We start from the raw sequence: 57,671 nt of genomic DNA, 5'->3' as shown, positions 1-57,671 counted from the left end.
TCCATTCTGGTGAAGGGGTTGAAGAGGTTTTCTAATTTGTCTTCCGGGATCCCGGGACCGTCGTCTTCTATATCAACGACCAGATTGCCGTCATTGATACGCGAACTAATGATAACAGTACAGGTTTCACCCGCATATTTAAGCGCATTTCTCAGTACATTATCTAAGGCTCGAATGAGAAAGTTGGCGTCAGTCTGGATATTTAAGTCGTGGGTAAACTCAGTCCAGGTGATGGTTTGCTCAGCTTTAGCTTCAAACTGGATATCTGCCAAGACTCTAGAACGAATATGGCTTAAGGCAACTGAAGCGTAGGTCAACTCTACGTAGGCATTATTGAGTCGACTGTAATCTAAAATACTATTGATAAGGGAGGCCATCTGATGATTTTCTTGCTCTAAGCGTTGTATAAATTTGTGCTGTTCAGGGCTCGCTTGCCTCGCTAAGAGGTGTAGTGCTAGCTCCTGCCTGGCTAAGGGAGTCCTGAGTTCATGGGATACATCCCTCAATAAGCGCTTCTGATTTTGCATCGATTGCTGTACTTGTTCCGCCATATGATCGAACTCTGTGGCGAGGTGATAAAATTCAGGTTCTTTAACTGAGAAATGCTGGGCGATCCTGGTGTCTAATCGACCACTGGCCAAGGCTTGTGTGCCTAATTTCAAATGTTTAAGCGGTGTAATTAAGTATCTGGTCAAAATGGAAGTGAATACCAGTAATACAGATATTCCCACCAGAACGCGAATAACCCAAAGGCTTTGGGTTAGCTTTTGAGCCGGGTGTAGCTCGGGCTTTAACTGCACCACTAGAGTCAAGGGGCCATTGAAATAGGTGGCATTAGGCAGAGGAATACCAATCAGAGGCTTTCTGACACTGTTTCCCATAGGCAGATGAAGTTGCCGCATATATTGTAATTTGAAGATGAAATGGGGATGCAATTCTGATTTTGTGATGGATTTGAGGTCTTTGTCTAACACATAAACACGGAATTCCTGATTTTGTTCCCATCTTGTTAATGCTGTTAGAGCATCATTGTTGACTAATTCGGTTGCCTGATTAGCCAAGTGAATAATTTGAGCCTGAGTAGATTGAGGCAGAGTCAATAAGCGGTTGATCACAACCCTTTCAATCCCTGTAGCGATAAGTAAAATAGCCAATAGAGATAAGGCAAAGTAACTGAATAGTTTCACTTGTAGGCCTGAGAATAGACCCGTTATTGGTATGGACATAATTCGCTATAACTGTATTTATTGGAATGAGAATTGTTATCGTTAGATTTTATCTCACAGTAGATGATTTTCCTAGTACAAGAGAGTAAATAGGTGAGCTGTCACTGCTTATACAGTTTTCGTATAATGACTTTCCTATTTTCATGCATGAATAATGATAAGAGTAAAAATAGATGAACTTGGTCTTGTTAACGCATCAAAGAGAAGTAGATCGCCCAACCAACACAGGTTTACTTGCATTAAACGCTTTTCCTCAATGGTGTAGGCGGATCATTTGGTCTAGGGTGTCTCCGGATCTAGCCTTGATAGAATTAATTCGCAGCCATAGAGCCGCGGTACTTTTTCCAAGAACTAAAGATCTATGTCTCTCAGAAGGAAGTTGTGATCCAGATGGAAAAGATGGGCCAGTGCCTATGGAAAATACTCAGGCTCAGCTCTATCTCGAGCACATGCCTGATACGCTCATTATATTAGATGCAACTTGGCAAGAGGCCCGTAAGATGATGAGGCAAAGTCCTTATCTTAAGGCTGCTGATAAGTTTGCTTTAACTGAGCAGGCGGATTCAGGCTTTACTCTGAGACGTAATCAAATAGAAGGGGGATTGTGCACCCTAGAGTGCATCATCGGCCTACTCGAGTTAAAGAATCATCATGAAGAGGCTGAGCTGTTAAAACAAGCCCTCATTGATTTTCAAGCAGGCTGACAGTCTGGATAAATCTAAATTCTACGGCTTATATCAGTGTTAAGTATACACAGAGAAAGTGACTTACCGCACCAGCGAGCACAAATAGATGCCATATTGCGTGGTTATAGGGAATGCGTTTACCAACATAGAATATCACCCCAAAACTGTAAAGTAATCCGCCCAAAATCAATAACTGAAAACCTAGAACTGTCATCGAATCGATCAGCTCACTCATCACGGTTGCGCACAGCCAGCCCATTAATAAGTAGAGGGCAACGCTCAGCTTCTTGAAACGATTAATAAACCGAGTTTTGAATAATACTCCACCGAATGCCAGGGACCAGATGGCGATGAGAATAATATTAGCCTTGGTACCATCCAGGGCGATAAGCATCAGAGGAGTATAGGTACCTGCGATTAAAAAATAAATGGCGCAATGATCTGCAATCTTAAGTCTGAGTTTCCAAACAGGAGAGGAAACCGAATGATATAAAGTTGAGCAGGAAAAAAGTAAGATAATGCTGGCACAGTAGATAACCAGCCCAAATAATTGAATGCTATCGAGTGTTTGCTGGCCTTTTATCAGAGAGAGTGCAAGCCCGATAATCCCCGCCACAATACCCAGACCATGGCTTATGCTGTTAGCCATCTCTTCTTTATGACTATAGCCGCTGCTATTAACTGAGACAGTTGATACTTGCTGGGCCAATGATTCTTCTAGTGGCATATATACCAATTCCATTAAATTTATGGTTAATTCAGAGCTCTCTCAGGGTTGTTAATTCAAGGCGCATTGTTGAGGAAATGGTTATTCCCTTTTAAGACAACACAACACAACACAACACAGAAGTAGCAGTCCTGAGAAGCTCACGTAGTGCGGCTTTAAAAACACTTTATGCTGCGCAAGTGGCTTTCGATATAGAATAACTATTAGCTTCAATCCCCTTACTTGCCTACAGCGTTTTTAACTCCCGCTGAATGACCACTTACTTAATGGAACTGATATTTAAGTTTCTCTTAAATCGTTTCGGTGGAGTCTAACAGTAAATTCAGCATAAAACCACACTTGAGCGTACACGTGTAAGCTAAGTTTTATTCGTCAAAATGAACTTTCTGTCTTATTTGTAATCTGATTTTTATTGATATTGAGTCCAGAATGAAATCCTGGTACTGACTGATTCGCTGCATTTGAAGTGAAATGAACAAACAATGATAAACCACAGGGATGATATTATTGAAAGCGTTTCGCGTAGAGGAAGTTCTACTTAATGAAAACAAGGAAGGACTGAAGGGGGTAAAGGCGGATAAGTGCGCCGTGAATCTCGATATTCAGTTTGATACCTCCTTCGAGCCTCAAGAGCTGAATCATGAGCTCAGGCCATTTATCTTATCTGCTAATGAGCATACTGATCTTGTAGTAAATAAGCGCAGGATTTCTTGGCTATGGGTGAGCGTTCTGGTCATTAGCGGTCATCTGGCCCTGGTGCTCACCTTAGATATCCTCTGGACCTCCGCTCCCTTGTTATACCCGCAAGATAAGATCTATGGCATTAAATCTGAAGCACCTCAATTAAAAGGTCCTCAATTGAAAGCCTATATGTATTATCAAGCCCCTGTGATAAAGAAAGGTCACTCTGAATTAATCGATAATAGAGTGCAGGAGCCTAATCGTGCAGCAGCTGTTTTGACAGAGAGTGACGTGTCTCAAGTTCAGCTTAAGCCGAAATCAAAGCAGGCCCCCTTTGTACAGGACCCCGTTGGAATAGAAGCTAAACAATCTCTGGCTAAGCAAGAAGATGTTTTCAAGCCAAAGAAAGCTTCTTCTATGAGTCAATCTTCCTATTTCTTCTCCCCGGAACAAGAGAACAATGACGAGAACGATAGGCTTAATATTTCAAGTTTTAGTGCCTCTACCCAAAAATACCTTTCTCGCCAGAGAGAGGCGGCTCTGGGTGAGTTTTTTGTCGAACAAGCTAATCAATATACCCGAACTAAAACGCTCAGTGAGATGGATGGTGAGATGATCATTCTCGAACTCCCTGAGATAGATACCTGGAGTGATGCTGAGACTCTAGATAGTGAGTTAGATCCAAATCGAATCGTTAAACAGGGAGATACCTGCTATCGAATCGTTAAAACCCCCAATCCAATTAATCCCCATGCCGAGAATCTTGGCTATCCATTTCGCTGTGATGGTGACTCAGTTGTGGCGGCGTTAACGCGAGCGATAGCAAAAAGAGTGCATAAAAGGCCTATTAAGTCATAATTTTAATGATGAAATAATTTAATGACTAATTAGTAACTTCAACTTAAATATTGCAAATTAAATTACATTGCCAATAAATACAAATATTTAACTTTTAAGTTGTCATGATTTTTTTAGATTTGGTATCTTTACAAAAACCTTGTTAACTTTGATGTTTTAAGATTATACTTCTCACATCTTGTCGGAGTGCCTAATTGGCTGAGACCGTTTATTCGGGATCCGTTGAACCTGATCAGGTTAAAACCTGCGAAGGAAACAAGCATGATAATGTCCATAAATCGTGTGAATTTTTGTATTCATTGAATCATGATATTTTGATTCAATAGCTGCTAATTTTAGTGCCATCGCCTCAATTTTTTGAGCCGACGATCTTGAGTCTTAGTATCTGGTTTTCAGAATAGATCCGTTTATTGTCATTATCTGTGACTTCGAGACTTCGTTCTCGTGTCTGCTATTCAACTCTCCAGGCAAGCAACTTCATTTCAATTAAAGTGAGATTGCTTATGTCAAACCGCCGCGAAACCCGAGCTCAAGCTCAAGAGTTCATCGATACCCTAAAGCCGCTACAGCACCCTAATTCTGAGAAAGTTTATCTAACCGGTAGTCGTGAAGATCTCCGTGTCGGTATGCGCCAAATTCTCCTGTCCGATACCATGGTGGGGGGGACTGAGTCGGATCCTATCTTGGAGCCCAATGCGCCGCTAAGAGTCTATGACTGCGCCGGGCCATATTCAGATCCCGATGCCGATATTAATGTCCGCAGGGGTCTGGATAAATTCAGAAATAACTGGATTGTAGAGCGTGACGACACTGAGCAACTTGTCGGTGCCAGTTCAGGATTTACTCAGCAAAGACTTGCCGACGATGGCTTAGATCACCTGAGATTCGATTCTTTGCTTCCTCCAAGAAAGGCGAAACCGGGTCAGTGTGTCACTCAGTTACATTATGCCAGACAAGGGATTATTACCCCTGAAATGGAATATATCGCCATTCGCGAAAACATGGCCCAGTCAGAGATAACCGACGAGGTATTGACCCGGAAGGCTCCGGGTGAAAGCTTCGGTGCCTCGATTTCAGAGCCTATCACCCCCGAATTTGTCAGAAGTGAGATTGCCCGAGGCCGTGCGATTATTCCGTTGAACATCAACCATCCAGAAGCTGAGCCCATGATCATAGGCCGGAATTTTCTGGTTAAGGTCAATGCTAATATCGGTAACTCGGCGGTGACTTCATCTATCGAAGAGGAAGTCGAAAAGCTGGTCTGGTCTACTCGTTGGGGCGCGGATACTGTGATGGACTTGTCCACCGGCCGTTATATACATGAAACCCGCGAGTGGATCATTCGTAACTCTCCGGTTCCTATCGGAACTGTGCCTATCTATCAGGCCTTAGAGAAGGTGAACGGTGTCGCCGAAGATCTGACCTGGGATGTGTTTAAGGACACCTTGATTGAGCAGGCTGAGCAGGGCGTCGATTACTTCACCATTCATGCCGGTGTATTACTGCGTTACGTGCCTATGACGGCAAATCGCCTGACAGGTATAGTCTCACGCGGTGGCTCCATTATGGCAAAGTGGTGTCTGTCCCATCATCAGGAAAATTTCCTCTATGAGCACTTCAGAGATATCTGTAAGCTTTGTGCCGCTTATGATGTGTCCTTATCTCTCGGGGATGGTATGCGTCCGGGCTCCATCGCCGATGCGAATGATGAGGCACAGTTTGCCGAGCTTGAAACCTTAGGCGAGTTGGTTAAGATTGCCTGGGAGTACGATGTGCAGACCATCATAGAAGGCCCTGGTCACATTCCCATGAATCTTATTAAAGAGAACATGGAAAAACAGTTAGCAGTGTGTGATGAGGCCCCTTTCTATACCTTAGGCCCACAAACGACTGATATCGCACCTGGGTACGATCACTTTACCTCTGGCATTGGGGCGGCGATGATCGCCTGGTTTGGTTGCTCCATGCTCTGTTATGTGACGCCTAAAGAGCACCTTGGATTACCAAACAAGGAAGATGTAAAGCAGGGATTAATCGCCTATAAGATTGCGGCTCATGCCGGTGATGTGGCTAAAGGACACCCGACGGCGCAAATTCGTGACAATGCCTTATCCAAGGCTCGTTTCGAGTTCCGCTGGGAAGATCAATATAACCTGGGACTGGATCCACAAACCGCCAAAGCCTATCACGATGAATCTCTGCCTCAGGAATCGGCCAAGGTGGCTCATTTCTGCTCCATGTGCGGGCCTAAGTTCTGTTCGATGAAGATCAGCCAAGAGGTGCGTGAATATGCCGCGGCCCAGAAGCTTGAAATGCAGACCAATGACGAGTTTAAGGCGAGAAGCACGGCCGATTTAAGCTCTGATATGGATAGAGAGAAGGGGATGGCCATGATGTCGGCTGAGTTTAAGGCTAAGGGTGCCGCCCTCTATCATGAAGCTGGCACGGCTAAACCTGTACTCGATGAAGTTGAGGGCTAATCTAATGGCAAATGTAGAGCCGACTTTGTCGGCTTTAAAGCCTGTTGTTTGGTCAATAGCAGGCTCTGACAGTGGCGGCGGTGCGGGCATTCAGGCGGATCTCGCCACCATGAATGATCTCGCTTGTCATGCTTGCACTGTGATCACGACATTAACGGCCCAGAGCTCAGTTGCAGTCAATTTGGTTGAGCCAGTCTCCGATGAGATGCTGTTGGCTCAACTCGATACCTTGCTACAAGACTTGCCCCCCAAAGCGATAAAGATAGGCCTGTTAGCAAATCAGCAGCAGATAGCTCTCTTGAGTCGATGGCTTGCCCTGGACCTTCATGATCACAAGAAGCGCAGTGGTACTGAAGTCGCGGTTATCTTAGATCCCGTTATGATAGCCAGTTGCGGTGACAGGTTAGATGGAGATGACAATCGACTCGATTTTTCGCCATTTAAAGGCTTACTTACGCTGATCACCCCCAATGCCGTTGAGCTTGGTGAGCTGGTGGGGCAAACCTTAGTTGGCATGTCCCAGTATCATCTTGCAGCCAAAGATTTATCGCAATTACTCGACACCAATGTGTTGGCTAAAGGTGGGGATAAAGGTCCAGCTTGGCACATCGACTCGGCCCAAGATATCTTCGTCTGTACTTGCGCCGCCGCTTGCTCTGAATTGCATCTGCAACGTAGTTTTTTGTTATCGAGTCCGCGTATCGCATCGAACAATAATCATGGTACCGGATGCACCTTAAGCTCAGCTATCGCCAGTGTGATGGCCACAGGGTTTGTGCTCCATGATGCTATTGTCGTGGCTAAAGCCTATGTGTCTGCCGGAATAAAACACAGTTATCGTGTGGGTGAGGGACCCGGGCCTTTAGCGCGCACCGCATGGCCTAGAGAACTGAGTGATTTTCCGGCGATCAGCAGCTTAGGCGACGGACCTTCTCTTCCGGTTGGGATTAAGTTTAAGAAGATAGATGAGCGGTTGGGCCTCTATCCTGTGGTGTCTGACTTGCCAGTGTTAGAAACCTTGCTCAGAGCCGGAGCTAAAACGATTCAACTTAGGATAAAGGATGAGGGTGATTCTCAGCTTGAGGATAAAATAGCGCACGCCATCGCCCTAGGCCGGGATTATCAGGCTAAGGTATTTATCAATGATTATTGGGAATTGGCGCTCAAGCATAATGCTTATGGTGTGCATCTAGGTCAGGAAGATCTCTATGATGCCGATCTTAAGCGTATTGCTGACGCACAACTTGCCCTAGGGATATCGAGTCACAGCTATTTCGAGCTCTTGCTCGCATCGCAAATCACGCCTTCCTATATCGCACTGGGTCATATCTTTCCAACGACCACTAAGGTGATGCCATCTGCGCCTCAAGGCCTGATGAAACTGCAACACTATGTGGACTTGTTTAAGGGACATTATCCCTTGGTGGCCATTGGCGGCATAGATGCCAGCCGTATAGAGACTGTTAAGAGAACCGGGGTTGATGATGTTGCAGTGGTGAGAGCGGTGACCGAATCACAGCAGCCTGGCGTCGCCTATCTAGCCTTATCCTCTGCCTGGGAGAAAGCTTATGTCCGTCAGTAATTCCGATTTTCTACGCTACTCTAGACAAATCTTATTGCCGGATGTCGGTGAAACGGGCCAGGTTAACTTGTCGCAGGCCCATGTCGCTATTGTCGGTGTTGGTGGTCTGGGGAATCTGGTGGCTCAGTATCTGGCGGCAGCCGGTGTGGGTAACTTGACACTGATAGATGATGACAAGGTTGAGTTATCAAACTTGCCCAGGCAACTGCTTTTTAGTGATAAGGATATAGGTGAGTATAAATCAGAGACTGCCGCGTATAAGCTCTCAAACGCTTATCTTGGCTGTAACGTGCAAGCCGAAACCGATAAATTAGCCGAGAATAATAGTCAGACATTACTGGTACACATGGATCTAGTCTTCGATTGCACCGATGATTTTGGCACTCGTCAGTTGATCAACTTGACCTGCCTTCGAGTTAAGGCGCCACTAATAACGGCCTCGGTGGCCAACTTTAACGGTCAGCTTTTTATGGTAGATATGGAGTCTGCTCCCGATTCGGGCTGTTATGCATGCCTGTTTCCTGAAGACACTCTCGTCAGTGAGACTTGCCAGAGTGTTGGAGTCTTAGGCCCTATGGTTGGAGTGATGGCATCCATGCAGGCGCTGCTTGGTATGAATCTACTCTTAGGGATCCCAGTGCCATCAGGAAAATTCCTCAGGTTCGATGGCCTTTCTATGCAATGGCGTGAAGCGAGATTGATTCGAGATCTTGCTTGTCATGTCTGTGGTGAACGAGTGGAACCATTCAAAAGTCAAACCAAGACTCAATCTCGGACATCTGATCCAAGCTTGAACTGTGATGGAGAGGCATAAATGAGCCCCAACATATCCGAAAATAATACCAGCGAAACATTAATCGAAGTCATGCTCAACGATGAGCAGGTTTTCTTATCGAGTGAGTCGAGCATATCAGTTTTACTTCTGCTGCAAAATATTGCCGCTAATTCTGTTGCACTGGTACGTAACGGGCAAGTATTGCCTAAGTCACGTTGGAAAGAGACCTTGTGCTGTCATGGCGATCAATTTGAAGTATTTGCCCTAGTGGCGGGAGGCTAAGATGTTAACCATTGCCGATCATCAATTTTCATCCCGACTATTTACCGGTACGGGAAAATTTTCAACATCAGCCCTCATGTTAGAGGCGATCGCGTGTTCAGGCTCTGAACTTGTCACTATGGCGATGAAGCGACTCGATCTGAAAACGGGTAGCGATGATATCTTGCAGCCCTTGTTAAGCAGTGGGGTTAAGCTCTTGCCCAATACATCAGGGGCCAGAAATGCCAAGGAAGCGGTCTTCGCGGCCGAACTTGCCAGAGAAATCTTGGATACTCCCTGGATAAAACTTGAGATCCACCCCGATCCTAAGTATCTGATGCCGGATCCTATAGAAACCTTAGAAGCGGCTAAGATCCTTTGTGATAAAGGCTTCGTTGTCTTGCCCTATGTCCATGCCGATCCGGTACTGTGCCGTCGACTCGAAGAAGTTGGCTGCGCCGCCGTGATGCCATTAGGCAGCCCTATTGGGTCTAATCAAGGTTTAGCAACAGAGACGTTTCTGAAAATGATCATCGAGCAAGCCAAGGTGCCTGTGATCGTGGATGCTGGCATTGGTGCGCCTTCTCAGGCAACACGTGTCATGGAGCTTGGCGCCGATGCTGTACTGGTCAATACTGCCATCGCCAGTAGCCGAGACCCGGCAGCCATGGGCCGCTGTTTCGCCGCTGCGGTACAGACAGGAAGGGATGCTTATCTTGCTGGCTTAGGTCATGTAAGGTCTGTTGCAAGTGAAACCAGTCCATTGACGGGATTTCTTAATGAGTAAATGTGAATTTATCGGGATATGCCCATGAGTTTCCTATCCTATCTGCAGGGGATCTCCCGCGAGAAGCTGAAATTAGCCCTCTATTCGGCCACCAGTGATGATGTAGAACGTGCCCTTAATTCGGCCGAGGGGGATCTCAATAGTCTACTCGCGCTGTTATCGCCTGCGGCAGAACCCTATATCGAACAGATGGCTCAACAGTCTGTTCGGCTGACAAGGCAGAGGTTTGGGGCAAATATAGGTATGTTTTTACCCCTATATCTGTCGAATTTATGTGCCAATGAGTGTGATTATTGTGGTTTTAGTATGAGTAATAAGCTGAAACGCAAGACATTAAATGGCCCGGAACTTGAAGCCGAGATGGCGGTGATTAAAAAACTAGGTTACGACTCCATCTTGTTAGTCTCCGGAGAGCACGAAACGAAAGTCGGCATCGATTACTTTAAACAGGTTTTACCTCAGGTTAAGAATGAGTTTAGCTACTTGGCAATGGAAGTGCAGCCATTGGCCGAGCATGAGTACGCCGAGCTGGTGGGGTTAGGTCTCGATGCCGTGATGATCTATCAAGAAACCTATAATCCCCAGACCTATGCCGAGCACCACACTCGGGGCAAGAAAAAGGATTTCGCCTATCGCTTAGATACGCCAGAGCGCGTTGCTAAAGCCGGCGTTGATAAGGTTGGACTCGGGGTCCTGTTAGGCTTAGATGATTGGCGTTTGGATGCGCTCTTGTTAGGTCATCACCTTGCTTATCTTGAGTCTAAGTACTGGCGTACCCGATACAGTGTTTCATTGCCTAGATTGAGGCCTTGTACTGGCGGGATAACCCCTAAGGTTGAGATGACCGATAAGGGCTTAGTGCAACTTATCTGTGCATTTAGGCTGTTTAATCAGCAGTTGGATATCAGTTTGTCGACTCGGGAATCACCAGAACTCAGAGATAACCTGTTTTCACTCGGGATAACCAATTTAAGTGCCGGCAGCTCGACTCAACCCGGCGGTTATGTCAATCCGGATACTCAGTTAGATCAGTTTGAGATCAGTGATGATAGAACGCCGGTTCAGGTGAGTCATGCGATGAAGCAAAGGGGATTAAATCCGGTGTGGAAAGATTGGGAGTCAGCTTGGATCGGGGGCTAGGTATATTCACGGATAAATTTAGGTTAACGATTTTTAGCGGTAAGCAAGGTGAAGAGACAAGTCTGGTCTCATCTCATCAGGGCTAGGCCTGCTTGCTGAGTAAAACAGCTAAAGACCCGTTTAATCGTGTTCAACTCAGCTTTATATAACTTCATGGCCTATAGTTTAGCTGTACTTTTGTCTGGTGCTGATTAATAATTGAACTAACACCAAATGAATGTTGGAGCTAAAGGTATGCAAATTCCTCCAAGTAATGTATCGGGTCTGGCCGGATTACAAAGCGCACAGTCAGGATTGACTCAAGCGACTATCGATGTCGCTAAGCCTGCAAGTGCTGATCTTAAAACTGATGAAACGAGGCCAGTTGAAGAAGTCGATCAAACACAAGCCCTCGTATCAGCAATAGAGGCTGAGCAGCAAGGCGAAGCCGCTGTCGAAGTGATAGAAACATCATCGGAGACCTTAGGTACTATTATCAACCTAGAGGTGTAGTTGTCATGTTAGGGGTGAGATTTTCACCTGATGTACCGGTTGGACATAGAACCACGCCGATATCCCCGTCGGCGAGTTCGGCTGAAGGTTCAGTGCCTGGCACTAAGTTTAGTGCTGCACCTTCTACGCCCATTTCCCCTACAAATGTCTCTGTGCGCAATAAACCATCCAGTGCAAGTTTGGGCTCAGATAAAGCGACGACACTCCATTCATCAAATATTGTTGATTTAAGCCGTGTGTCATCAGATTTAGTATCTGATGTTAATTTGGCCTTAGATTTGAAATCCATCTCTAGCGCAAGTGACACTAACCTAAGTGTCAATTTATCAGGCGCCAACTCAAGCCAAACAAGTTTTAGCCTCAATTTAGGTCCATTGACAGTTAGAGGGCTAGTGAATCCCACTGAGCAAGCCACAGACCTGTCACCCCGATTTAACTCACACAGTGTTGTGAGCGAGCCTCAGGAGAGTATCAAGCCATTCGATACTCCTGTTACAAAGGCTCAGGGCCAGGAAGCTCACCATAATATGCAGGAACGTGGAGGGGGCTCCCCCGATGGCTCGGCTGAAGAGGGGATGGAACCGATATTTCCCCCTTTTGCTGGTGATGACTCCGTTGTCAGTGCAGACGAAGGCGATGCACAGAAAGCAGATGCGAAGCGGGACGCCATTGCGTTACTGGAGCAGCAGCTTCTTAAAGAGCTATCGAGTCGAGATGCGGAAGTTAAAGCCCACGAACAGGCTCACTCTACCGTGGGTGGCAACCTGGCACAGAGTCCACAATTTAGCTATGAAAAGGGCAGTGATGGCCGTCGCTATGCGGTTAATGGCGAAGTTCAGATAGATATTTCAGTGGTGGCAGGGGATCCTCTTGCCACTGTCAACAAGATGAAAAAGGTCTATGCGGCGGCGATGGCACCGACCAATCCTTCGATGGCCGATATTCGTGTAGCATCAGAAGCATTGAAAAAGCTTAATGATGCCAAGGCGCAACTGGTCGATGTGCGTCAGGAGAAACCCCTTAGTCTGGATGAGATGAAGCCATTAATTAGTGCCCAGAGTGCGATTAAAGGTGTTGTATTTCCTGAGCCTCATAAGCCGCAAGTCTTCGGTGAAGTCGATGAGGATGGCGCTATCTCATCTTCCTTGGTGGACTCACCTTCACCTCTGGACGATGTGTTTACTGTGTCACCCTTGATTGAACTGATTAACGAGCAGATCCCTTCAAGTGCCGATCCAATTTCAGAGTCGAGTACGGAATCGAGTACTGAGTCAGCCCCAGTTGAACTGTCGACTGGCACCCTATCTTTTGGGTCTGAACGAATTGCCAAGTACTATGCCGCCAATGCCTTTACTGAAGATGTTTATCCTAAAGCTGACTCCTTATACCAATCGGTATAAATAGGGATAAGAGAGTCTCAAACGTTAATATCACTCCAAGTGTTAACGCAATGGTATAGCATTAAGACTGACCGTGTTCCGTCTTATTGGATGAGTTATGCATATCGACGATGATCTTTTCTAACAGTTCAGAAGCTGGTCCCTGAACATCTCGGTTTGGTATCACCAGACTCATCATCACTCTTCTATGACTATTTCCCTTTAACTTGAGTTGACACAGCTGTCCTTGAGAGAGCAAGGAGTCGACTAAGTATTTGGGTATCCAGCAAAAACCTATGTTTTTATTTAAAATAGCCAAGGCCTCGTGGAAATTAGATACGGTCCATCTTTGCTCAGCTTTTAACCAGCCAATATCGATATGGGTCGCCTTTCCCGTATCTTTAATGACTATCTGCAGGTGTTGAGCCAAGGTTTGATCGTCTTCTATATTCGGATTTTGAGCTAATGCATGTTCAGGATGACAAACCAACAGAAAGTCCAGTTCACACAGAGGCTCCGAGATGTAGCCCTTAGGCGGAACGCCGCCACATATGGCGATATCGACGGCTTGGTCTTTAATCAGATCATGTGTTCCGCTGATCACTGAGTCTATTATGGTGATACGAGTTCCGCGGCTTTGTGGCTGAAATGTGGCCAGGGCATCGACTAGCATACCCATGGGGTAGACTATCTCTCTTGCTATGGTCAGTTTAGGCTCCCATCCTTTTTCTAAATTATTGGCGAGGAGTTCAAGTTCTGCCACAGACTGGGTGATGTGCCTAGAACGTCTCAACAAGACATCACCTTGCTCGGTCAAATAGGCTTTTCGTCCTCTGACTTCAAGCAGTTGGATCCCTAATTGAGATTGAAGCTTAGCGACGGCATGATTAAGAGAGGATTGGCTCTTATTAAGGGCTGCAGCAGCCTGAGAGTAGCCACCAAAATCGACGACGGCTTGTAATATTCGCCATTGTTCTAGAGTTGATTTCGCTCTATCCATGTTTAATCTGACCTAAAGTGCTATCTATAATATTCATTGAGTTAAAAATGGCCCGAGTATATTCAGGCCATTGTCATTACTTGTTAACCGATACTTGCTTAGGCATGTATTTCTTGGTGGCCTTGAGTTCAGTAAAATATGGCCCCTTATGCAGCTTCTGTGGCCAATTGAGTAGCATCATAGCCAAGACATTTCTGTGCTCACCCAGCGCTAAATCAGGATTTCCCATAGGTGAACGAATAAACTGCACACTTTCATCGAAGGCGTTCACAATATGGGCTTGAGTCTTGGCAACAACCGGATTATCAGACAGTCCTGCCAGGTGAAAGCTAATTCCCACTTCGGCAATGATATCGTCGGTGGCATCTTCTAAGATGCGATCAATATTGTCTTCAAAGTAATCCAAAATCCAGGCGAACTCTTTAGGATCTACATCGTGTTGGTAGTATTCGCTCGCTGCAAATATGAAATGAGTGAGGCCGTATAACTTGTTCTGATACTGTTTTTTATTGAGTTCACTATCCTTATTGTTTGGATAAACTTCAATGAAGGCCTGTTTGTATTCATTGACATAGTCTCCAACCCCTAACTGCTTAGCCCAGTAGGCGTAATTGATTAATTGCGCCGCCCAGGACTTAATCATGGCCTTATCGGTTAGACCAGTCTTTAAATCGGTCTTCTTCAGCGCTGTGATCAATTTACCATTACAGGGACCCGTTAACCCGAACTCATCGATACGGCTCGAAAACCTGAGTAATACATCGGTATAAAATAGAAATTCAGGGAAGGGTTCTAATGCCTTCTTTCTGGCCTTAGCCCTAGGACCTTTACCGAGTACAGAAATGGCTTTTTCAGCCTCCGATGTGATAAAGCCAGGTTTATCGAGAGAGCAGGCATAGAAGGCTTGAGATTCGGTGACTGCATAGAGGTCGACGAGCGCGGCATTGGCATACTTTTCATCACCCGTCATGCGGTAGAGACGGATCCCATAATGGCCCTGCACGCGAGGAGGTAGTTGGTAAAGGTGCAGTTCGAGATTATTCTTGATGCCTTGATATACTTTATCGTTTTGTGTCTGGCTTGTGTCAATGACAGCGCTAGCCGTTAGACTAAATAGGGCAAGTGAAAGTGTACTGATCTTGAGAAAATTTTTCTTGGTAAGAAAAGCCATCTTGTATCCTTTTAATGAGAGATAGTGCATCGACAGGTTCACCGAGTAATATTTTAAGCCTTTGATTTATTGGTTTGGAATCTTCATTGACCACCAGTGTATTGTACACACTGGGTTGATTTTCACAGTGTTTTGTAGATTGATAGAGGTATTGAGAGAGTGAGGCTTGCCAAAGCTCCTGATAGTACAGGGGGCCGGAAGTGACGATAGCGTAAAAATTATAGGGATAATCTTCAAGGCTTGTCCATTCTCCTGTGAATGACTCGATAAATTCAACGTCGAGTCTCTTATAGGGTTTTAGGCTAGTATTGGAATAAAAATCTAACGCGACTTTAGCCCTGAATACTTTAAGTTGCTTGGCGAAAAGACTAATGGAACTTTCGCGACTTAGTTCTGTATAAGGTTCGATAAGGCCTTCCGCTAGGTATAAGGCTAACCAAAGCTCACCAATATTACTGGTATCGAGAGTCTCCCCAATTGTGTTTACCAGATAATAATGACTGCTGAGCGATAGCGCCGAAAGGGCTGAAGCGTATGCCTTAATTAAGTCTTGTTTGTCTTTTATGCGACTCAGCTCTTGCTTCATTGACAGTTGAACTTGTCCAAACTGACGCCCTAGCACCGGCGCTCTTAAGATATGTATCTTGCTGCGTTTGGCTAGCTCTATAAATATATCCCCTAACAATCGACCTTGATACCAGACTCGCTGGATATTTCCAGTCACTGTTTCGAAATCAAAGCCTAATGTTTCGGCTCTTACCTGTATCTTATCCACGAGCTCTGTTGCTGTTATGTTTGCCATGTGCATGCTTTTTGATTGAGACAGGTAGTAGCCTAGACTCCAGGGGGCTGTGGGGGCAACCTCAGTTTGGGAGTCTAGAAAGATTTTGACTAATTCAGGTGTTGATAGAAACTGCTTTGCCAGAGAGAAACTGGCATAGTCTGCAAATCCTTTGTCATGTGCCTGCAGGGTCCTTAGTTGCAAAATCCGCTCAAGAGCCGGCTGGTTCTTCTCTTTTGCCCGTCCTTGATAGGCTTGCCAAACACGTTTTTGACAGACTGTATCATCCTGCTTGATTAAATAGGCCGCAATGCTGAGATTAAAAGCATTGCTAGATTTAGGATCCTTTGAGTGCTTATTTTTAGTGTCATTGCCGACTCCATTTGTCATCGTTGACTTGTTATATTCTGTGTTTAATTGGCAATCTTGCTCGGTAAATCGCAATGTCAGTTGCTGGGTTCTTAAACCCTGCTTTATGCTGGCTTGAGCCGTGTGCAGCTGAGATTTCTGTGCCAAAGACAGATGATTTACTTCGAGTGCATCGAATCTGTTTAACAGTTGGCTGAGCTCCTTATTATTGGCCGCCGTTGCTAACTGATTGGTGAGTTGTGTTAACCAGGGCGAGTTCAGCGTTTCAGCCATCATATCGGCCAAGTGCAGTTGACATTGCAGCAGGCTTTCCTGGTAGAGGGGAGGTAGAGGGTAGCTGCGGTAATATTGCAATCTGTCTTTGATATTAAACAGGCTTAGTAGCGAGGCTTCAAGGGTGTGACTCTGCTTGATGAGAGCTTCATCGGGCTCGGTTACTGTGGCTGAATTGACGTGTGAGAATTGCGAGTCACCTGCAAATGAATCGCCAGGCGACTGCAGTTGCAAGCATTGCTCTACAAGTAAAGGCAGAGGAGAAACGGCGGCCTTGACCGCCGTAGTGAATATAAGACTAGAGCTGAGCGCTATGACAAAAATGCTTCTTAGCATATTCAACTCGTTCATCCACTGTCATATTATGATTACCGAGTTTGTCCACATTATCCAGATAGGGCAAGATCCCTCGGTTATTGGCTATTTGTATGGCGAGACCGGGACGGGCATTGAGCTCAAGCAGCAAGGGTCCCTTGTCTCTATCGAGTACCATATCTGTGCCTAAATAGCCCATCTCACTCATCTCATAAGCTTTAGAAGCCGTGTGGAGCAAGAAGTCCCAGTGAGGAACTTCAATATCCGTGAGCTTCTTATTGGTATCCGGATGAAAATCGATGGGCTCATCAAACTGTACTGCATGCAGTCCCTTACCCGTGCCGATATCGACACCAACTCCTACCGCTCCCTGATGCAAGTTAGCCTTACCATCGGAGGCTGCTGTCGACAGACGTAACATGCCCATGACGGGGAAGCCTTTGTAAACGATGAGGCGAATGTCCGGCACGCCTTCATAGGAGTAGCCATCGAAAACCGGATCGAATTGGATAAGTCCCTCAACGATGGCCACGTCGGGATTTCCGCCAAGAGAAAACAGGCCACTGAGTACATTCGATACATGGCGGTATACTTCAGAAGGCGTGACCTCTTGACCGTTAGGTTTATAGTAACGACCCGCTTCGACCTTAGTGATCACTAAGATCCCTTTACCACCCGAGCCTTTTGACGGCTTGATAACAAAGCCATCTTCAGAGGCAACCATGGCCGGGATATCTTCAATCTCATGTTGCTCCCGCACCACGCCGATAAGGGAAGGGACGGCGATGTTATTGGCTAATGCCAGTTGTTTGGTCGTGAGTTTATCATCGACTCGCTTGTAGAATTTACGTGGATTACAGCGACCAATATAGTCGATGTTACGCTTATTCATGCCAAGCACACCCTTGCTGCTCAGAGCTGATGGCCAAGCTAATGAGAACTTCATGGTTATTCTCCAGTCAAGGGCTTAAAGCGTCTAAGTTCGAGCAAACGGTAACCGGTATATTGCCCCATAAGTAGCACGACAGCTAAGATAACTAAATGGATCCCCAAGAAATTAAATACCCAGTGCTGTATCCAAGGCGCGCTCATAGCCAAGTAAGCCAGAGTGGCGACAAACAGGCTACCACCACCTTGTAAAACCACTTCCTTAGGGCCTTCCTCTTCCCATAGAATAGACATTCTTTCTATGGTCCAGGCAAGAATGATCATAGGGAAAAAGGTGATGGTCAATCCTTCACTGAGGCCAAACTTATATGACAATAAGGTAAACACGCCTATGATACCGATAACCACTATGATCACCGCCGATATTCGGGAGATAAGCAGAAGGTTCAGTTGTGACAGATAGGAGCGGATCATCAGGCCACAAGCGACGATCAGTATGAAACCAACCAGACCTGTTAACAATGTCGTTTGAATGAATGCCAATGCAATCAAGACTGGCATAAAAGTGCCAGAAGTCTTAAGGCCTACAAGGACACGAAGAAACACCACCATTAACACGCCTATGGGGATTAATAAGATGCCTTTAAACAGGCTTTGTTCTTCCAGAGGCAGTTGATATAAGGAAAAATCGAGTGCGCCTTTATTGTTCATCACATCCAGAGAGGTGGCCAGTGCCGAACGGGTATCCTGAAGCATTGAAAAATTCACTTGGGAATTGATGCCACCGGTCACATCTAAGGTCGATTTACCCGATCTATCCCATAGAAGTAGGTTATCAGGGCGCCCTTGAGTGCCATCTTTAGGATTGAAAAGGTGCCACTCGCCATCATCATAGACTTCTACAAAGTTGGCTAGCTGTTGTCTGCGTCGTTGATCTTCAAGATTCAAGCCGCTGACTATTTGAGCCGGGATCCCTTTGCTATTGAGCATGTTTACAAAAAGCTTGCTAGGGGAGTTGCTACTCAAGAGTAATTCGATATTTTGACTGCGTTCTTCGGCGTTGAAGGCTTTATTGAGCTGCTGAGCGAATGAGAGGTTGGTTGCACTCTTGGCCCAGACTTCTTCGATGGCTTGCTCTGCTGCGACTTTCTCTGTCGCTGGCCAGATAAATGTATTGGCAACATCAGGGGTACCCAGCGCTTTAATCGTGGTGATCCCTGTGGGGATAAGGGTGACTTTATAATAAAGATCTTGCCGGCCATTAGCCGAACGAATCGACCAGATTGCCCGTTTGTTTTGCGGGTCATCTGTGATCGTTAATCCAAAGCCGGGTGAGCTGGCATTCTCAACTAAGATTTCAAATGCCGGATCGTTTGGTAGTGAAAATGAGACTTCTGCGGGTTCTCCAGTGCCTTGGAAGCTGACTTTTGCCTCGACGGCCCAGCTTTGAACTTGCTTACCAGGTAAGAAAGGCACATTGTGTTCTATCCCACGAAAAACACTGCTCGCTATGCCTGCGATAAACAACAGTGCAACCAGTATGTAAAAGGGTTTCTTAGAATGCATTAACTCTATTCCTATTTATTTTCGGCTGAGTGAGCCAGTTTTTTTCCATGGATAAACGTTTGCCCCACATCGACGATGGCAATGTCTTGCATAAATTTACGCCCTAACAAGAGAGGGAAGTCGAGATGACTACGATCGACTAAGTTAAGATCGGTCTCAGCCTTGTATTTGCCAATCTGTAAATGTGCATGGATCACCGGACGGCGGTCACTTTTTTCATCGGCTTCTTGCTTGATACGCACAAAACGTTCGACTCTCGACTCGAACGTTTCTGCTGGGGCATCGCTGCCCTGAGTCAATACATCGAAACGCACCCATTGCTTGCCATCACGTTCGAACAGGATGATATTGCGGGCATCGAGAGAGGAGGATTCGGCTCCGGTGTCGATACGCGTCTTAAAACTCGCTTTAATCTCATCGATATAGACATTTTCTGTCGCGCCCAGTAGGAACTTGCCACCTAAGGGGGAGGGAGGACATTCCTGCGCAATTGGAGTGATGGCATCTTTTGGTTCAAGTTTTAGCTGAGCTATCTGAGTCTCGAGGGCTGTCAGTTGTGTCGATAACCCGGTATAACTTGCTACTTGTGCCTGAGTACTTTCATCTATAACAGCAACGAGATCGGCTTGTTGTTTCGCTAAGCTGGTTTCTAATGCTGCAGCATCAATCGGTTGTGGTAATTTTTCGGTTTGATTTGTCAACGCGCAACCTGCCAAGGTTGTAATTGCAGCGATACAGAATATCTGCTTTAACATAGTGCTTCCCATTACTATTGTGTTTAGTCCGGTGGATCATTTTCAAGCTTTACCGCTTGAGCTTATGTAAGCCTAGATTAAATTAAATCTTTATTAGGCTGGTTTTTTGTGGCGATAAACGTAGCACGCTTAGGCGCTGGGTAACCCTCTATCGTCAGATCGATATTGGTCGGATCCAGATAATCTACTAAAGATTCATTGGGCATCCAATCGGTACTTCTCTGCTCGGCTAACGAGGTCACATCGATGTCGACACATCTTACATTGATAAAGTCGGCTTTCTTAAGCCAAGCTTCTAAAGCGGCGGCTGAAGGCAGAAACCATACATTATTCATCTTGGCATATCTATCTTCAGGCACGAGAACGGTATTTTCATCACCATCTATGACTAATGTCTCTAAAACGAGTTCACCACCTGTTCGCAATTGATCTCTAAGTTGTAACAAATGATCGATTGGTGATCTGCGATGATAGAGTACTCCCATAGAAAAGACAGTGTCGAAAGCGTCTAAGGGGGGGAGTTCCTCTATGCCTAGGGGCAATAAGTGAATAGGATGCTGTTCACCGGCCAATCTCTTGATTGCTTCGAATTGGCACAAGAAGAGGGTGGCAGGATCTATACCCACGACATGTTTAGCGCCTTCACCTAGCATGCGCCACATATGATAACCACTGCCACAGCCTACATCGAGTATGGTTCGATTATTTAAAGGCGATAGGTGAGGCAGCACGCGTTCCCACTTCCAGTCAGAGCGCCACTCAGTATCTATCTCTATGCCATGGACAGAGAAGGGGCCCTTGCGCCAAGGCTGAAAAATACGCAATAAGTTTTCGAGTTTCTCTTGTTCACCCGAGCTTAGTTGGCTACCAGATCCAATTGTGACACTCGTTTTTAGATCTAAGCTGTCGGGCGCCGGATAGTGGAGCTTATTGAGGACCTTTTCCCATTTAGGTAAGGTGCCGTGTTTATGCTCTCTCTGCCATTGACCCAATATTGCTGGCAATGTCTCTAACCAATGCTGCAGGCTTGAATCTGCGATCTGTTTGTAAAAGGAGCTGAAACTAATCACTTGCTTATCACCTTTTGAAGCTATTGAGTTGAAATTATATACGAAATCTGTCGTTATTCTTGGTTTCTAAGACTTAATGGCGACCATAGAGGCGAAATTGAAGCACTGAAACCATATATTGAAATGTTTGAAGCCCTGTTTTCTAAGTCTATGTTGGTGTTGTGACAAGGTATCTGGCTTCATCACATTTTCCAGAGAACTGCGTTTTTGACTTATTTCCAGTTCGCTATAACCATTGGCTCGCTTAAAGTCCAAGTGAAGATCATATAAGAGTGTTTGTATCGCATCATCTTTAAAATTTAATTTCTCTGAAAGAATCAGAATGCCACCCGGATTGAGTCCCTGATAGATCTTGCTCAACAGCTCGTCTCTGTCTGAAGGGGCCAGAAACTGCATGGTGAAGTTAAGAACCACCATGGAGGCATTTTCTATCTTGATATCTCTGATGTCACCGCAGACTAAATCCACAGGCGTGCCACTCACGTAAGCCGTTAAGTTCTCACGACAGCGTTCAATCATAGACTGGCTATTGTCGACGGCGATAATATGACAATTACGGTTATCTATCTGACGTCTGATACTTAAAGTAGCGGCCCCAAGCGAGCAACCTAGGTCATAGATATTGCTATCGGGAGTGGCGAATTTTTGTGCGAAAGCGCCTAAGGAATTAATAATTTGGCCATAGCCTGGTACAGAACGCTTGATCATGTCGTTGAACACGCCCGCCACTTTTTCATCAAACTGAAAGTCGCTTACGTTTTCGCATGCTTGAGCATAGATATTATCTTGAGATGATGTCATTAGATTTTAGTGTGTAAATTCAACCTTTCATTCTATCGAAATAACACCATATGCGGCAAGCCTAGTACTGGATATTTCTCGTAAAGTTTTGTCTAATAGCGAATGTATAACAAGATTTTTACACTCGCTTAGCTTTTTGGATATGACATTTGAAATATTTTACCTTAGTTTTTGTCGTTTGTTTTCTGGTTTTATCTTCGGCTTCCCTTTGGGCAGATGAAGCTAAACCGCTTATTTTAGTGATGGGAGAAGACAGTTATCCATACCAGTTTGTCGATGAGCAAGGCGAGCCTAGTGGTGTTCTGGTGGATATGTGGAAGGAGTGGTCCAAACAAACGGCAACGCCTGTCATGTTCGTTTCTCGTCATTGGACCGATGCATTAGATCAACTAGCTGATGGTGATGCTGACCTGCATATCGGTATGGCTGTGACTCAGAGTCGCAGCGACAAGTTTGTCTTTGCTCAAGCGCTCACTCATGTCAGTACTTATCTCTATCTGCATCAAGATTTGCCTCAGAGATTGACGTTTGAGGCGTTAGGGCCTTATCAGGTTGGCATAGTCTCAGGGTCTTCACATGAGACTGAACTGCTTAAGCTGAGCTCGAAGATGAGGTTTAAGCGTTATAAGAACAGGCATGAACTGCTCGAAGGCGTGTTACGTGGAGAGGTAAAAGTCTTCGCGGGAATGCAGGGGTATCTCAGAGATAAAAAGATCAACAAACAGATCATCAGTTTATTCCCCCTCTCTCGCCGAATATTAATTAAACAAGTTCCAATGAGGCCTGCACTGAATAAGTCAGATACCAAGTTATTGCGGCAAGTTAATGCCGGGTTTGCCGCTATCGATAAGGGACGCTTCGATGCTATCGAAGAACATTGGATTGGCATAAAACGTCAACAGAACGGATTAACTATAGCGACGACGATAAATCTTGAGCCATTCATATCCCTTGGAGGAGATGGTATGCCTCATGGACTGTATGTCGATATCTGGAATCTCTGGTCTGAGAAAACCGGGATCCCTATCTCCTTTGTCACATCTGAAATTAATCAATCTCTGGATCGCGTTAAATCAGGTAAGGCAGATGTGCATATTGGATACCCTGAGAGTGATAAATTTAAAACTGGACTATTGAGGAGTCAGCTGCTTTATCGGGTGAAAAGCAGGCTGCATAACTACGGGAAGCCCATAGACTCGCTACAGAGTCTGCAAGGAAGCCGAGTCGGCGCCGTGCCTACGGCGCCATATCTTGCAGCACTCAAGCAAGCACTGCCCAATGTCGAACTTAAATTATATGATTCAGTGACGGCCATGATTCAAGCGGCGAGAGAGGGTCATATTGGTAGTTTTGTTGCCTCTTCCTCCTGGACACATCATTACTTAGTGTTACAGGACGCATGGTCAGAGTTTTATCCTTTTCCTGAGCTGGAGTTTGTCACCGACATTTTTGTGTTAACTCATCCCCATAATGTCGGTTTATCGAACAGAATAAAGACGGGATTTGAACTAATAGAAACGCATGAACTGGCCGAGATTGAGCGGAAATGGATCTTGAACAGTCAGGACCGCATCTTTGATTCTCGCCTTGAAACCTTACAATTATCGGGTGAAGAGCAGGAGTATCTAAAAGCATTAAAGTCGGTAAAAGTGGGATATCTCAAAGACTGGAAGCCGATGGAGTTTATCGGTGGAGATGACATATTTTCCGGGATCAACCGAGATGTAATCGATGTGATCACCAAGCAGCTTGGCGTCAGCGTCGAACCTGTTGCCTTTGATGAGTGGCAATCTCTTATCAAAGCACTTACTGAAGGGGAGGTCGATATCGCGGGAAGTGTTGCAGAAAATGCCGAAAGGAGAAAGAGCCTCTTATTTAGCGACCCCTATTGGCCTTCTCCATGGTCTCTGGCGACACCTCTCGAAAGAGAGGCCATCTTCAATGTACAACAACTTGCGGGTCAAAGGTTAGCGATAGTCGAGGGCTATCAACTCGTTAATCAATTGATGGGGGGCGATTATGGCATTGAGTTAGTGTTAGTCACCGATCCCCATAGTGGATTGACTGCGGTGAAGGACGGCAAGGCCGATGCGTTTGTCGATAAGGCGATAAATTTGGCATCAACACTTAAGCATGGTGACTATGCTCAGTTGAAAATGTCTGTGCTGGCCGATTTTTCCGAGCAACATAGTCATTTCGGTGTTCATCCATCATTGGCACAATTTGTTCCGCTAATGAATTTAGCCATCAAGAATCTGGATCAGGCCAAGCGGCAAGCTATCTATCAGCATTGGATTCAACCTGTGGCTGTCCCCTCTCGAGAGTCTGACACCATTAAATGGTGTGTGAGCGTTATTCTTATCTTATTGATATTGATTGCGATCATCTTAATGTGTAGATTATTACTCGCAAAAGAGCGGCTGAAACGAACTCAACTTGAGAGTCAATTGAGTAAGATGACCAATTATGATCAGATGACAGGGTTTGCTAATCGCAGTCTGTTAGATGACAGATTGAAGCAGGCGGTGTTATTACACAGTCGAGAGCAGGCCACATTCGGCGTGCTTTTTATCGACATTGGAGGACTGAAACCCGTCAATAAAGAGATGGGTCATGATGTCGGTGATAAGTTACTCAAATTAGTGGCCGAAGAGATGAGCACTTGTATACGCCGCTCCGATACCTTAGCGCGATTTGGCAGCAATGAATTTGTCGTGGTATTGAATAAAACCAAAGATCTTGATCTCGTCTGTCAGGTCGCAGATACGATTATCATTAATTTATCGAAATCTTTTGATTGTGAGGACACTAAATTGAATGTTAGGGCGAGTATTGGCATTGCAATGTTTCCGGCAGACGGCGACAATGTGGTGGAGTTACTCAAGTCTGCCGATAAATTAATGTATAGAGCGAAACAAAGTGGTGGCAATTGCTACAAATCATCATGATAATGATTTTCACTCGAGATGAAATCGCAGATTTTAGCAAAATATGATTAATCCTTAGCCGACTAGAGGCTAAGTGGTTTTGTAAGCGGCAATATTTTACTATAATGCCGCTTTTGTGTTGATTAGAATATTCCTCAGCCTTAGGTTTGCGGATTAAAGGAAAGAGTTAGATGCGCAGTCAATATTGTGGAGACGTTAACAAGTCTCACGTTGGACAAGAAGTGACCCTAGTGGGTTGGGTAAATCGTAGCCGTGACCTTGGTGGAGTGGTTTTTCTCGACTTAAGAGACAGAGAAGGGATCGTACAGGTTGTTTATGATCCGGATTTACCTGAAGTGTTCGACGTTGCCAGTAGCCTGCGCAGTGAGTTCTGTGTCCAAATAAAAGGGTTAGTCCGTGCTCGTCCCGATAGTCAGATCAATGATCAGATGCGTACCGGTGAGATTGAGATCTTGGGCAAAGGGCTAACTATTCTAAACAGCTCAGCACCTCTGCCAATCAACATGGATAAGAATCAACACAACACGGAAGAGCAGCGACTTAAATATCGTTACCTTGATCTTCGTCGTCCAGAGATGGCCGAGCGTATTGTTTTTCGCGCTAAAGTCACTAGCGCCGTGCGTCGTTTCCTCGATGGGAATGGTTTCCTCGATATCGAAACACCGATATTGACCAAGGCTACGCCAGAAGGTGCACGAGATTATTTAGTGCCTAGCCGTACTTATAAGGGGCAATTCTTCGCGCTGCCTCAGTCTCCACAGCTATTTAAGCAGTTACTCATGATGTCGGGTTTCGATCGCTACTATCAAATCGTTAAGTGTTTCCGTGATGAAGACTTACGTGCCGATCGTCAGCCTGAATTCACCCAAATCGATATCGAAACCTCGTTTATGTCTTCTGCGCAGGTTATGGATAAAACCGAAGAGATGATGCGTGGTCTCTTCAAAGAGCTACTCAATGTTGATCTTGGTGAGTTTCCTAAGATGACCTTTGCCGAAGCCATGCGTCGTTTCGGCTCCGATAAGCCTGATCTTCGTAATCCGCTGGAACTTATCGATGTTGCCGATCTTCTTACCGATGTCGATTTTAAGGTGTTCCAGGGACCAGCCACGGATCCAGAGGGTCGTGTGGCGGTACTTTGTGTGCCAGGCGGTGCCAAGTTATCTCGTAAGCAATTAGACCAATATGCTAAGTATGTCACCATCTATGGCGCTAAAGGCTTAGCATGGATGAAGGTCAACGAGCTGGATAAAGGGCTCGAGGGCATTCAATCTCCGGTACTTAAGTTCCTTAGTGAAGATGTCGTTAAGTCACTGCTTGAGCGCACTAAGGCTAAGTCTGGCGATTTGATTTTATTTGGTGCAGATAAAGCGAACATCGTTGCCGAAGCTATGGGCGCATTGCGCATAAAAGCGGGTGAAGACTTCGATCTGCTAGAGGGCGATTGGAAACCACTATGGGTGGTCGATTTCCCTATGTTCGAGCCTACTTCGGACGGGGGCTTGCATGCCATGCATCATCCATTTACCGCGCCGAGCGGTATGACGCCGGAGCAACTCGAAGCCGATCCGACTTCCGCTATCTCAGATGCCTATGATATGGTGTTAAATGGCTGTGAGCTTGGCGGTGGTTCAGTGCGTATTCATAACAGTGAGATGCAAACGGCTGTGTTCCGTATTCTGGGTATCGAAGAGGAAGAGGCCAACGAGAAGTTTGGCTTCCTGCTAGAAGCATTGCGTTACGGTACACCACCTCATGCCGGTTTGGCTTTCGGTTTAGATAGAATCATCATGTTGATGACGGGGGCTTCCTCTATTCGTGATGTGATGGCATTCCCTAAAACCACTACTGCGGCTTGTCCTCTGACCAATGCACCTGGGTTTGCTAATCCTGAACAACTCCTTGAGTTAGGCATCAGCGTCATCGAGAACGAAGAAGAAAAAGAAACATCTGAGTAATCAAAAATCGGCCGGGGGAAACTCGGCTTTTTTATTGCCAATCTGACTCAAGTCTCATTTAGCGTTTACTTCTTTAACTTCTTCATCCGGTAATTTATTCTCTTCGAAATCAAGGAGCATTCACATGGCAGGTCACAGTAAATGGGACAACATCAAGCATCGTAAGGCGGCGCAAGATGCCAAGCGAGGTAAGCTTTTTACCAAGTTTATTCGTGAGTTAACCGTCGCTGCCCGTGAAGGTGGCTCAGATGCCGATTCTAACCCCAGATTACGCGCTGCTATCGATAAGTCACTGTCTAATAATATGACTCGCGATACTATCGAACGCGCCGTTAAGCGCGGAGCTGGGGAGCTTGATGGTCAGGTATTAGAGACCATCATGTATGAAGGTTATGGACCCGGTGGCACGGCTGTCATGGTCGAAACCATGACAGACAATAAGAATCGCACCGTATCGGGTGTGCGTAATGCATTCAGCAAATCCGGCGGTAACTTAGGGACAGATGGCTCGGTCTCATATCTGTTCGATAAGAAAGGTATCATCTCTTATGCTGAAGGAACTGATGAAGATATTGTCATGGATGCGGCTTTAGAAGCGGGCGCCGATGATGTGGTCAGCCATGAAGATGGCGCCATCGATGTCTTTACTAGCCCGGAAGATTTTGGCGCAGTCAAAGATGCCTTGGATGCTGTGGGTCTAGAATCTGTCAACGCAGAGGTGACTATGGTGCCCTCGACAAAAGCCTCTCTCGATGCCAGCACTGCGGCTAAGTTTCTGCGCTTAATTGATAATCTTGAAGATCATGATGATGTGCAAGAGGTGTATCATAACGCTGAGATCTCAGATGAAGTGATGGAGACACTAGAATAACCTATGTCAATAATTCTCGGGATCGATCCTGGCTCACGGATCACAGGCTATGGGGTGATCAAACGTAACGGTCGGCACCCTATCTACTTGGGAAGCGGCTGTATTCGTACCAATTCAGAAGATTTTTCCTATCGCCTTAAACAAATTTTTGATGGTATCTCCGAAATAATACGCCAGTACCAGCCGACTGAATTTGCCATAGAGCGTGTTTTTATGGCTAAAAATGCTGACTCGGCGCTTAAGTTAGGCCAAGCCAGAGGTGCTGCCATCGTTGCCGCGACCAATGCCGATCTCCCCGTTGGCGAATATTCGGCGACGCAGATAAAAAGTGCCGTGGTAGGCACAGGTAAGGCGCAGAAATCACAAGTTCAGCACATGGTACAGCAAATACTTAAACTATCGGCTTCACCACAAGCCGATGCCGCCGATGCATTGGGCGTCGCCATTTGCCATTTTCATACTAGTCAAAGTCTGTTGGCTTTAGGCGGAGTGGCAAGCAAAAGAACATATGGACGTTATAGATGATAGGTCGATTACGAGGCTTGCTCCTTGAGAAGCAAGCCCCCGAGATTTTGATAGAAGTGAGTGGCTTAGGTTACGAAGTCCAGATGCCCCTCACCAGTTTCTATGAACTCCCTGAGCTCAATAAAGAAGCGATAGTCTACACCCACTTTGTGGTACGTGAAGATGCTCAACTTCTCTATGGATTTATGACTAAGCAGGAGCGGGCTCTGTTTCGTTTGTTGATTAAAACCAATGGTGTCGGGCCAAAGCTGGCATTAACTATCTTGTCTGGTATGACATCGGCCGAGTTTGTTGCCTGTGTCGAACGGGACGATATTGCCACCTTAGTCAAATTACCGGGCGTCGGGAAGAAGACGGCCGAGCGGCTACTGGTAGAGATGCGTGATAAGCTCAAGAGCCTGATGGAAGCCTCGGCGGGCTCCGAGCGGGAATTTATGCTTAAGAGCAACTATACGCCGGCAAAGATAGTCAATACCGCCGAAGAGGATGCAATTGCTGCCCTGTTGGCCTTAGGCTATAAACCTGCACAGGCCAGTAAGTCTGTATCAGCAGCCTATAAGGACGGAATGAGTTCTCAAGAACTGATAAAATCTTCACTCAAGTCGATGCTGTAGTAATAATGCCTGTATAAGATGTAATTTAAAGAGAGATAAATGATAGAAGCCGATCGTATAATTCATGCAGAGCCTCAAGGTGTTGAGGTGTATGAAGAGCAGATAGATAGAGCCATGCGTCCTAAATTACTCGACGAGTACACGGGACAGGATGCGACTCGCGCTCAACTCAAGGTGTTTATTCAGGCGGCGCAGAATCGCGGTGAAGCACTGGATCATATGCTCATCTATGGCCCGCCAGGTTTAGGTAAAACGACCTTGGCTCTCATCGTTGCCAATGAGATGGGCGTTAATATCAAGTCGACCTCGGGTCCTGTGCTCGAAAAAGCGGGTGATTTAGCGGCGCTTCTGACCAACCTTGAATCTGGTGACGTGCTATTTATCGATGAGATCCATAGGCTCAGTCCTGTAGTTGAAGAGATCCTTTATCCTGCGATGGAAGACTATCAGCTGGATATCATGATAGGTGAGGGGCCAGCGGCTCGGTCGATTAAACTCGATTTACCACCATTTACCCTGATTGGTGCAACGACACGGGCGGGAGCGTTAACGTCCCCCTTACGGGCGAGATTTGGTATTCCCCTGAGGCTCGAGTTTTATAATGTTAAAGATCTCAGCACCATAGTGACTCGCTCGGCCAAAGTACTCGACCTCCCTATCGACGATGAAGGTTCACTGGAAATTGCGAGACGCTCTCGCGGGACGCCTCGTATCGCTAACCGTTTATTGAGACGTGTCAGAGATTACGCTGAGGTTAAACATGACGGTGAGATCAATAAGCGAGTTGCCGATCTCGCCTTAGATATGCTGGATGTTGATGTCGAAGGTTTCGATTATATGGACAGAAAACTCTTGCTGGCGATCATAGATAAATTCATGGGCGGTCCGGTTGGCCTAGATAATTTGGCCGCTGCTATTGGTGAGGAGCGGGAAACCATAGAGGATGTGCTGGAGCCTTTTCTTATTCAACAAGGCTTTATTCAGAGAACACCCCGTGGACGCATTGCCACTCAACGTGCCTATCAGCACTTTAATATGATTCAGCCAGAGAAAAACTAACTCTTGAGCTTGTCCCCGCTAGGTATATCGGAGGGTGATGATGCTTATCATTGTTCTTCGATAGTTAAGGTGTATTGCGGGTATTTTTGTCCCGCAGTACTATTTTTCCCCGCCACCACTTTTGCACCTATGTCTACATACTCGCCGTTGAGCCCAGGATTGTCTAAATCAGCCACAGGCAAGCCCTTATAGGTCTTATTTTTGTATCTCACTCTGAGGGTTTTTAAATTGATCTTAGTTTCATTTGCGAGTTGAAAAAAATTAATTGTGATAGGTGAATTCGTATCTGAGGTCACCAGATAGCGTCCTTGGTGGTAATCATTATCAAGCAGAGTCGCATTGGTAGAATTGCCTAATCTCCCTTTCCAATTGACCGTTACCGTAGTACTCCTAGTCAGATTTTTAATCACAGAAGGGTACTTCAACGCTTGTATTTGTGTGATGGTGATGGTTGCACGTGCCGGTAAAGATAGCAAAATAAGCCCTATCATCGCTATATTCTTCATTAGCTGAATAGATGTGTTTGTTAAATGACCACCTAAGTGTGTTTTTAATCGCTGTTTGATGTTGGGCATTACTAATCTCTTAATTTATTCAGCTATTGATGAGGCTGCTTTAGCGAAGAGTCATTGTTACTCGGTGTAACTTATATTTTAAATTATAAATAAAGTCATAATTTAGTTAGTTAGATATAAGTTATATCAAAAATCTCACCTAGGTTTCTTTCAATCCACGAAGCGTTAATTTTTACATTTTTAATTATAGGTAAGTCGTTTTTGATTACTGAGAGTCTATTCTTATACTGATTAACATACAAAAAGTAAGTGAATATATTCATTTTAATCAATATGTTAATCCATGATTTTTGCATGGTTAATTATGCGTGTCAAATGTAAATAAAGTGTTGCTAAATATTTCAGTTTTGATAACCTAATAACAAGGCACTACCAAAGTGCCTTTTAAACATCGACTTATGTGAATCATGGAAGAAGTAAAGTAGAAAAATAGAGCACAAAGGATATTCATTAGCATAAGAGAACAAAATAACTAGAAGAACACTTTGGAAAGCCATTATGAAGAATGAATTACTCCTATCGACCCTGATCGCCTCAACATTGCTACTGTCTAGCCAAGCTGGCGCCACTCAAACAACTGGCACTGCTAATTTTAACTTGGTTTACCCAATCACAGTGACAGAAGCCACTGCAATGGAATTTGGTGATATTGACATATCCATCGATGGAACCTGTGCCCTGGATTATGCCAACGCCACAACGGGTGCTAACTGTATCGCTGGCGGTGCAACTGCGGTCTCTGGTGATTTCATCATTACAGCGGCAAACGGAATCGTGAACATTACGCTTTCTGGAGCCGATACTTCGGTAGCGGGTGTGACTTTTACGCCTACGATTGCTAGTTCAACGGTGACAGTTGCTGCTAACACGGCAAGCTTAAAAGTTGGCGGTACACTTGCAGTCGTTGCAGCGTCTGCTAGTGCTGGTGCACATGCTTTAAGCTATACGGTAGATGTGATCTATTAAGATTGACTGCCCTTATTCAAAGTATCCAGATTGTGGTCTTTACTCTGGGTAGGGATAAGGGCGCAGTTTTGCTCGTAGTAAGCTAACCAAAAATAAGCTTGAATCACTGCATAAGTGTTTCATATAATTTAGCTGGGCGATGTTATGAATAAATATTTAATAGGCTGCATTGCAGCCTTATTTTGCAGTTTTAATCTAGATGCAAATCTACTGGTTACACCAACCCGTGCAGAATTGGATGATACCAGTCAGCGAAGTAGTGTATTTTCCCTGGTAAATAAAGGCTCGAGTACGGCTCGCTACAACATCTATTTTGAGGATAAGGTGCAATTGGCCGAAGGTGGTTATCGTTCGATTGTCGATGATAAAGCCGTATTATCTCAGTATGTTCGATATTCACCAAGACGAGTGACCCTAGAACCAGAGCAGGGGACTCGTGTTAGGATGGCGGTTAGATTGCCTAAAAATACCCCAGTCGCCGAGTATCGTAGCTACATCGTTTTTCATCAAATCCCGCTCACCCCCGTCATTGCAAGTAAAGCCAGTAATGATAACGCTGATACCTTTAGCCTTTCGGTTACAGCTTATATGCGGATCTCAATTCCTGTCATCTTAAGAGTCGGCGAGCTCAATGGGGAGGTGATGATAGATGAAGTGACTGATGAGAAAGCTCAAACTAGCCTTAATGTCACTCTCATTCGTCAGGGACAACGCAGTACCTATGGGGATATTGAATTATTTGTCGAAAATATCACAGAGGGGCTGGTTCATCTCGAAAGTGTGGGAAGTGTAAAAAATGCGGCTATCTACACTGAACTTAGTAAGAGAAGTTTCCTGGTAACCTTATCCAGAGAGCTTAAGGAGGGCACTGAAGTTATCGTTCGCTATACGGAAAGTAAGACTCTTAAGGATGCACAAATCGTCGAAAAACGTATCGTTATATAGTGACGATAAATACGCCTCGATATGAATCCGTCAAGCCGAACAGATCATAAACTGAAAAAACATGGTTTTTTATGGTCGATGTTTTTTTTGTTTTCCATCTTGCTATTGCTTGGTTATCTGTTGTGTATCAAGCTTACATTCAGCCTTGTGGATGATGTAACTAGTCACAAACTTTCCTTCGATGAAGCGCCGAGCAGTATAACCTCGAATAGAACAGAGGAAATTGTAGCAGGCGAGAATCAATTATATCCTAATGATTATCGTCCAGACACAAGCGCTTCTGTTAACGGCAGTGAATCAGAGTTAAATATTGCTGAAAAGCTCACGTTCAGCCAATCCCAAGTTATCCCAGTAGAGTCCGTTCAGGTTTATCCTCAAAACCTGTCTAAAAAACAGCCAAGATATAACAGTGAGGAACAAGCGACTCAAACCAGAGTTATTCAGGGTGAAGTCATTGTTAAATCAGTCCCTAGTCAAAAAAGTGTTATTGATAAGAGTAACAGACATGTAGAACAGGCAGAAATACAAGATACTTTGCGCTTGGCTAAGCAGCAGTCGATATCGACTTGGGCTGGTAACTCGATAAGCTGTGGTCAGCCTCTGTCGATTCCATACCAGGAATCTTTAGCCTCGCAAGATCTCTTCATTATCAGTCAGCTTAAATATGGCAAGTTGATCATGAGTGATGAGTTGTTTGCTTATCAAGAGGAGGGCAAACAGTACCTTCCTATGCAACTTCTCGCCGAATTACTCATGCTTCCCGTTCAATTCGATGCTGATACAAGAAGCCTTAGTGGTTGGTATCTATCTCCCGAGAAAACTATCGATGTAAGTAACAACTTGATGATGTTTTGGGGGAATGGCAATGACTGCAGTATAAAAAATACCAGAGTGTTTTATGACGACTGGGATCTCTATGTAGAGAGCAGAGTCATCGAGCAGATGTTTGGACTAAAAATAGTATTTGAGCCCTCAAGACAAGGTTTCTCTATCCTTGAATCTGCCACTATCCCTCTTTCACAGCTACAAGAGAGAAAGAGAAGATATGAGCTTTTTACCGCACAGCAGGAACAAAATAATAAGTTAAAGATTAAAGAGATCAAAAGAGAAGATGCCATGATAGGGGATCTTGCCATGAGCTTGGATCTCGGTATTGTTTCCCAACAGAAACTCGATATTAAAAAGTCACAGGTTGAAGGGTTTATTCAAGCCCGAACCGATATCGGCGGGCATAATGTCTATGTCGGTTATTCCTGGTCTGAAACTGATGAAGTGATCAATGCCTATATTGAGAAGACGTTAGCCGATTCTTGGGTTAAACATTATCGTATTGGTAGCATAGAGTCTCATTCTATGCCGCTGATATCTGAATCAAGCGCAGGAGTCGGTGTTAGAGTCACTGCTGGTGAAGGCTTTACCGACGATTTTCGTTATATCACGGTCGAGGGAGAGGTCGAGCCTGATTGGGATGTCGAGCTTTACCGAAACAATAGTTTGATTTCAATACAGAGAGTCGGTTCAAATGCCAATTATCGATTTACTCAGGTTCCTTACTATATGGGTCTCAATCAATATCAATTACGATTCTTCGGCCCTAATGGTGAGACGAGAACCGAATCTTTTAGCAAGATGTTGGATAGTTCAGTATTAGACAAGGGAAGCTTAGGTTTTAGTTACGGATCCATGCTGAGAGAGCAAGATGACCTGCAGCAACATTACTTAAATGTAAATTGGGCCGTAACTGATCGCCTTACGACAGGCGTCTCGATTGTTAAACAGGAGATTGCAGAAGATGACTGGTTAACAATTCCTAAAGTCAGTATTAATTTTTTAGGAGGAAAAAATCTTCTCCAGCTTAATTATGCCGATACTGGTGATGGCTTTGCCACTGGAGTCATTGTTCAGGGAAGTGGCGGAGACATTGACTGGTTAGCTGATTGGGAGTTCTTCGATGACTTTTCGAGTTGGGAAAACCTGGATGACAGGCTCAAGCAACAGGCACAGCTAAATTTAAACGGCAGCTTTGCGATGTCAGATCTTAGTTGGTCATTATCCGGTAACTGGAAAGAACATACGTTGGGCAGTGATTTTCTGCAATTTAATGCCATGCTCTCGGGTCAATATCATCGGCTTTCCTATAGCAATGAGCTCAGATGGCAATCCTCTCTCTATGAAAACAGGATCTATAATCGAATTGCGGCTTCGGGACGAGTACATGATTGGTATTTAAGAAGCTATCTCGACCTGGCTGTCGCTCCAGAGCTCGAAGTCAATCAGTGGGTCTTAAATGCAAATTCATCGATAAGTGAAAGGCTTAATTACCAGGTAGAATTGAACTATCACCCACAAAATGATGATCCTTTTAGCGTACGTAACTCTATTGCCTATCTATTTGATCATAGTGCATTACGTTTGGTCATAGACAATCATTCTGATGGTGACTGGTTTGCGCAATTAAGGTGGAATAGCTCACTTCTATGGCAGCCGGAAACTAACCTTTGGCTATTAGATAGACTAAGCCATCTCAACACTGGCGCCGTTAAAATCATCGCATTTCAGGATGATAATGCTGATGGTGTGTTTGATGATAACGAACTCGCCGTAAGTGGTTTGAGCTTTTCAGGCCATAGTCAGTCAGACAATACTACAGATCACAAAGGTGAGTTGCTGATAACTCATCTACAAACGACAAGGCCCCAGCGCCTGTTACTCAAAGAGTCGAGCCTCTCGGATCCTTTTCTTGTGCCCTCGACGATAGCTATCACTGTGAATCCACACCCTGGTAATATTCAAGAGATCTTGTATCCCGTCTTATACACTGCAGAGCTCGAGGGTAACGTGGTGAGCCGAGTGGGTAGCAAGCTCCTACCTGCGATGGGCATGTTAGTCACACTAAGAAACGAAGCACTGAATCTCGAATACAAGACCAGAGTTGAATATGATGGTGTCTTTATATTTGATCGTGTGATACCGGGCCGATATCAAATCTTTATCGAAGATAAGCTAACGCTTGAGCTGATTCTGAAACCTGGTGATTATCTTGAGTTAGAGAAAATAACACTAGATTAGTAACCATTGGCATACTATCTAAGTGCTTGGCAGAACAAGATGGTTTTTTTGAGCTGTTTCACAGCGGTAAAAACATTTACTTCCTATAATAAAATCAGACTTAACCTTGCTGGTTTTCTATGTTAACGACTTTTCTTCTCGCATCAATCATTGGTCAGACAAGCTTCAACCTTGTTGTTCCATTGCAGATAGCCGAAACACAAACGATTAATTTAGGCCATATTTCTAACCTGGAGTCGGCTCGATGTCGAGTGGCTTCTAATCTAAGGTCCGGTGATGCTTGTGTGGAGTCGGAATGGGGAAGTGGCGTGATAAGAATAACTGGGGGGATAGATGAGAGCATAATGATGCGAGTGTCTACGGTGAGCGCTGATGGCATAAGTTTTATCCCTTTACTGTCTAATGGTACTCAGTCAGATATGTATCTCATTCAAGATGGCGTGCTTGATGTCTCCATCGGTGGGGAGTTAACCCTTCTCAAGTCTCTAGCACTTGGTCAATACAAAATAAGTTATATGGTCGAAGTAAATTATCAATAGCGTAAATAAAACTGAATAGATAAGAGTGGAAAACCATTCCTTTTACGTATTTAAAATTATTTATTCTCCTTATTGTTAAACGTAATTTGAGTTTATAAAACACCAAATGTTATTAGCTGTGCTGTATGGTCATCGCAGAAGATTATTGTGGTTACAGAGGTAACAAGTTGTATCTTGTTGTGATTTTGTTCCGTGTTAATAATAATTTAAATGTTATTTAATGGTCGAGAGTCAGCCTGAACCTAAGCTGACAATTAAGACAAACATATGCCTACCAAGTTGACCTTAGCCAAAAAACCATTACCGAATGCCATTCGATATATCAGCTAGCGGTAAAAAGTGTGACGCACATCACACTTTCGGTTATTCCGTAGGTTGTGAACTTGTTAACTTCCGGCCAGGTGGAATCTCTGCCTTGTTAGTGTTATCTGAGTTTTTTATGCTGTTTGATAACATGTCTCTTTCATTTCACTTTATAAAACCTCGTTATTATCACTGTTAGTTATCTTTATTTTAACCTTTCAGCATCAAGGGTTAATTAATTTGGTGATTGACTGACTTATGGTGAAACTATAGTTTCAATTTCAACGCCGTTAATATCGATTAACAAAGTGAAACAAATCGGTAAATAAACAAAAATAATTGGCGCAGAATAAAAACAAATAACGAGAAAGTAATCATAAGTTAGGGAGTAAATCTTAATGATAAGAACATCGCTGCATTCAAGTAGTAAGTTATCGCAAGCTATCAAGCTTGGGTTAATCGCATCGGTTTCAACTACTGCATTCACAGTATCAAACACCGCATTCGCACAAGAAGAAACAGCCAAGGTAGAGCGGATTTCAGTAACAGGCTCCCGTATTCAGCGTCAAGATATGGAATCAGCATCGCCAATCACAGTGATAGATGCTGCGTCTATACGTGCAGAAGGCTTCACTTCAGTAGATGAAATCCTACAAGCACAAACATCTATGGCCGGTGCAGCAATAGGCTCAAGCACCAACAATGGTGCAGACGGCGCTGCACAGGTTGATTTACGCGGTATGGGTGCGGAGCGCACGCTTGTACTCTTGAACGGACGTCGCATGGTTAACTCGGGGTCTGGTGCTGATAGTGCGGTAGATTTGAACTCAATTCCTGTTGCTTTGATAGCGCGTATTGAGATCCTAAAAGATGGTGCATCAGCTGTATATGGCTCAGATGCCATTGCAGGCGTAGTCAATATCATCACTAAGAAAGACTTCGAAGGCTTTCAGGTCGATGTGACGGGTGGTGTTACAGACAAAAGTGACGGTGAAAATGGTGAAGTAAGTGCACTTTACGGCTTCAACACAGATACAGGTAACTATACTTTTGGTGCTGCTTTCTCGAAGCGTGAAGGCGTGGTTCAATCAGATCGTGATTGGACAGATCCAGGTTCCAGTTCATTCATTCCTACTGGCTCATTGGGCGGTAAGGTACAAGACGAGAATGGTAATTGGGTAGACCGTACAGAAGGTTATGATTATACCCAAGACAGTTGGTACCAAACACCCAGTGAGCGTTACAGTCTTTTTGCTAACATGACGCAAGAACTTGGAAGCGATGTTGTTTTAACTGGTGACTTTTTATATACCAAGCGTAAATCGAGTCAACAATTAGCACCACAACCAGCAGACGTTATGTTAAATGTTTGTGGTGATGCAAATATAGATCCTTCAGCTCCATGTATCACTCTCGATCAATCGATGATAGATGGTGATATTGAAGCAGATAAGACTGGTCGTGTTAACTATCGTAGACGTACGAATGATGTTGGCCCACGCATTTACTCTCAAGATACCGATACCTATCGTATATCTGCAGGCCTAGCTGGTTCACTAGATATTAACACAGGTATGGATTGGGATGTTTCGTATACATATGGTAACAACAAGGCTAATACATCTGTTGCTAACTCCATTAATGCAACGAACATGAAACAGTCAATTTACGCAAACCAAGATGCATGGTTTAGTGGTGACCCATTATCTCAAGGTATTGTAGACGATATCAGCTACTTAGAAGAAACTGATGGTGGTAATGAACAGCATGTGTTATCAGCTGGCCTTAACGGTGAACTGATGGAACTTGATGCTGGTGCTGTTGGTTTTGCAATCGGTGCAGAATATCGTTATGAGAGTGGTTATTACAATCCTGATCCTGTGGTTGTAGCAGGTGATAGTACAGCTGCTCAGCAAGATCCCACTGATGGTAGTTATAATGTGTTCTCTGTCTTCCAGGAAGTCAGTGTGCCATTCACCGATAAGTTAACCGGTGAATTCGCATTACGTTATGATGATTATTCGACATTTGGTAGTGCAGCCACTTGGAAAATTGGTTTCACTTATGAAGCTACTGATGATTTGATGCTTCGTACTGTAGCGGCGACAGGTTTCCGCGCACCAAATGTAAATGAATTATACGGCGGTAATACTGGCTCATATGATTATCTTACTGACCCATGGGATAATGAGCAAGATCCGCAAATCTTGGTTAATTACACATCTGATGAAGATTTAAAGCCGGAAGAGTCTGAATCATATACAGCTGGTTTAGTTTACTCGCCAAGCTATATAGATGGTATGTCACTAACTTTAGATTACTGGCGCTTTAAGGTTCAGAATGCCATCGTACGTCTCGACGCTCAAGCTGGTTTGACTAACTGTTTTGAGGGAGATACCACGGCTTGTGAAACTTTCAATATTACGCCTGATGGAAATCTAGAAAACTTTACTAACCCATTAACTAATGTTGGTTATCAGGACACTAGTGGTATAGATTTCAACTTAGCGTATAATTTTGAAGCACTAAGTCTAGATTGGACCATCAGTAACGATACCACTTACCTGCTGAATTTTGAGCAAGATGGTATAGATTACACTAATACCATCGATGGTAACTTCGGTGCCTATGCCCAAGTGCGTAATAACTTTAGCATCAAAGCGGGCCAAGATGATTGGACGCTAATGTACTTCAACCGTTATATCGGTGAAATGGATGACTTAGGTGCGGGTACTAAGGTAGACGCTATTCTATATCATAATGTTTCAGGTACTTATCACTTCAATGATGCTTGGATGATGAGTGCAGGTGTTAAGAATATCACCGATGAAGAGCCATCTAGAGTATCTAATGGTAGTGATGGTGGTACGGTTCCAGAAGTATACGATACCATCGGTCGTCAGTATTATGCTGGTGTGACATTTAAGTTCTAAATAGAGCTGAGCTAGTACTTGAAGATAGTATGTTAAAAAGCGCCTTTCGGCGCTTTTTTTATGTCCTTAAAAAACTGATTAGCCTAATCCCTTAGAGGCTGAGCTCATCTGGATGAGTTCTATCTTGTAGCCATCAGGATCTTCCACAAAAGCAATCTCTGCAGTGCCACCCGCAACTGGGCCAGGCGCTCTGACTATGTTTCCCCCAGCGGCTTCTATGGCCTTACAACGGCCATAGATGTCTGCTTCACCTATAGCTAAATGTCCAAAGGCATTACCCATCTCATAGCTATCCGTATCCCAGTTGTGAGTCAGCTCTATAACGCCGGCTCCGGTGGATTCTTCATCGAAACCGACGAAGGCAAGGGTATACCTATATTGGGTGTTCTCAGACTTTCGCAGCAGCTTCATACCCATAATTTGAGTGTAAAAGTGAATACTTTTTTCTAGATCGACGACACGGATCATGGTGTGTAAAAATTGAGACATTAAAACCTCGGTAGTGTTTAATTATTAGCAATAGCAGTGTTCTTGTTAAAGATTATAACCCATTGAATCTAAAATCCTCGGCACATTTATTTCATAACGTTTGTAGGAGAATAACCTAGGTGTAGATCACACTCTGATGCTTTTATGGTGTGAATTTAAGTCATTTCTTAAGATAATGTGCCATCTAGTTATGATTTATACTGACACTGAATAGGAAAGTGAATGAATACTGAATTAAAAATGGCATTTGGTTTGAGTGCAATTATCGGCATATTTTTATCTATCTTCTTTTTGGCTATGTTTTAACGCTTATCCTTAAGTGTTATTCAGCATAAAAAAAGCCGCTAAGCGGCTTTTTAAGTGTTTGTAATATAAGTATTAATAGGGTTAACCAGAGTGGTTTAACCTTCAGGGTAGACCTTCTCTTTAAACTCACATAAGTCTTCTATCAAGCAACTTCCGCATCGTGGCTTTCTGGCTAAGCAGGTATATCTGCCGTGAAGAATAAACCAGTGGTGAACATCGACCATAAATTCTGCCGGGACGACCTTTAACATTTTTTGCTCGACCTGGTCGACGTTTTTGCCCATTGCAAACTTGGTTCTGTTTGCAACTCTGAATATATGGGTATCTATGGCTATAGTAGGCCAGCCGAAGGCGGTATTGAGTACCACGTTAGCCGTTTTGCGTCCCACACCGGGAAGAGACTCCAGGGCCTCACGGTCTTCAGGGACTTGTCCGTGATATTTCTCGACTAAGATCCCACAGGCTTTAATGACATTAACGGCTTTATTATTATATAAGCCAATAGTCTTGATATACGTTTTTAGGCCGTCTACGCCTAAGGCATAGATGGCCTCTGGGGTATTAGCGACAGGAAACAGTTTATTGGTTGCCTTGTTGACGCTGACATCGGTCGCTTGTGCCGAAAGGGTAACGGCTACCAGTAATTCGAACGGGCTGGAGAAATTCAGCTCAGTCTCTGGATGAGGATTATTCTCTCTGAGGATCTCTAATATCCGCTGACGTTTATCTTTATTCATATGTTTTCTTATACTTGCATCAAATGAGGTTCACGATTTCGCGCATAGCTGGCAGCATTAGCTGACTTTAGTAATTCTTGCTCGCTTCACTGGCCCTTGTACGGTCACTTCCGGCTGCTTGTCTGCAATTATTTTATCGATAACATTCTTAAGGGCGATCAAGAATCCCATGCCTATGAAGGCACCAGGTGGGAGCATAGCCAAGAGAAAACTTGTTTCAAAATGCCAGATATGTATCGTGAGCCCTGCCGCCCAATCACCGAGTAAGAGATCGGCGCCATCAAACAGTGTGCCTTGTCCAAGGATCTCTCTGCAGGCGCCTAAAATGGCTAAGACCACTAAGAAGCCTAAGCCCATCATAAAACCATCAAACGCAGATTTAGCGAGGGAATTACGGGATGCAAATGCTTCGGCGCGTCCGATAATCACACAGTTGGTCACAATCAAGGGAAGGAAGATCCCCAGCGACAAATAGAGTCCATAGGCGTAGGCGTTGATGAGAAGTTGAACACTGGTCACTAAGGCCGCAATTATCATCACAAACACCGGAATACGGATCTCTTTTGGGACAAAATCTTTCACTAAAGAGACTAAAATATTAGAACAAATCAACACCAACATGGTCGCCAGACCTAAGCCTAACGCATTGGTTAAGGTTGCTGTTACTGCCAGCAAAGGGCACAGGCCTAAGAGTTGTACCAGACCTGGATTGTTCTTCCATAACCCTTGGAATGCAATCTCTTTATAGGCACTCATCGCGCTGGGTTTTGAATCCGCGGCGATATCCAGTACGGGCTCATCAGATGTATCGATATTAGATCCATTCATCGGTAATCAACCTCACAGTTTGCAGGACGTTTGAGTAAGGTTTCACTATTTGCATTAAAATAAATTAGTGCCTTACGTACGGCTTTAACATAGGCTCTGGGGGTAATTGTTGCTCCGGTAAATTGGTCGAAATCACCACCATCTTTCTTAACCTTCCAGCGTTTATCTGTGTCAGATTGGAGCCTCTTTTGATTGAAACTCAATACCCAATCAGATTTTCTCAGGTCAATTTTATCACCGAGCCCAGGGGTCTCCGCATGGGAAAGCGTCCTGACTCCGAGGACTTTTCCGCTACTGTCGATACCTATGATTAACTTGATATTGCCATTGTACCCATCCGGGGCAATGGCTTCCATGGCGATGGCGACGGGAACCGATTGATTAGTGGCGATATAAGAAGGTAACGGCATATCGATACCCATAGCTTCCTCATCGTGGATCAAGATACAGTACTCGGTCAGTTCATTGTCATGCATGCTGTCCGGTATCAGTTGATGCAGGGTGCGTTTTAATTCGAGCTGCTGTTGTTCTTTAATTTTATCGACAGTTTGGTAGTTGACTACGGCCACAAAAGCGGTGCATAACAGAGCGAATAGTCCCAGCAAGAAGCCGTTTTTTAAGATTGATTTCTTCATATGTAATTCTCTGTATTAGCTTCTGGATCTGTGCCCATAAGTTCTGGGTTTCATATAGTGATCGATGAAAGGTGCACACAGGTTGGCGAGTAAAATGGCGAAGGCGTAAGCATCCGGGTAACCACCATAAGTGCGTATGATATAGACTAAGACACCGATTAAGGCGCCAAATAACAGTCGTCCCCTGACACTGGTTGCAGCGGTAACCGGATCGGTAGCAATGAAAAAAGCAGCCAGCATGCTTGCACCGGAAAACAGGTGAAATAGGGGGCCTGCATGGGTATCCGGATTTAGAATAAACCCAATGCTTGCACAGACGTAGAGTGCTCCTAGGAGTCCCACACTGATATGCCAGCGGATTAATTTCATCTTTATCATGGCCAGTCCACCGGCGAGATAAGCCATATTGACCCAAAACCAGCCAACACCATAGCCATCACTAAAAATAGATTTAGTCAGGCTTTCTGTACTGGTTAATCCCATAGCGAGATCTGTTTTCAAGGTATCCAGTGGGGTGGCCATAGCAATGCCATCGAAGCCCATTTTGTAAGCACTGATTTCCGCTTGGGTGCCGCCGAAAAATATCATCTGTAAACTGGCTAATATGTCCAGAGGCTGGCTGGCAATGACACTTGGGGCTACCCAGCTAGTCATCTGTACGGGGAAGGAGATCAGTAGCATGACGTACGCCGCCATTGCTGGGTTAAATATGTTGTGCCCAAGTCCACCATAGAGATGTTTAACTATGATGATAGCAAACATCGCGCCCATGACGGTTAACCACCATGGAGCAAGCGGCGGAACTGCTATGCCGATAAAGAGGGCGGTGAGTAAGGCGCTATTGTCCTTTAACGTAGCTAATACCGGCCTTTTTCTTAACGTTAATACACTAGCCTCACAAAACAGCGCGACAGAGATGGCAAGCAGCAGTTGAATGATGGTGCCCCAGCCAAAAAAATAGCATTGCACCGCTACGCCAGGTAAGGCGCACAGTAGCACTCTTTGCATCAAGGTACTGGTTTGGAATCGACGACTCAAATGAGGCGAAGAGGCAATCTTAAATGCCATCAATTAATCCTTATCATGTTCTGTTTCGGTGCTGATTTTCAGGGCCGCTTTCTTCGCCTTGGCTTTAGCTATGGTCGCAGCAATTCGAGCTTTCTTATCATCGACTGGAGCACTTACTGGACTGGTACCGGCTTCATCAGCGCCTTGCTGCGCTGCAGCCTTCTTGGCCTTGGCTCTTGCTATAGTTGCTGCTATTCGAGCTTTCTTGTCGTCGACAGGAGCACTGACTGCATTGGTATCGGCTTCATCTGCACTTTGCTGTAAAGCAGCTTTCTTTGCCTTGGCTCTTGCTACAGTGGCAGCTATTCGGGCTTTCTTATCGTCGACAGGAGCACTGACTGGACTGGTATCGGCTTCATCAGAGTTTTGCTGCGCTGCAGCCTTCTTCGCCTTGGTTTTAGCCACTGTGGTAGCTATTCGAGCCTTTATATCATCGACTGGAGCACTTACTGGACTGGTATTGGCTTCATCAGCGCCTTGCTGCGCTGCAGCTTTCTTCGCCTTGGCTTTAGCCACAGTGGCTGCAATTCGAGCCTTCTTGTCGTCGACAGGAGTGTTTACGGTACTGATATTAGCTGCATCAGAGCTAATACCTGCCGAAGAGTCAGCTGTGTCTTGTTTCAAGCCAGCTTTCTTGGCTTTGGCTCTCGCTACGGCAGCGGCGATTTTTACCTGCCGCTCGTCAGCAGGAGTGTTAGTTTCTGGCATTGAACTTGTTATGTTGCTTGCCTTGTCGTCTTGGATCGCGGCTTCTTTTTGTGCAGCCTTCTTAGCCTTGGCACGGGCCACCGCGGCGGAAATATCTTTGCGTTTGCTCTGTGTTTCAGACCCCGCTGCTGTGCTTGAGCCGCTTGTCGAGTCTGTGACTTGAGGGGCTGCAGTCGAGTTAGCTTCTGCGTTTGCCGCTTCTTTCTTCGCTTTAATTCTTGCCATTGCAAGGGCGACAGCATCTTTATCCGATGAGGACATGTTTGACTTGCGTCTTGCCGCTGAGGCTTTTTGTTTCTCTTCTCTTGCCCGTTTTTCATCTTCGAGGCGTTGGGTTCGAAGATCGAATCTTTGTTTAGCCAGTTCCGCCTGTTTCTTTTCTTCGGCTTCGGCTTTTATCGCAGACTTAGCGATACGATAGTATTCAACTAAAGGGATTTCACTGGGACAAACGTAAGTACAACAACCACATTCGATGCAGTCGGCCAAGTTATAGCTAGTGGCTTTATCGTATTCTTGGGCCTTTGCATGCCAGAATAACTGCTGGGGGAGGAGCTGGGCAGGACACACGTGAGCGCATTCACCACAACGAACACAGGGGAGCTCTTTCTGTTCGGGGGCGAGTTCGTCGCCAGCAGGTAACAGAATACAATTAGAGCCCTTTAGTGTTGGGGCATTGTCGTTATGCAAGGCATAACCCATCATAGGCCCACCTATGATCACCTTGTCATGTTCATTGCCTATGAATTGAGTTTGGGTCAAGACATGAGAGATTGGGGTGCCGATGGGGATCCAGTAATTACCTGGCTCCTGAGTGTTGTCACCAGTGACGGTGACTACACGCTCAATAAGAGGGTAATTACGCAGAATAGCCTCGTTGATGGCATAAGCCGTTGCAACATTCTGCACCACGATGCCAAGTTGAGCTGGAATTGCCCCAGATGGGACCTCTTGCCCCGTCAAAATCTGAATAAGTTGTTTCTCGCCTCCGGAAGGATAAAGTGTCGGTACACTTGTGATCCTGACGCCATCTTTTGGTAGCGAGCTTCGATTCAATGCATGTTGCATCTCCTCAATGGCTTCTGGTTTATTGTCTTCAATGGCGATGATTAGGCGTTTTGGAGTCAGTAACCTATGAATGATGGCGATACCATTGAGGATCTCATCGCTCTTTTCACGCATGATCATGTCATCTGAAGTAATGTAAGGTTCACATTCAATTCCATTGATGATGACTAATTCAATATCACTGGCTGGGCTGAGTTTTATATGGGTCGGAAATGCAGCGCCGCCAAGGCCAGCGATTCCCGCTTGCTGTATTTTCGTCAGCAGTTGTTTGTCTGTTAGCTGGTCGACTTCATCCGCAGAGAGTGCTGGGTGAATATTCCCATCATGAGTCTCTAGCCCATCAGCCTTGATGACGCAGCTCAATACTGCTAATCCTGAGGCATGGTTTCCCGGACGTGTTTCAATGCACGATACATGGCCTGAAGTCGGTGCGTGTGCCGATAGATGGCCAAAATGCGTGCCCTTGGTGAGAACAGCACCTTTAGCGACATAATCACCTTGTTTTACTATCAATACTGCAGATTCGCCGACCTGAGGCAGGGGGACTAGATACTCATCAGCCAGGGGCAAGGTTTTGATCGGTGTTCTGTTAGAGAGCTTTTTTCTCTCTGGAGGATGAATACCGCCAATTGACCGCCAAAGTGTCCCTTTATCAATTTGTTCGAATAAAGTTAGCACTTTACATCCTCATCTATGGTTTTCACTGGGATAGCGTTTAACTTCCAATCCCAATTTTTGATATTTTGTGTGACCGGTAGCATGTCAATGCAATCGACAGGGCAGGGCTCAACACACAGATCACAACCCGTACAGTAATCTGTTATGACGGTGTGCATCAACTTGCCTGTGCCTAAAATGGCATCCACAGGACAGGCTTGAATGCATTTAGTGCAGCCAATACATTCATCTTCACGTATGTATGCGATTTTTTTAACCTGTACTTCCTCGGTCGCAGTCAGAGGCTCAGGATCAACTCCAGCCATATCGGCCAGCTTTTCCATGGTGGCGGTGCCACCGGGAGGACATTTATTGATCTTGTCTCCATTCGCTATGGCTTCAGCATAGGGACGGCAACCCGGGTAACCACATTGGCCACATTGTGTTTGAGGCAGTAAGGCTTCAAGCTGGTCCACCAGAGGATCGCCTTCGACTTTAAATTTTTCTGCTGCGAAACCAAGCAAGAGACCAAAAAATAGTGCGAGGACAGTCAGTAAGATTATTGCGATAAATATTCCAGACATGACTATTTAACTAACCCCGTGAATCCCATAAATGCCAGCGACATCAAGCCCGCGGTTATCATTGCAATGGCTCCACCTCTAAAGGGTAAGGGCACATCTGCAGCTGCGAGACGCTCGCGCATGGCTGAAAACAGGATGAGTACGAGTGAGAAGCCGACAGCGGCGCCAAAACCATATACGGCAGACTGGATAAAATTATGTTTTTCATTGATGTTGAGTAGCGCTACACCTAATACGGCGCAGTTTGTGGTGATCAATGGCAGATATATTCCGAGTGCCCTATAGAGGGATGCACTGGTTTTCTGAACTAACATTTCAGTAAATTGCACTACTACGGCGATAACCAAAATGAAACTCATGGTTCTAAGGTAATCGAGATCAAACGGCAGTAGCAGATATTGATTGACCAGATAACTTAATACCGAGGCCAATGTCAGCACGAATGTGGTCGCCATTGACATGCCTATGGCGGACTCAAGCTTGCTGGAGACTCCCATGAAAGGGCAGAGACCAAGAAATTTTACTAATACAAAATTATTGACCAGAACTGTGCCGATCAACAATAGGAGATACTCACTCATCTCATTTCATTTTTGGGAATAATTATTAATGGTATTATCAGCTTTTCCAGTGCCAGAAACAACACATAGAATACAAGGTTTTAATTAATTGGGTCATATAGCTAAAAAACGATCATTTAGGCTCCAACACCTGTATGGCTTGAGGTTGGGCAATATAATATCCTTGTAAGCCATCGATAAGCATTTTTTCTAGTGTGAGCTTCTCCTCTTGTCGCTCTACACTGGTGGCGATTACTCGAATGCCAAGCCTACGTGAAATGTCTACTATCATCTTGATAAAAAACATATTATTTGTATCTTTCTCGATGGATTCCGTGTAGCTCCCATCGAGTTTGATGAAGTCAGGGCGAACTTCTCTGAAGAACTTAAATGAGCTGAAGCCCATGCCAAAATGCTCCACAGCCACTCGGGCCCCGACACTGTGCATGACCTGAACAAATTTGTAACTGGAGGCTAAATTAGATTGCATACCCGCTTCATTGGTTTCAAAAACGAGTCTTGCCGCGATATGACGTCTCTTTATCAGTTGATCTTTTAACCAGGCGACGAATGATTCTTGCATTATGGATGACGAGCTGATGTTGATGCCGTACGCCCCTTCAAGTGCCGGGGTATCCATCAGTATTTTTAATGTGTTCATCACAATCAACTTATCTAACTCTAAAATCATGCCATGACGTTCAGCCATTGCAATGACTGTTGCAGTAGGCAAAAATTTCCCTTCACTGTTATAAAAGCGAGAAAAGAGCTCTTTATAGACTTTAACTTCGGTTCGGCAGGGCTGTATGGGTTGCTGATAAAATTTTATTGCGCGTCTTCTAATCAAATCTTCGATGGCTAATTTCCAGCGAGTATCACCGTAGACTTCATCGCCATTAAGTCTATCTTGCATATGAAAACAATTAGGGCCTAAGGTTTGTGCAATGCTGACTGCTGTGTCACCTAAGGTGAGTAAGTTCATTGGCTCACTATCATGCCGGTAGGGTACAAGACCAACATGTGCAATCGAATCCGTTTCTAATGTTTGTTGGTATTCGTCGAACAAAGACTTCAAACTTTCGAGAAATGGAATGCCATCTTTCAAAATAAGATCGGGAATGAAAACCGCAAAGTCGGCGGTTGAAATTCGATAGCATTGTGAGTTTGGGTATTTATTTATGGCTTTTCTTATGCAGTTAGCAACTTTCGCTAGATAATCATCACCGGCAGACCGACCATGGTTTTGATTTATCGGCCCAAGCTCACTGGCTTTTATCATAGCCAAGAGGCCAATTTGCTCCTTGCCTAAGGTAGCGAATGATTCGAGTTTTTGGGTGAACTTTATTCTGGTTTCAAATCCTGTAATAGCATCTTGAAAAGCAACACGTTGCAATTTGTCATTTTCTTTAGCCAATTCATCTGAGCGATGTTTAAGTTCTAATTTACATTTCTCAAGGGCTTTGGCTAAGGGGTGAAGCTCAAATGATAACTTTGACGAAGCTAATGCATCGTATGACTGGCTCGATAAGCTCTCTATGTAACTGGTGGCGTAATTGATGGATTTTTTAAAACGGGCCATAACCAGCAGGTAAAAGAGGGCTATTGATAGATAACTTAGCCATAAAACCAACAGAATTTGTATAAACCTGTTGGTCGTGTGTTCGATTAAATCACCTGTGTAGAGTTTAACTTGTAATCGTCCGTTACTGATATCACGTGTATCGGGAAGGTCTATGGGAAAGAGGCGTTCCAAAGTCGTTTCTTTTTCAGGAAAAAGCGTGCCTTGAGTCACATTTTTGCTGCTGTCATCCTTATGGATATATTGAAAAAATTGGAAAGAGGCATGCTTATTTAACTCTGCTAAGAGTTTTTTCCCGTTTGTTGCAGAAAAGGTCGTGTTGTCGAAGGCCGCTTGATAAGTTGCGAGTCTTTGTTGGGATTTGGCTTGAAGCGAATTGTTGCTGTCTAGATAGACAAGGCTAGTGATACCTGCAAAGAGGATAAATAAAAAGGCATGAAAGAGTCTAGATAAGCTCATAAGCGTTCCGTTCGCGGAGATAGAATACATCTATTATTCTAGTAAATTCTGAACGTTATTCTAAACTTAAATGAGGATAAATAGAAAGAGCTAGATTGGAGGTAGTGAAAAAAGATTGGCTCCCCGGACTGGACTCGAACCAGTGACATACGGATTAACAGTCCGCCGTTCTACCAACTGAACTACAGGGGAATCGTTTTTCTTTTTATATATAGGTTTAAAATGGCTCCCCGGACTGGACTCGAACCAGTGACATACGGATTAACAGTCCGCCGTTCTACCAACTGAACTACAGGGGAATCGCTTTAAACATGCTACTGAACTACTTAATTAAAATGGCTCCCCGGACTGGACTCGAACCAGTGACATACGGATTAACAGTCCGCCGTTCTACCAACTGAACTACAGGGGAATCGCTTTAAATAATTTTCTTGAATAAATGGCTCCCCGGACTGGACTCGAACCAGTGACATACGGATTAACAGTCCGCCGTTCTACCAACTGAACTACAGGGGAAACGTTTTCATTCAACTCAGATATCTATTAAAAATGGCTCCCCAGACTGGACTCGAACCAGTGACATACGGATTAACAGTCCGCCGTTCTACCAACTGAACTACAGGGGAATACTTTTAACACATCATTCTGAACGTCTTCAATTTAGGTAACTTTGGCTCCCCGGACTGGACTCGAACCAGTGACATACGGATTAACAGTCCGCCGTTCTACCAACTGAACTACAGGGGAAACGTTAAAGCTACTCGTCGTTGAAGACGGAGCGCATACTAAATCGCTCTTGATGATGAGTCAACTCGAGGAAGAAAAAAAAGTGTAATTATGCTGTTAAGTGCTCATCTAATGTTCGTCCTGACGTAGATTCGCTCATTTTGGTGCTTGTGTGAGCAATTTTTATGGTGTGGGAAACATGATTTACTGCATGACTCTTATTTTTGTCGATTATCTGGTTGGTTCGGACCTAATGAGCTCCCTGAAATTACTGAATTATCTCAATTAGCGCTTTAATGACCATTAACAATAATGAATTGGTGAGTGGTTTCATAAGTGAATAGTAATTAGAGAGGGTTATTAAAGAGAGGCAGTGAGTAGGCATTATCGTTCTCGTTATCATTCTGCTTACTGCACGAGCTCAAGTGCAATCTGCTTCTTTATCACTTCCTACTATAAGCCTTGAAATCTGATGCAGACTTTCATATGTAGTAAAATTACATCTAAGGGTGTTTTTAAGCAGGTTTTATAGGGAGGTGTTAAAACCCCCGCAGGGTAAGGGCTAGATTGAGTTATCCACTAAATCTGTGGATAAGCCTGTGGGTTAAGTCTAAAAATGTGTTTCAAAGCCTCATATACAGGGGGTTGAACTTAAAATCGTCAAAATTTTCACCCTCCAGTAAAATCATTTAAAAATAATAGGTTAGCAAATGCAAGTGTTTATTGTAACCGAGCGGTGCATCGTTACAATAATGTAACTGTAGCGATAGTTCTAGTTGTGAATTAATCCGCCAGTTTCATTGGTTTCCGGTTAACTATTAACCTTATCTACTGTTTTTAATCTATGTTTTAAAATTTCATTAAAAATAAATGGAATTGTCATTATTTTCTGCTACGACTTTAGCGTCAATGATAAGTTTAAGGGGATTAAAGTTTCCGTTATCGCATTATTGTTCCAATTTATCTCGATGGAGATAAATATATCTCATCTTTATTCACACGACTCCCTTAATTGGTTTAAAATAATGCGCTGCTTAAAAAAGGAACTCGGTTAGTGACAGAATCAACATTTCGGCTGGAATCAGAATACACGCCTGCAGGCGATCAACCCAAGGCGATAGCTAAGTTGGTCGATGGCATTGAATCTGGACTTGCAACTCAGACTTTACTTGGGGTTACGGGCTCAGGTAAAACATTTACTATTGCCAATGTTATCAAACAGATGGGGAGGCCAACGATCATCATGGCCCCGAACAAAACGTTGGCGGCGCAGCTATACGGAGAGATGAAAGAGTTTTTCCCGCACAACGCTGTAGAATATTTTGTCTCTTACTACGATTATTATCAACCCGAGGCCTACGTTCCCTCCACCAACACCTTCATAGAGAAAGATGCATCGGTGAATGCACATATAGAACAGATGCGCCTTTCTGCAACGAAAGCACTCCTAGAGCGAAAGGATGTGGTCTTAATCGCTTCGGTATCTGCTATCTATGGTCTAGGTGACCCCAAATCTTATTTGAAGATGTTGTTACATCTAAGACAGGGTGACTTCATGGGGCAAAGGGATATTCTCTTACGTCTCAGTGAACTCCAATACACACGTAACGATATTTCGTTAGATCGTGGTACTTTTCGAGTCAGGGGGGAAGTGATTGATATATTTCCGGCAGATTCTGACAAGCATGCGATACGTGTTGAACTTTTTGATGACGAGATTGAGCGGCTAAGCATGTTCGATCCTCTCACTGGCCATATTATAAAGCGTATAGCCAGGATCTCTGTGTACCCCAAGAGCCATTATGTTACTCCCAGAGAAAACATTATTGCGGCGACAGAAGAGATAAAGGTGGAGCTCAGAGAGCGCAAGCAGCAATTACTGGACAATAATAAGTTAATTGAAGCTCAGCGAATATCTGAGCGAGTTCAATACGACCTGGAAATGATGGTGGAATTGGGTTATTGCTCAGGTATTGAAAATTATTCACGATACCTATCTGGTAGAGCCACCGGAGAGGGGCCGCCCACATTGCTGGACTATTTACCCGATGATGGCTTGCTGATCATCGATGAATCTCATGTCACAGTGCCTCAAATCGGTGCCATGTATAAAGGCGACCGCTCGAGGAAGTCTAATCTGGTGGAATATGGTTTCCGTCTACCTTCTGCGCTCGATAACCGTCCTCTTAAATTTGAAGAGTTTGAGAACTTGATGCCTCAAACCATTTTTGTCTCAGCGACTCCGAGTCAATATGAGATCGATAAGTGCGATGGAGAGATTGCAGAGCAAGTGGTTAGACCTACAGGTTTACTGGATCCCGAAGTGGAAGTCAGGCCGGTGGGGACACAGGTCGATGATCTGCTTTCTGAGATAGGCAAAAGGATTAAGGTCAATGAGCGGGTGTTGGTCACGACACTCACAAAGCGCATGTCGGAAGACTTAAGTGAATATCTAGACGAGCATGGGATCAAGGTGAGATATCTGCACTCAGATATCGATACGGTTGAAAGAGTAGAGATAATTCGAGATCTGCGTTTGGGCGTCTTCGATGTACTGGTTGGCATCAACTTACTGCGTGAAGGCCTGGATATGCCGGAAGTATCACTGGTGTGTATTCTCGATGCAGATAAAGAGGGCTTCTTGCGCTCCGAACGTTCGTTAATTCAGACTATGGGCCGCGCAGCCCGAAATATTAATGGCAAGGTGATCTTGTATGCTGACCGTATCACTAAATCCATGGCGGCAGCCATGGGGGAAACAGAGCGGCGGCGTAAAATGCAGCATCAATTTAATCTCGATAACGGTATAACGCCTAAAGGTGTAGTGAAAAAAATTACCGATGTGATGGATGTGGGCGAGAGAGACAAGGGGATCTTAGGGGATTACCGTAGTCTTAATGTTGCAGAAAATAGGGCTAAATATGTCGTTCAGGATGCGGCAAGTTTAAGCCATCAAATCGATGCACTAGAGAAGCTGATGCATGAACATGCGAAGAACTTAGAATTTGAACAGGCTGCGGCAGTCAGAGATCAGGTGATGAAGCTCAGAGATGCCTTTATTAAAGCTTGATAAATAGAGCTTAACATTAAGCCGCAATACTCTAACCAGTATTGCGGCTTAATTTTGATACACATTCAAGCTCAATGCTATTTATCAACAGGCTTGTCTGCACCTTGTCTACGCAAAGCGCTAATAGCGTAAAGCATTAAGAAGACGATTATGCCGCTGATAACGCCCACAAGATGAGCCTCTGTCGCGACTCTTGCTCCTATCATTTCAGTGACCTCCTGACTGGCACCATAAACCTGCTCATAAGACACTTTGATGATGACACCAACTAACAATAGGTAACCTGACTTTAATCCTGTGGTGATGTCTTTTATCGCGCCGTAGGTAAACAATCCATGCAGCATGCCACTCAATCCTACATATCCGATCAAACCTGGATAAAACAGGTAGAGGCCTATACCTTGAAGCAGACAACAGAGCACGAAGAGCGAAGTGAACAGCAATAAACGATAATGGGTGTGGTGGAGCAGCACTATGACCCAGAGGCCCGCCAGATTCATGAGTAAATGCCAGGCATTGGTGTGAAGCAAGTTGCCGCTCAGTAGTCGCCAATACTCACCTTCACCTATCTCCACTCTTCTATAAGCGAGGGAGTCAGCCAGGTTTAACCAATAGAGCCCTATGCATAGGAGCGTGACCAGAGTGACCAGACAATAACTCGAAGATAACCACTGCCTGATTTTTGTGGGGGCGATAAGCGTCATAGCTATTGAGCTATTTTGGCGGTTAAATCTAACTGTACTTGCGCCTTATTATTCAAGTAGTCATCTAACCCTGTTTGTCTTAATAAACAAGCTGGGCAGGTACCACAGCCTGATCCAATGATATCGTTATAACAGGTCAAGGTCTCATCTCGGACTAAGTCTAGGCTATTATACTTATCGGCAAGTGCCCAGGTTTCGGCCTTATTTAGCCACATCAAAGGAGTAACAAGCTCAAGCTGCCTGTCCATTCCCTGAACGAGCGCCGATGCCATCGCCTTAACAAAGTCATCACGGCAATCGGGATAGCCAGAATAGTCCGTTTCACACACGCCTGTTATCACTGCTTCTGCACCCAGTTGGTAGGCAAAAATCCCGGCTAAAGTGAGAAACAAGATATTACGACCCGGCACAAAAGTATTGGGCAAACCATTGTCCATGAGGGTGTTCGATACGGCGATATCGTCTCTGGTTAATGCCGAAATGGCGAGTTCGTTTAACATGGTGACATCCAGAACTTTATGACTCGCTAGACCAAGACGTTTACCTAGTTCCTTAGCGACTTCAATTTCCTGACTATGACGTTGTCCATAATCGAAGGTGATACCATGGACTTCATCATATTGCTCGAGTGCTTGGATTAAACAGGTTGTTGAATCTTGTCCACCACTAAAAACGACGACTGCTTTTGACATATTGATCACTCAAGTATTTAAATTGTCATCATTTTAACTGACAGACCTTCGCTTGTATAATATCACGTGTACGGTTATCGGCTTTTTACTCATTCTATAGACACTTTAAAGCTTGCCTGTAAACTCAAAATACACTATAAATGCCGGCCATCCTTGTAGAGGTAGACCATGAAGTATCCAGTGAATGAAGTTTTCGAGACCATCCAGGGGGAAGGTGTTTTTACCGGCGTACCTGCTATCTTTGTGAGACTTCAGGGGTGCCCGGTTGGGTGTTCATGGTGTGATACTAAACATACGTGGGATGTTCTTGAGCAAAACCGAGTCGCCCCAGAATTGGTTATCCAGGTTGATGGAGAGATTGGCCGCTGGTCCGAGTTGACCGCGATAGAGCTGATTAACTTTTTTACATGCAAAGGCTTCAATGCTAAACATGTTGTGATCACCGGTGGAGAGCCATGTATCCATGATCTGACAGAATTAACATCAAAGCTTAACAGTCAAGGATACGGGACTCAAATTGAGACCAGTGGTACGTTCGAGGTGAGCTGTTCAGATAAGACTTGGGTCACAGTGTCACCTAAAGTGAATATGAAAGCGGGCATGGCTGTATTGACTCAGGCGCTCGAGCGAGCCGATGAGATTAAGCATCCGGTAGCCACATCTCAACATATTGATGATTTGGATGAACTGCTCGAGGGGATCGAACTCGATGGTAAAACAGTCTGCCTGCAACCCATTAGTCAGAAACCTCGTGCCACAGAGCTTGCAATGAAAACCTGTATCGAGCGTAACTGGCGCTTATCGATACAGACTCATAAATACCTCGATATAGATTAATTCAGCCGTTGAGCCTAGATAGCTAACTTGTGTTAATACCTAGGCGCTAACGTATGTCACATCGAAGCGGTTAAATTTATTACTACCTTAGCTGAGCGCACCAATGTCTTCCTTAGCTTATTCAAGTGCACTCTGGGTTACAGTATTTGATGTCTAGGTTAACTGACCGGTGAGGTCAAAATTCTTGAGTTGGTTGTCAAACTCGCTTAGATCACCTATGTTTTCCTTAATCCACTCAGGGTTGTAGTAAGTGTCCAGATAACGTTCACCGGAATCACACAGCAGAGTGACCAGTGAGCCTGTTTCGCCCTTAGCGTGCATCCTAGCGGCTATCTGTAATACCCCATAAAGGTTGGTTCCGGTAGATGCTCCGGCTTTACGGCCGATAAGCTTCTCTAACCAGTAGATGGTTGCCACTGACGCTGTGTCAGGTATCTTTTCCATATGGTCGATAACCCCAGGTATGAAAGAAGGCTCGACGCGGGGTCTGCCTATGCCCTCAATCTTACTGCCGTTGACCGATGTGATCGAGTTGTCGCCACTGGTGTAGTAATCATAGAAAACTGAGTTGTCGGGATCCACTACACACAGTTGCGTATCGAGTTGTTGATAACGAATATAACGCCCGATCGTTGCCGATGTGCCACCTGTGCCTGGACTCATCACAATCCACTTAGGTATAGGGTGGGGTTCCCTGTTCATCTGCTCAAAAATGGAATTAGCAATATTGTTATTGCCACGCCAATCTGTCGCCCGTTCAGCGTAGGTAAATTGATCCATGTAATGGCCCTTCAATTCACTGGCTAAACGTTCAGATTCTGCGTAGATCTGATTGGAATGATCGACAAAATGGCACTTGCCACCATAGAATTCGATTTGTTGCACCTTCTTCTTCGCTGTGGTGCGAGGCATTACTGCGATAAAGGGTAAGCCTAATAGTCGGGCAAAATAGGCTTCAGATATCGCCGTGCTCCCCGATGAGGATTCTATGACTGTGGTCCCTTCGCTAATCCAACCATTACATAATGCATATAGGAAGAGTGAACGAGCCAGTCTATGCTTCAAGCTTCCCGTTGGATGAGTGCTTTCATCTTTCAAGTAGATGTCGATTCCCATAAGCACCGGGAGGTCTAACTTAATCAAATGTGTGTCAGCACTACGCTGATAATCAGCGTCTATGATTGCGATTGCCTGATTTATCCAAGAAGATGCCATGCTGCCCCTGATTGTTGAAGGTAAATATAACGGAATGTAGCAGATAATAACTAAATTGAATAAATCGTGAAAGTTGAATCTGAGGCTGGATGCGGTAGACCTAGATAGATATGGGGTTCAGGTTGGGATATTTACAAATGGAATTGAGATTACAAGGGGATGTACAGATGAGGTAAGCAGTTTTTGAGAGAAGTGGTGGAGGGAGAAGGATTCGAACCTTCGAAGGCTGAGCCGTCAGATTTACAGTCTGATCCCTTTGGCCACTCGGGAACCCCTCCACATTTTTCTCTTCTGACTAAATATCATTCTACAGCGAGCCATCACTGCAGGACAAAACATTAGCTTTATACACGTCCAAACTAACTGAATAAAGATGGTGGAGGGAGAAGGATTCGAACCTTCGAAGGCTGAGCCGTCAGATTTACAGTCTGATCCCTTTGGCCACTCGGGAACCCCTCCACATTTTTATTCTTTCACGAATATCATTCTAGTGTGAGTGATCACAGCTGGAAATAATATTAGCTTTCACAGGTCTAAAGTCACTAAACAAAGATGGTGGAGGGAGAAGGATTCGAACCTTCGAAGGCTGAGCCGTCAGATTTACAGTCTGATCCCTTTGGCCACTCGGGAACCCCTCCGGATATCTTTATTTTATTTCTTTAGCGCAAATGGTGGAGGGAGAAGGATTCGAACCTTCGAAGGCTGAGCCGTCAGATTTACAGTCTGATCCCTTTGGCCACTCGGGAACCCCTCCTCAATTGCGGCGGCAATAGTAGTCACAAACTACTAGCGTGTAAAGCCTCTATTTGAAAAAAAGCTAAAGTTTTGGTTTAAGCGGTCGATTAACTATCAACGAGTTGATTTATTGATGTTTTTTTATGCTATCGAGTTCAGTATTAGTAAATGAGTCACAATTAGGCACTAGGCTTAATCATGCGATAGATAATGGTCGTCGGGGAGAGTTTGCCCTGTTATTAGCCATGTTATCTACCGATGCGCGTGATATGGCTCAATTTCAAACTGATCAGCTGGGAAAAAACAGTGATGACCAACTGAGAGCAAAGTTTGATATCGCAAAACCTCAGCAATTAGTTAGCGATCTGTCAGTGGATAGCTCGCCGATAGAACACAGTCGTATATTTAGAGAGGGCGGTGCTCGCGCTTTTCAATTGGCCCAAGCTATTCAAGCCGAAGCTATGGTCACCCGAGGAATTGAACCTGTGGAGATGCAAGAGGTACTGACAAATTGTGATCTATTAACACGAGAAAAGTTTATCAGGTCAAAATCGAATGACCTTGACTATGGTTATTCAATAGATCTCGACCTCCCTCATTTTGTCGATATTCTTTCTCAGCAAAGACAGATGAGTCGAATCATTGA

At 44.7% G+C, this 57,671-nt stretch carries 48 protein-coding genes, 10 tRNA genes and 1 riboswitch (2 of these 59 cut by a window edge); of the genes, 24 read left to right on the top strand and 34 right to left on the bottom strand.

Going from position 1 to position 57,671, the window contains the following annotated elements:
• On the bottom strand, positions 1-1,226 hold the 5' portion of the coding sequence (locus tag FS373_RS16565; RefSeq protein WP_152829897.1) for a sensor histidine kinase. 214 nt of this gene lie to the left of the window's left edge; 1,226 of the gene's 1,440 nt are visible here — the first part of the coding sequence; it begins with the start codon at positions 1,224-1,226; its stop codon lies beyond the left edge, outside the window.
• Positions 1,227-1,399: 173 nt separating this feature from the next.
• Between FS373_RS16565 and FS373_RS16560 the strand changes: the two genes are divergently transcribed.
• Positions 1,400-1,930, top strand: coding sequence for a DTW domain-containing protein (locus tag FS373_RS16560; RefSeq protein ID WP_144046733.1), 531 nt, complete (start codon positions 1,400-1,402; stop codon positions 1,928-1,930).
• A 28-nt stretch (positions 1,931-1,958) separates the two neighbouring features.
• Here FS373_RS16560 and trhA read toward each other — a convergent pair whose 3' ends face one another.
• On the bottom strand, positions 1,959-2,639 hold the full coding sequence (trhA, locus tag FS373_RS16555; protein ID WP_144046732.1) for a PAQR family membrane homeostasis protein TrhA: 681 nt from the start codon (positions 2,637-2,639) through the stop codon (positions 1,959-1,961).
• Between the two features lie 507 nt (positions 2,640-3,146).
• Between trhA and FS373_RS16550 the strand changes: the two genes are divergently transcribed.
• The 8 genes from FS373_RS16550 (at position 3,147) to FS373_RS16515 (ending at position 11,695) form a co-directional block, all read left to right on the top strand.
• Complete coding sequence (locus FS373_RS16550; RefSeq protein ID WP_152829896.1) at positions 3,147-4,178, top strand: hypothetical protein; 1,032 nt, start codon at positions 3,147-3,149, stop codon at positions 4,176-4,178.
• A 172-nt stretch (positions 4,179-4,350) separates the two neighbouring features.
• Positions 4,351-4,450: riboswitch (TPP riboswitch) on the top strand.
• 231 nt (positions 4,451-4,681) lie between these two features.
• Positions 4,682-6,658 carry a phosphomethylpyrimidine synthase ThiC gene (gene thiC, locus FS373_RS16545; protein ID WP_152829895.1) on the top strand — a complete coding sequence of 659 codons (1,977 nt, stop codon included), beginning with the start codon at positions 4,682-4,684 and terminating at the stop codon, positions 6,656-6,658.
• Positions 6,659-6,662: 4 nt separating this feature from the next.
• On the top strand, positions 6,663-8,240 hold the full coding sequence (gene thiE / locus FS373_RS16540; protein WP_152829894.1) for a thiamine phosphate synthase: 1,578 nt from the start codon (positions 6,663-6,665) through the stop codon (positions 8,238-8,240).
• Positions 8,227-9,054, top strand: coding sequence for a HesA/MoeB/ThiF family protein (locus FS373_RS16535; protein ID WP_152829893.1), 828 nt, complete (start codon positions 8,227-8,229; stop codon positions 9,052-9,054). Before thiE ends, FS373_RS16535 begins: the two co-directional genes overlap by 14 nt.
• Positions 9,055-9,297: a sulfur carrier protein ThiS gene (thiS, locus tag FS373_RS16530; protein WP_144046729.1), complete on the top strand. Its 243-nt coding sequence runs from the start codon at positions 9,055-9,057 to the stop codon at positions 9,295-9,297.
• A gap of 1 nt (position 9,298) precedes the next feature.
• Positions 9,299-10,063, top strand: coding sequence for a thiazole synthase (locus tag FS373_RS16525; protein ID WP_144046728.1), 765 nt, complete (start codon positions 9,299-9,301; stop codon positions 10,061-10,063).
• A gap of 24 nt (positions 10,064-10,087) precedes the next feature.
• Positions 10,088-11,203, top strand: coding sequence for a 2-iminoacetate synthase ThiH (gene thiH, locus FS373_RS16520; protein WP_144046727.1), 1,116 nt, complete (start codon positions 10,088-10,090; stop codon positions 11,201-11,203).
• Positions 11,204-11,437: 234 nt separating this feature from the next.
• Positions 11,438-11,695 (top strand): chemotaxis protein, encoded by a 258-nt coding sequence (locus FS373_RS16515; protein ID WP_144046726.1) that lies wholly within the window; start codon positions 11,438-11,440, stop codon positions 11,693-11,695.
• On the opposite strand, the gene FS373_RS31535 is transcribed toward FS373_RS16515, so the two are convergent.
• Positions 11,679-12,059, bottom strand: coding sequence for a hypothetical protein (locus FS373_RS31535; protein WP_194165869.1), 381 nt, complete (start codon positions 12,057-12,059; stop codon positions 11,679-11,681). The two genes, FS373_RS16515 and FS373_RS31535, sit on opposite strands and share 17 nt — an antisense overlap.
• Before the next feature lie 28 nt (positions 12,060-12,087).
• On the opposite strand from FS373_RS31535, the gene FS373_RS16510 reads away from it, so the two are divergent.
• Positions 12,088-13,095 (top strand): putative metalloprotease CJM1_0395 family protein, encoded by a 1,008-nt coding sequence (locus FS373_RS16510; RefSeq protein WP_194165868.1) that lies wholly within the window; start codon positions 12,088-12,090, stop codon positions 13,093-13,095.
• Between the two features lie 61 nt (positions 13,096-13,156).
• Here the strand turns inward: FS373_RS16510 and FS373_RS16505 are convergent, their stop codons facing one another.
• The 8 genes from FS373_RS16505 to cmoA all read right to left on the bottom strand — a co-directional run bounded on the left by FS373_RS16505 (position 13,157) and on the right by cmoA (position 22,063).
• The gene (locus tag FS373_RS16505; protein ID WP_152829891.1) at positions 13,157-14,074 is read right to left on the bottom strand and encodes a LysR family transcriptional regulator; all 918 of its coding nucleotides are present in this window, start codon (positions 14,072-14,074) and stop codon (positions 13,157-13,159) included.
• Between the two features lie 76 nt (positions 14,075-14,150).
• Positions 14,151-15,245: a DUF3541 domain-containing protein gene (locus FS373_RS16500; RefSeq protein ID WP_152829890.1), complete on the bottom strand. Its 1,095-nt coding sequence runs from the start codon at positions 15,243-15,245 to the stop codon at positions 14,151-14,153.
• The gene (locus FS373_RS16495; protein WP_152829889.1) at positions 15,184-17,004 is read right to left on the bottom strand and encodes a M2 family metallopeptidase; all 1,821 of its coding nucleotides are present in this window, start codon (positions 17,002-17,004) and stop codon (positions 15,184-15,186) included. The genes FS373_RS16500 and FS373_RS16495 overlap by 62 nt, the downstream gene beginning before the upstream one ends.
• On the bottom strand, positions 16,967-17,929 hold the full coding sequence (locus tag FS373_RS16490) for an alpha-L-glutamate ligase-like protein (protein WP_144046721.1): 963 nt from the start codon (positions 17,927-17,929) through the stop codon (positions 16,967-16,969). Before FS373_RS16490 ends, FS373_RS16495 begins: the two co-directional genes overlap by 38 nt.
• Positions 17,930-17,931: 2 nt before the next feature.
• On the bottom strand, positions 17,932-19,437 hold the full coding sequence (locus tag FS373_RS16485) for a UUP1 family membrane protein (protein ID WP_152829888.1): 1,506 nt from the start codon (positions 19,435-19,437) through the stop codon (positions 17,932-17,934).
• A gap of 11 nt (positions 19,438-19,448) precedes the next feature.
• The gene (locus FS373_RS16480; protein WP_144046720.1) at positions 19,449-20,192 is read right to left on the bottom strand and encodes an ATP-dependent zinc protease; all 744 of its coding nucleotides are present in this window, start codon (positions 20,190-20,192) and stop codon (positions 19,449-19,451) included.
• 77 nt (positions 20,193-20,269) lie between these two features.
• Positions 20,270-21,262 carry a tRNA 5-methoxyuridine(34)/uridine 5-oxyacetic acid(34) synthase CmoB gene (gene cmoB, locus FS373_RS16475; RefSeq protein WP_322619518.1) on the bottom strand — a complete coding sequence of 331 codons (993 nt, stop codon included), beginning with the start codon at positions 21,260-21,262 and terminating at the stop codon, positions 20,270-20,272.
• A 66-nt stretch (positions 21,263-21,328) separates the two neighbouring features.
• Positions 21,329-22,063, bottom strand: coding sequence for a carboxy-S-adenosyl-L-methionine synthase CmoA (cmoA, locus tag FS373_RS16470; protein ID WP_144046719.1), 735 nt, complete (start codon positions 22,061-22,063; stop codon positions 21,329-21,331).
• 149 nt (positions 22,064-22,212) lie between these two features.
• Here cmoA and FS373_RS16465 point away from each other — a divergent pair, with 149 nt between their 5' ends.
• The 6 genes from FS373_RS16465 (at position 22,213) to ruvB (ending at position 30,038) form a co-directional block, all read left to right on the top strand.
• Positions 22,213-25,011 (top strand): transporter substrate-binding domain-containing protein, encoded by a 2,799-nt coding sequence (locus tag FS373_RS16465; protein WP_227992884.1) that lies wholly within the window; start codon positions 22,213-22,215, stop codon positions 25,009-25,011.
• 170 nt (positions 25,012-25,181) lie between these two features.
• A complete protein-coding gene (aspS, locus tag FS373_RS16460) occupies positions 25,182-26,969 on the top strand; it encodes an aspartate--tRNA ligase (protein WP_144046718.1) in 1,788 nt (595 codons plus the stop codon).
• 124 nt (positions 26,970-27,093) lie between these two features.
• A complete protein-coding gene (locus tag FS373_RS16455) occupies positions 27,094-27,840 on the top strand; it encodes a YebC/PmpR family DNA-binding transcriptional regulator (RefSeq protein ID WP_144046717.1) in 747 nt (248 codons plus the stop codon).
• A 3-nt stretch (positions 27,841-27,843) separates the two neighbouring features.
• Positions 27,844-28,365 (top strand): crossover junction endodeoxyribonuclease RuvC, encoded by a 522-nt coding sequence (gene ruvC / locus FS373_RS16450; RefSeq protein ID WP_144046716.1) that lies wholly within the window; start codon positions 27,844-27,846, stop codon positions 28,363-28,365.
• Positions 28,362-28,979, top strand: coding sequence for a Holliday junction branch migration protein RuvA (gene ruvA, locus FS373_RS16445; protein WP_144046715.1), 618 nt, complete (start codon positions 28,362-28,364; stop codon positions 28,977-28,979). Before ruvC ends, ruvA begins: the two co-directional genes overlap by 4 nt.
• A 39-nt stretch (positions 28,980-29,018) precedes the next feature.
• On the top strand, positions 29,019-30,038 hold the full coding sequence (gene ruvB / locus FS373_RS16440) for a Holliday junction branch migration DNA helicase RuvB (RefSeq protein ID WP_144046714.1): 1,020 nt from the start codon (positions 29,019-29,021) through the stop codon (positions 30,036-30,038).
• Positions 30,039-30,085: 47 nt separating this feature from the next.
• Here the strand turns inward: ruvB and FS373_RS16435 are convergent, their stop codons facing one another.
• Positions 30,086-30,613: a DUF4402 domain-containing protein gene (locus tag FS373_RS16435; protein ID WP_194165867.1), complete on the bottom strand. Its 528-nt coding sequence runs from the start codon at positions 30,611-30,613 to the stop codon at positions 30,086-30,088.
• Between the two features lie 498 nt (positions 30,614-31,111).
• Between FS373_RS16435 and FS373_RS16430 the strand changes: the two genes are divergently transcribed.
• The 5 genes from FS373_RS16430 to FS373_RS16410 all read left to right on the top strand — a co-directional run bounded on the left by FS373_RS16430 (position 31,112) and on the right by FS373_RS16410 (position 39,368).
• Positions 31,112-31,579, top strand: coding sequence for a hypothetical protein (locus tag FS373_RS16430; RefSeq protein WP_152829887.1), 468 nt, complete (start codon positions 31,112-31,114; stop codon positions 31,577-31,579).
• 144 nt (positions 31,580-31,723) lie between these two features.
• Entirely contained in the window at positions 31,724-32,524 is an 801-nt protein-coding gene (locus FS373_RS16425) for a hypothetical protein (protein WP_144046712.1), read from the top strand.
• Positions 32,525-32,602: 78 nt separating this feature from the next.
• Positions 32,603-35,593: a carboxypeptidase regulatory-like domain-containing protein gene (locus FS373_RS16420; protein WP_227992877.1), complete on the top strand. Its 2,991-nt coding sequence runs from the start codon at positions 32,603-32,605 to the stop codon at positions 35,591-35,593.
• Positions 35,594-35,712: 119 nt separating this feature from the next.
• Positions 35,713-36,132, top strand: a complete 420-nt coding sequence (locus tag FS373_RS16415; RefSeq protein ID WP_144046710.1) for a hypothetical protein — start codon at positions 35,713-35,715, stop codon at positions 36,130-36,132.
• A gap of 701 nt (positions 36,133-36,833) precedes the next feature.
• Positions 36,834-39,368 (top strand): TonB-dependent receptor plug domain-containing protein, encoded by a 2,535-nt coding sequence (locus FS373_RS16410; protein ID WP_185976832.1) that lies wholly within the window; start codon positions 36,834-36,836, stop codon positions 39,366-39,368.
• A gap of 78 nt (positions 39,369-39,446) precedes the next feature.
• Here FS373_RS16410 and gloA read toward each other — a convergent pair whose 3' ends face one another.
• The 15 genes from gloA to FS373_RS16335 form a co-directional block, all read right to left on the bottom strand.
• On the bottom strand, positions 39,447-39,857 hold the full coding sequence (gloA, locus tag FS373_RS16405; protein ID WP_152829885.1) for a lactoylglutathione lyase: 411 nt from the start codon (positions 39,855-39,857) through the stop codon (positions 39,447-39,449).
• A gap of 401 nt (positions 39,858-40,258) precedes the next feature.
• A complete protein-coding gene (nth, locus tag FS373_RS16400) occupies positions 40,259-40,900 on the bottom strand; it encodes an endonuclease III (protein WP_144046709.1) in 642 nt (213 codons plus the stop codon).
• 57 nt (positions 40,901-40,957) lie between these two features.
• Positions 40,958-41,656, bottom strand: a complete 699-nt coding sequence (locus FS373_RS16395; RefSeq protein ID WP_144048980.1) for an electron transport complex subunit E — start codon at positions 41,654-41,656, stop codon at positions 40,958-40,960.
• A gap of 68 nt (positions 41,657-41,724) precedes the next feature.
• Positions 41,725-42,363, bottom strand: a complete 639-nt coding sequence (gene rsxG, locus FS373_RS16390) for an electron transport complex subunit RsxG (RefSeq protein WP_152829884.1) — start codon at positions 42,361-42,363, stop codon at positions 41,725-41,727.
• Positions 42,364-42,378: 15 nt separating this feature from the next.
• A complete protein-coding gene (rsxD, locus tag FS373_RS16385) occupies positions 42,379-43,431 on the bottom strand; it encodes an electron transport complex subunit RsxD (RefSeq protein ID WP_144046708.1) in 1,053 nt (350 codons plus the stop codon).
• A 3-nt stretch (positions 43,432-43,434) separates the two neighbouring features.
• Entirely contained in the window at positions 43,435-45,885 is a 2,451-nt protein-coding gene (gene rsxC / locus FS373_RS16380; protein WP_322619517.1) for an electron transport complex subunit RsxC, read from the bottom strand.
• Positions 45,879-46,448 (bottom strand): electron transport complex subunit RsxB, encoded by a 570-nt coding sequence (gene rsxB / locus FS373_RS16375; RefSeq protein WP_144046706.1) that lies wholly within the window; start codon positions 46,446-46,448, stop codon positions 45,879-45,881. The genes rsxC and rsxB overlap by 7 nt, the downstream gene beginning before the upstream one ends.
• Positions 46,449-46,450: 2 nt before the next feature.
• On the bottom strand, positions 46,451-47,029 hold the full coding sequence (rsxA, locus tag FS373_RS16370; protein ID WP_005501820.1) for an electron transport complex subunit RsxA: 579 nt from the start codon (positions 47,027-47,029) through the stop codon (positions 46,451-46,453).
• 112 nt (positions 47,030-47,141) lie between these two features.
• A complete protein-coding gene (locus tag FS373_RS16365) occupies positions 47,142-49,046 on the bottom strand; it encodes a GGDEF domain-containing protein (protein WP_152829883.1) in 1,905 nt (634 codons plus the stop codon).
• A gap of 116 nt (positions 49,047-49,162) precedes the next feature.
• Positions 49,163-49,238, bottom strand: a tRNA-Asn gene (locus FS373_RS16360).
• A gap of 31 nt (positions 49,239-49,269) precedes the next feature.
• Positions 49,270-49,345: transfer RNA gene (locus FS373_RS16355), tRNA-Asn, on the bottom strand.
• A 37-nt stretch (positions 49,346-49,382) separates the two neighbouring features.
• Positions 49,383-49,458 (bottom strand) — tRNA-Asn (locus FS373_RS16350).
• A gap of 28 nt (positions 49,459-49,486) precedes the next feature.
• Positions 49,487-49,562 (bottom strand) — tRNA-Asn (locus FS373_RS16345).
• A 34-nt stretch (positions 49,563-49,596) separates the two neighbouring features.
• A tRNA-Asn gene (locus FS373_RS16340) sits at positions 49,597-49,672 on the bottom strand.
• Between the two features lie 45 nt (positions 49,673-49,717).
• A tRNA-Asn gene (locus FS373_RS16335) sits at positions 49,718-49,793 on the bottom strand.
• A gap of 1,033 nt (positions 49,794-50,826) precedes the next feature.
• On the opposite strand from FS373_RS16335, the gene uvrB reads away from it, so the two are divergent.
• The gene (gene uvrB / locus FS373_RS16330) at positions 50,827-52,842 is read left to right on the top strand and encodes an excinuclease ABC subunit UvrB (RefSeq protein WP_322619516.1); all 2,016 of its coding nucleotides are present in this window, start codon (positions 50,827-50,829) and stop codon (positions 52,840-52,842) included.
• 77 nt (positions 52,843-52,919) lie between these two features.
• Here the strand turns inward: uvrB and rrtA are convergent, their stop codons facing one another.
• Both rrtA and queC read right to left on the bottom strand, forming a co-directional pair.
• Positions 52,920-53,546: a rhombosortase gene (gene rrtA, locus FS373_RS16325; protein ID WP_227992871.1), complete on the bottom strand. Its 627-nt coding sequence runs from the start codon at positions 53,544-53,546 to the stop codon at positions 52,920-52,922.
• A gap of 2 nt (positions 53,547-53,548) precedes the next feature.
• Positions 53,549-54,238: a 7-cyano-7-deazaguanine synthase QueC gene (gene queC, locus FS373_RS16320; protein WP_144046703.1), complete on the bottom strand. Its 690-nt coding sequence runs from the start codon at positions 54,236-54,238 to the stop codon at positions 53,549-53,551.
• Between the two features lie 168 nt (positions 54,239-54,406).
• On the opposite strand from queC, the gene queE reads away from it, so the two are divergent.
• On the top strand, positions 54,407-55,075 hold the full coding sequence (queE, locus tag FS373_RS16315) for a 7-carboxy-7-deazaguanine synthase QueE (RefSeq protein ID WP_144046702.1): 669 nt from the start codon (positions 54,407-54,409) through the stop codon (positions 55,073-55,075).
• A gap of 153 nt (positions 55,076-55,228) precedes the next feature.
• Here the strand turns inward: queE and FS373_RS16310 are convergent, their stop codons facing one another.
• The 5 genes from FS373_RS16310 to FS373_RS16290 form a co-directional block, all read right to left on the bottom strand.
• Complete coding sequence (locus tag FS373_RS16310) at positions 55,229-56,290, bottom strand: PLP-dependent cysteine synthase family protein (protein WP_144046701.1); 1,062 nt, start codon at positions 56,288-56,290, stop codon at positions 55,229-55,231.
• A gap of 193 nt (positions 56,291-56,483) precedes the next feature.
• A tRNA-Tyr gene (locus tag FS373_RS16305) sits at positions 56,484-56,568 on the bottom strand.
• Positions 56,569-56,664: 96 nt separating this feature from the next.
• Positions 56,665-56,749 (bottom strand) — tRNA-Tyr (locus FS373_RS16300).
• Between the two features lie 94 nt (positions 56,750-56,843).
• Positions 56,844-56,928, bottom strand: a tRNA-Tyr gene (locus FS373_RS16295).
• A gap of 31 nt (positions 56,929-56,959) precedes the next feature.
• Positions 56,960-57,044 (bottom strand) — tRNA-Tyr (locus FS373_RS16290).
• 124 nt (positions 57,045-57,168) lie between these two features.
• On the opposite strand from FS373_RS16290, the gene FS373_RS16285 reads away from it, so the two are divergent.
• A protein-coding gene (locus FS373_RS16285; protein WP_144046671.1) for a VC2046/SO_2500 family protein crosses the window boundary here: on the top strand, positions 57,169-57,671 show its 5' portion. Its footprint extends 10 nt past the window's final position; the window shows 503 of its 513 coding nt (coding positions 1-503); it begins with the start codon at positions 57,169-57,171; its stop codon lies off the right edge, out of view.

This window comes from Shewanella sp. YLB-07 (genome assembly GCF_009377275.1).
Note: the sequence above shows the minus strand (reverse complement) of the source record. Positions and strands in the feature narration are given on the sequence as shown.

Bases quoted from the DNA above. Each gene is read 5' to 3' on its own strand.
- FS373_RS16560 (WP_144046733.1), top strand. From the start codon at position 1,400: ATGAACTTGGTCTTGTTAACGCATCAAAGAGAAGTAGATCGCCCAACC.
- trhA (WP_144046732.1), bottom strand. From the start codon at position 2,639: ATGCCACTAGAAGAATCATTGGCCCAGCAAGTATCAACTGTCTCAGTT.
- thiC (WP_152829895.1), top strand. From the start codon at position 4,682: ATGTCAAACCGCCGCGAAACCCGAGCTCAAGCTCAAGAGTTCATCGAT.
- thiE (WP_152829894.1), top strand. From the start codon at position 6,663: ATGGCAAATGTAGAGCCGACTTTGTCGGCTTTAAAGCCTGTTGTTTGG.
- FS373_RS16535 (WP_152829893.1), top strand. From the start codon at position 8,227: ATGTCCGTCAGTAATTCCGATTTTCTACGCTACTCTAGACAAATCTTA.
- thiS (WP_144046729.1), top strand. From the start codon at position 9,055: ATGAGCCCCAACATATCCGAAAATAATACCAGCGAAACATTAATCGAA.
- FS373_RS16525 (WP_144046728.1), top strand. From the start codon at position 9,299: ATGTTAACCATTGCCGATCATCAATTTTCATCCCGACTATTTACCGGT.
- thiH (WP_144046727.1), top strand. From the start codon at position 10,088: ATGAGTTTCCTATCCTATCTGCAGGGGATCTCCCGCGAGAAGCTGAAA.
- FS373_RS16515 (WP_144046726.1), top strand. From the start codon at position 11,438: ATGCAAATTCCTCCAAGTAATGTATCGGGTCTGGCCGGATTACAAAGC.
- FS373_RS16505 (WP_152829891.1), bottom strand. From the start codon at position 14,074: ATGGATAGAGCGAAATCAACTCTAGAACAATGGCGAATATTACAAGCC.
- FS373_RS16500 (WP_152829890.1), bottom strand. From the start codon at position 15,245: ATGGCTTTTCTTACCAAGAAAAATTTTCTCAAGATCAGTACACTTTCA.
- FS373_RS16495 (WP_152829889.1), bottom strand. From the start codon at position 17,004: ATGCTAAGAAGCATTTTTGTCATAGCGCTCAGCTCTAGTCTTATATTC.
- FS373_RS16490 (WP_144046721.1), bottom strand. From the start codon at position 17,929: ATGAAGTTCTCATTAGCTTGGCCATCAGCTCTGAGCAGCAAGGGTGTG.
- FS373_RS16485 (WP_152829888.1), bottom strand. From the start codon at position 19,437: ATGCATTCTAAGAAACCCTTTTACATACTGGTTGCACTGTTGTTTATC.
- FS373_RS16480 (WP_144046720.1), bottom strand. From the start codon at position 20,192: ATGTTAAAGCAGATATTCTGTATCGCTGCAATTACAACCTTGGCAGGT.
- cmoA (WP_144046719.1), bottom strand. From the start codon at position 22,063: ATGACATCATCTCAAGATAATATCTATGCTCAAGCATGCGAAAACGTA.
- aspS (WP_144046718.1), top strand. From the start codon at position 25,182: ATGCGCAGTCAATATTGTGGAGACGTTAACAAGTCTCACGTTGGACAA.
- FS373_RS16455 (WP_144046717.1), top strand. From the start codon at position 27,094: ATGGCAGGTCACAGTAAATGGGACAACATCAAGCATCGTAAGGCGGCG.
- ruvC (WP_144046716.1), top strand. From the start codon at position 27,844: ATGTCAATAATTCTCGGGATCGATCCTGGCTCACGGATCACAGGCTAT.
- ruvA (WP_144046715.1), top strand. From the start codon at position 28,362: ATGATAGGTCGATTACGAGGCTTGCTCCTTGAGAAGCAAGCCCCCGAG.
- ruvB (WP_144046714.1), top strand. From the start codon at position 29,019: ATGATAGAAGCCGATCGTATAATTCATGCAGAGCCTCAAGGTGTTGAG.
- FS373_RS16435 (WP_194165867.1), bottom strand. From the start codon at position 30,613: ATGCCCAACATCAAACAGCGATTAAAAACACACTTAGGTGGTCATTTA.
- FS373_RS16430 (WP_152829887.1), top strand. From the start codon at position 31,112: ATGAAGAATGAATTACTCCTATCGACCCTGATCGCCTCAACATTGCTA.
- FS373_RS16425 (WP_144046712.1), top strand. From the start codon at position 31,724: ATGAATAAATATTTAATAGGCTGCATTGCAGCCTTATTTTGCAGTTTT.
- FS373_RS16420 (WP_227992877.1), top strand. From the start codon at position 32,603: ATGTTTTTTTTGTTTTCCATCTTGCTATTGCTTGGTTATCTGTTGTGT.
- FS373_RS16415 (WP_144046710.1), top strand. From the start codon at position 35,713: ATGTTAACGACTTTTCTTCTCGCATCAATCATTGGTCAGACAAGCTTC.
- FS373_RS16410 (WP_185976832.1), top strand. From the start codon at position 36,834: ATGATAAGAACATCGCTGCATTCAAGTAGTAAGTTATCGCAAGCTATC.
- gloA (WP_152829885.1), bottom strand. From the start codon at position 39,857: ATGTCTCAATTTTTACACACCATGATCCGTGTCGTCGATCTAGAAAAA.
- nth (WP_144046709.1), bottom strand. From the start codon at position 40,900: ATGAATAAAGATAAACGTCAGCGGATATTAGAGATCCTCAGAGAGAAT.
- FS373_RS16395 (WP_144048980.1), bottom strand. From the start codon at position 41,656: ATGAGTGCCTATAAAGAGATTGCATTCCAAGGGTTATGGAAGAACAAT.
- rsxG (WP_152829884.1), bottom strand. From the start codon at position 42,363: ATGAAGAAATCAATCTTAAAAAACGGCTTCTTGCTGGGACTATTCGCT.
- rsxD (WP_144046708.1), bottom strand. From the start codon at position 43,431: ATGGCATTTAAGATTGCCTCTTCGCCTCATTTGAGTCGTCGATTCCAA.
- rsxB (WP_144046706.1), bottom strand. From the start codon at position 46,448: ATGTCTGGAATATTTATCGCAATAATCTTACTGACTGTCCTCGCACTA.
- rsxA (WP_005501820.1), bottom strand. From the start codon at position 47,029: ATGAGTGAGTATCTCCTATTGTTGATCGGCACAGTTCTGGTCAATAAT.
- FS373_RS16365 (WP_152829883.1), bottom strand. From the start codon at position 49,046: ATGAGCTTATCTAGACTCTTTCATGCCTTTTTATTTATCCTCTTTGCA.
- rrtA (WP_227992871.1), bottom strand. From the start codon at position 53,546: ATGACGCTTATCGCCCCCACAAAAATCAGGCAGTGGTTATCTTCGAGT.
- queC (WP_144046703.1), bottom strand. From the start codon at position 54,238: ATGTCAAAAGCAGTCGTCGTTTTTAGTGGTGGACAAGATTCAACAACC.
- queE (WP_144046702.1), top strand. From the start codon at position 54,407: ATGAAGTATCCAGTGAATGAAGTTTTCGAGACCATCCAGGGGGAAGGT.
- FS373_RS16310 (WP_144046701.1), bottom strand. From the start codon at position 56,290: ATGGCATCTTCTTGGATAAATCAGGCAATCGCAATCATAGACGCTGAT.